Origin of the sequence: uncultured Bacteroides sp. (assembly GCF_902472605.1) — a bacterium.
GTDB lineage: Bacteria > Bacteroidota > Bacteroidia > Bacteroidales > Bacteroidaceae > Phocaeicola.
Genome location: NZ_CABROP010000021.1, coordinates 1 through 51,867 on the forward strand (window position 1 = coordinate 1; position 51,867 = coordinate 51,867).

Here is a 51,867-nt window from a genome sequence, read left to right on the forward strand (position 1 = left end):
CGTGGCGGGAGCGTTCAGCGTGTAGGTCATGAAAGGACGCGAGGCGTTTTCGTCACTCCGCTGCGTGGAGATGAGCGGATAGCTCACCCCTTCGGGAAGCTGCGCCCACAACTGCCGGATAAGGGTGGACACCTCAAAGCGGGTCACCCCGATATCCGCATGGCGGTCCAGCTCCATGTCGATGCGCCCGCCCCCGTTGTCGGAAGTGGAACTGATGCTACGGATGCCGTTCACCCGGGCCAGCATGCCTTCCAGACGGCTGGTGACCTCCGTCTCCACCACCCGGGCCGAATTGCCCGGCATGGAGAATGACACCGACAGCCCCGGCATGTCGCGCGAAGGCGAGAGCTTCACCGGCAGCAGAGGCGCCAGCGCCAGTCCCACCAGTGACAGGCACACGAACGTCACTATCAGGGTGAACGACGACCAGACCAGCGGCCGGCCTTCTGTTTTCTCTTTCCTGCTCATAGCCCCTTCATCTCAAATGGTTCTCAAAATCAAAACGGTCGGAAAGCGACATGCCCGTCTCAAAGTCGTGCAGCGTGAGCTTGCGGATCTTGTAGTAGTTCAGCCAGTAGTTCTGGAGCGCCTGTATGTAGTTCTTCCGCGCCTCCTGCTGGCGGTTCAGGGCCAGCGTCAGGCTGCTGATGTCCGACTTGCCGATGATGAAACGCCTGCGCGTCTGGTCGTAGGCCAGCTCCGCCAGGTCGAGCGCCTCCGAGGCGCTGGCTATCAGGTCCTGCTGCACGTTGAAGTCACTCACCGTCATCATCACGTCCTCCTCCAGGCTGATTTCTTCCTGACGGGCGGCAATCTTCACCACATTCAGATTATTCCTGGCCATATTGTACTTGCCCTTTCGCACGCCCCAGTCTATCAGCGGAATGGAAACCGTGAACGACACCAGGTCCTGCTGCAGCAGGTTCCGGTATGCCGCACTGAAGTTGTCGGCCACCTGGTTGAAGCCCACGCTGGCATTGAAGCTGGCATTGAAGCGCGACTCCTTCCGCGTGCGGTCCACCTCACGCTCCGCCTCCAGCACGTTCTGGCGCTGTTCCAGGTACGTCGGATTGTTCTCCCGCGCCAGCACCATGGCCCGGTCGGCCGGCACGTCAATATACCGCGGACGCGACGGAAGCTCCAGCTCGATGTACGCGTTGCGGTCCAGGTTCAGGAAGGTGGCCAGGGCCGACATCGCACGCTTGCGGGCTATCTCCGCATTCTTCAGCGTGTTGCGCGCGTTCACCTTGTCCAGCTTCAGCGTCAGCAGGTCGGCCTGTGAGATGGCCGCAATCTTCTGGCGCTGCTCCCCGACGGCATACAGCGTATCGGTGGTGGCCACATTGTCCCGCGCCAGCTCATAATCGGCCTGCGCCATGGCAAGGGTAAAGAAATAGCTTACCGCTTCCTCCGACACGCTCTCTGCATTGTAGAGATACTGCTTCTTCACCTTCTCAAACTTCAAAGGCTCTATCTTCCGGTCCCAGCGGAAGGCATTGAAGCCCAGCAGTTCCTGCTGGTAGCCTATACGGAAAGGGATGCTGGAAAACTGCGTCGACTTCGTATCGCCGAAGTTCCGCATGTAGTCCAGCTGCGTGTCCACATAGAACGTACCGCCCAGCAGGTCGAAGTTCTGCGCCACGCTCAGCCCCGCGCTGGCGCTCAGCATCTGCTGCTCGCGGTACACGTCGACATTCTCCTGCGAGTCGTAACGCTGCGTGATGTAGCGGTAATACTGCGCCGGGGTCATGTTCAGCGTGAGGCTCGGCAGGCGAGCCGCCTTGTAGCTGCGGTACTCCCAGTAGCCCGACAGGTACATGTTCTGATAACGGAAAGCCGACAGCGAGCTGTCGTTGGCCATCGTGATGGCCTCCTTCAAATCCAGCCGCAGCACACGCTGGGCCTTCATTCCCGCCGCGCAGAGCAGCAGCAGGAACAGTATGCTAAATCTTCTTGACTTCATGTTTTCTATAGATAAACCAGTAAATAAGAGGGATTACAAAAAGGCTGATGACGAGGCCCACCATCATGGTGCCGATCATCGCCACCGAAAGCGGACGCTGCATTTCCGAGCCCAGGTCGGACGTGAAAAGCAGGGGCACCATGGCGAACACCGTGGTCAGCGTCGTCATGATGATGGCCCTCAGCCTCCGGTGTCCTGCCGTATGGATGGCCTCCAGCAGCGGCATGCCCTCCCTGCGCAGCTCGTTGATGGAGTCCAGCTTCAGGATGGAGTCGTTCACCACGATACCGCAGGAAACGATGATGCCGATGGCCGACATCAGGTTCATGGTATGCCCCGTGGCCCACAGCAGCACCAGTCCGAAGGCAATGTCCATCGGAATCTCCGCCAGCACGATTAGCGGCTGCAGGAAGCTCTCAAACTGGGCGCAGAGGATGAAATACATCAGCAGCACCGAGATGAACAGGATCACCGTCAGCTCTCCCATCATCTTCCTGTTCGAGAAGAAGCTTCCGCCGAACGACACCTCCCAGCGGCTGTCACCGTCGACCGCCCTGCGTATGCCGTCCATCACCTGCGGCACATCCTTCACCTCATAGAAATTCACCGGGATGTACTCCCCGTTGCGTCCGGCGGTGATCTCCTTCAGGTCCTCCCCGGGAACGATGCGCACCAGCTCGCGCAACGGGATATAGTTCCTTTCTCCCGAAGCCGCGTCCGTCCGGGTCTCCACCAGCGTCTCCGCCAGGATACGGTTCACGCTCATCTCCCTTCCGGCGATGCCGATGGGCAGATACTGCTGGTACGAACGCAGGGTAGAGACCTGGTTGTCCTTCAGGGCCGTACGGAGCACCCTCACCACCTCGTCATAGTCCACATTGTACAGGAGCAGGCGGCTGCGGTCCACCTCCAGGTCCAGCTGGCTGCGGAAAGGCGTGCCCTCGGGCGCACAGCCGGTCTCCCGGGCCATGGCATCCTCTATCGCCCGCACTTCCCCCGCCTCCGGAACCGATGCGCGGTCGGCCCTGCGGAGCTGCGCCACCAGGTCGGGTTCCCCCGTGACGAAAAGCTTCTCGAAGATGGTCACCGGTGGCGAGAAAGTCACCACAGCCAAAGGATAATCCTTCCGGACGGCCTTTTCCAGCAGTCCGGTCAGTACCGGAATCTGCTCCGGCTCCGCCGTCCGGAAATACAGTTCCGCCTCGGAAGTGGAAAGTTCGTTCTCCGTGCCCAGCAGATAGTCCTGCATACCCACGTAGGCCGTATGCTCCACCACCAGCGAATCGGCCAGGGTCAGCATGGCGTTCACCCTGCGGTTGTTCTCGTCCACATGGATGTTCTCGTTCCATTCAATGCCCACCACCACCTCGTTCTGGTCAATCTCCGGCATACGCTCCTTGTCAATCACCATGAACATCAGCACACACAGCGGCAGCGATACGATGGCAAGAAACATGGTAACAGTCCTATGTGCAAACACCCACTCAATACCCGCGTCATAGAACCGTGTCAGCCATTCGTTCTTCAGCAGGTTCTTAAAGTTGGCGGTAAACCAGTTGTGCTTCCTGATACCCGTACGGTAGAACAGCACATACAGCACGGGCAGCAGCATGATGCCCGTGAAATACGACACCATCAGTCCCGAGGTGATGGAAAACGCCTCGTCCATGAAGATGGCCCCGGCTATCCCGCTCATGAACACCAGCGGCACGAACACCGCGATGGTGGTGAGCGACGAGCTCAGCATCGGCGTGATCATCTCCGAGGTTCCCGCCACGGCCGCACGCTTCAGCGAATACCCCTTCTCACGGTACTGCGACACGTTCTCCGTCACGATGATGGCATTGTCAATCATCATGCCCACCGCCAGGATCAGTCCCGAAAGCGAGATTACGTTGAGCGAGACCCGGCAGAGGTAGAAAAAGAAGAACGTGATCACCACCGAGGCAATCATGGTGATGCCGATGACCAGCGGCGAACGCACGTCGCCGATGAAGAACACCGCCACGATGAAGATGAACAGGAAGCCCAGCGTGAAGTTCTGCTGCAGGTTCGATATGGTATAGTCCAGCAGCTCCGTCTGATTCCGGCTGATGCTGAACTCTATGTCGGGATAGATGCGGGAGAAATAGTCCGTGGTCTCCTTCAGCTCACGGCGCAGGTTGTCCATGTTCTCCTCGCCCTGCTTGATGATGGCCAGCGTCACCGCCCGCTTTCCTCCTGCCAGTGAGCGCCCCGTCTCGTTGCGGGTAACCGTCTGCACGTCGCAGATGTCCCCCAGCTGCCTCACCTGTCCGTTGCGGTTGAACCAGATCTGCCGCACGTCCTCCGGCGTACGGAGAATAGAGGCGATGCGGATGTTGTATTCATAATACCCGTCGCGCACCAGCATGCTCCCCGGCTCCACGTTGTTCGACGAGAGGATGGCCTCCAGGTCGGCAATGCCCATGCCCAGGCTCTCCATCCTGCCCATATCCGGCACGATGCGCAGCATCTTCTGCGGCACCCCCGTCATGTCGGCCATGGCCACCTGCGGCAGCTGTTCGATGCGCCGCTTCACCACGTTCTCCGCCAGCGTGCACATCTCCAGGAAGGCATCCTCGTCCGTTTCCCGGTAAGGCACATCCTTCTTCAGCGTCATGTTCAGGTAGAACACCGGGATGTCCGTCGCGCTCGCCTTGACGGCCTTCGGCCTTGCCGCATCCCTGGGCAGGCTGTTCATGGCCGCGTCAATCTTCTCGTTCACCTCGATGAAGGCCAGGTCGGTATCCGTGCCGAAATCGAACGACAGGCGGATGATGCCCGAACCGTCGCGCGTCTCGCTCCGCATCTCGCTGAGCCCCGACACCTGCATGAGCTGCCTTCTCAGTGGAGCCACCATCGTGTTCTCCAGCTCGCGGGCCGACGAGTTTTCCCCGCTCACCTGCACGGTGATCTGCGGAATGTCTATGTCCGGAAGCAGCGATACGGGCAGCGAGAAGTAAGTCACCAGCCCCACGATGAAGCAGGCGGTGAAAGCCATGAGTACCGCTATCGGTCTTTTTATCAGAAATCTTACCATAGTACGGACATGTTTTAAGGTATCACTTTTACAGGAGCCTCATGCGCAAGGTTCACATTTCCGGTCACGATGACCTGCGCCCCTTCCTCCATGCCCTCGCCTGTCACGGTATATTCGGTCATGTTCTCCAGTCCGGTGGTCACATAGTTCCACACCGCCCTGCCGTCCTTCAGGGTAAACACCACCTGCTTGCCCGTGCGCAGCACCACGGCAGTCTTGGGCACCACAAGCTGGCCGGGAACAGAGCGTTTCACGCTTACACGCACGTTCATGCCGTCGAACAGTCTTGCACCGCCGTTCACCCTGGCCCTTACGCTCACCAGCCCGTTTTCGTCCACCAGCGGGTTGATTTCCGACACCGTACCGCTGCATGCCCCGGCTGTCCCGGCAAACGGGGCCACCTCCACCCGGTCTCCCCGCCTGACAAGCGGCAGCTCGCTCTCCAGCACCTTGAAGGCCACCTCCATGCCCCCGCTTCCTATCACGCGGCAGAAGGGCTTCGAGCCGTCCGGACGGTTGAAACCCCGCGTCTCCAGATTGGCCACCACCCCGTCGAACGGTGCGGTGATCACCGCCTGCTCCAGCTCAAACTTCGCCAGCTCGTATGCCGCACGGCTCTGGCCGTAGCCGCTCTTCACCTCGGCAAGCCGTACTATGTCTTTGGGGATTGACTGCATGCGGTCGGGCGCATATCCCTGCCCTATCAGCACGTCCTTCATCTCCAGTTCCGACTGGCGCAGTGCTATCTCCGCCTTCTCCAGGCTGTTCTTCAGGGTGAACAGGTCGAGTTCGGCTATCTTCTGACCCTTCTTCACCGCATCGCCGTTCTTCACATAGATGTGTGCCACAGGCTCCGATGTGAGGCGGAACGAAAGGTCGGCATACTGTGAGGCCGTCACCTTGCCGTTGCTCACCAGCTCATGGTTGAACGTGGTCCTCTTCAGCGTCATGACCGTCACTTCGTTCGCCTGTGAAGGCAGAACCGTTTCCACTCCTTCCTTTTCCTTTCCGGAAGTGTCGTCTTTCTTCTCGCCGCAGCCGGACCACATTCCGGCGGCAAGCAGCAGCACATATACGTAGTGTGTTCTCATACATATCTCATTTAATCCAAATCCAACTTATATTTTCTGATTACAAAATCTTCATCCTTCATTGTCGAAGCAAACATATATTTATCATTCCTGTCAATACAGAATGAACAGACAGGCATATCCAATGTATATTTGTGCAGCAATTTGCCATCCCAATTAAATACATATAAAATATCACTGAAATAATTGGGTAAGCCTTTATACAAATTTTCCTTCAAAGCTTCTCCATGCGTATAGGGAGTCATAAGACAATAAATATAGTTTTCAGTCACTTTAGTTACAGCCCCCCTCAAACAACGGTCATCAATAACCCTTCTGTCATTAGACGCCTTATAAACCGGATAATCTGCACATAGAGGTATTCGTTTAGATAAATGAGTTCCATCCATCTCCAGAATCTCTATAAATCTGCCAAGTCTGCAAGTATAAACGAACTTGCTTAACGATGGATGTTTAGCTAGTTCAGCATCGCAATATACCAAGAAATCAGCCGGTTTCACATAAGTAGCTACATTTATACCAGGAAATGTATAATTGATGGCTTCAACTTTATTCCTCCTAAAATTTATGGCTGATAAAATCTTATTATCGGTAAGTTCCCCTCCTGTTGCTATACAGATGCTGTCATTAAACATCACAAAATTGGGAAAGAATAAACAATTATGATTTAGTGGCATATCGACCACTTCCCATTTATCCTTATCAAAAGGATACTCTTTTCTTATTTTATATACCTTACTGATTGTACCAGAATAATTAGCGATAAACAATGAACTGTCCGTAACCTGATAAGAAGGATTGACAACCTCCCATGCTCCATTGCCTTTGGTTAAAAAAGAACCTTTTTTCCTCAAACTATTACCATCTAACTCATATATAGCATACAACTTATTTTGTGATAACTCTTCGATAAGAAACTGATTCTCGTCTATGAAATCTATTTTCATTCCCCAAATATCTGAATCGCACTTCAGATATTCACCCTGAAGCTGAATTGTAGGCAATTCCTGAATTGTATTATCTTTATCCTTGCTTTTTTTCGAAGAACATGAAAACAACAAAAGACACGTACAGATTATATAAAATAAATGCTTGACCATAATACTTTTCTTTTAATTTCTAATAACGAACATATTTAAAAAATAAATCTATAAACCGGGGCCATCAGCACCGCTTCGCTCTTTTACATTATCATTTTTGATTTTATTTTCGCTGTAATTATTGCTTGCTGGTTATCTGATAAACGTCTTTAACATTCTTATTCTTCCTTTTTAAGCGTAACTACTATAACTTTCAGGCCTTTCAGCTTCTTATAACGCTCAATCATCTTATAGTTGTTAGTTATTTTGACAGATTCTATCTTCTCCGGTGGAATCAAAGATAAAGGACTCTTGTCTGGATCATGTACATAAATTTTATTATCAATGACAGTGACTATCGTTGAATGTGTTATAGAATCACACTGATACTCTATTTCAACTTTAGCAGAATTTCTTTCCACTTGTTGCGCGTTAAGTTTTCCCCCAAAGCACAAAAACAAGCTCAAAAACAAACCCAAAAACAAACTCAAATTCATATTATTATAAATCATAAATATTAATGGTATTAATTACATAATCGGAAGTCTCGGGACTGGTTCCCAATAAAATAAGCTGGCCTTCACTGGCCGTAATCATACTATATTCCTGTGGCAAAACAATCATTTTTACCGGATTTCCCTTCCAGTCAAATAGAAGCAACTTATCTCCTCCGGTTATGTAAGAATCCCTATCTTGAGACTGTTTCCCGCTGAAAAGCCCGACACAATACTTATCTGTTACGGCCATACCGAAAAAACCGCTCACATTCTCTCTCAGAAACGATACCGATGAAGAAGTGCTCGTGGAACGATTCACAAATTGAGGATATGAAGCCACATTCTGTTTCAAAAGCTTGGGGTGACTTATATCGCTCATGTCATAAAACATTGCTATTTGTCCGTCCCTCTCCCCTACAGCGAACACTTTTTCTTTCGCATTATACACCATCCCCGCAGGTTGGTAGGCAAAAGCATTATCCTGATAACTGCAATCGGGCTTAGAATCATCCTTAGGATAATCTCCAAAAACACTTACTTTCTGTCCCTCCTTGTTGTATATAACGAAATGCTTGTTTTCTTCAATAAGACCAGTCGCAACAAAATATTCATTAGACAAAGCTATAACCTTAAAGGGAAACATCTTGTCTGAATGTGCAAGCTCAATGCTCGAACTGCACACCGTATCCTTCTCATAAGAAAACCAGGCAAATTCTTTCTTATTCTCATCATACAGCCCCAACTTCCCATCAAATGAACTGGCTGCCGAGAACCATAAATACTCATGAGGTCCTTGCCCCCTGTTAGCAAACCGACCAATGTACTTTCCCGTTGTCCAGTCAAAAGCCGTAACCAGTGGCGATGAATACATATCTACCATAAAAAGTTTCCCATCAACATAATACATGTCAATAGGCTTCCGTATACTGTCTACATCAAAAGAAGGTTTATGCACTTCCACTTTTAGGGATTCAGGAAACAAATCACACATAGAGACAAAAGACTTGGTACAGGAAGATAATACAAGTCCCCATAACAAACTGTAAATGAATACTTTCATTGGAATGAAAATGATTAGTTAGTAATGCTAATAAGAATAAAAAATAATCTCAAATAGAGGATATGAAACAATCTTGCTCATAAGCAAGCTGCAACGTAAAACCCTCATTTTTTACTTTAATTTCTCTTTATCATATGACTAATAATATGACAAATTTTTATTTTAGTTTTAATCTACTATAAGGCTCTCAGCTTTATATTTCACTGTCAGAACGGCACTTTCACCGGGCAGTATCTTATCCTAATACAAAAACTAAAAAGAATCTTCTTCATACGCATTTTCATGATTAAATATATCAAAACTATTTCTGTTTTCTCAAATGTGTCCTGTCATTAAAAAGCATACTTTACCAAATGATATTCAGGCACAAAACTCAGGCCATATAAGGTCCTGTTTGGTTCATCTATAGCAAATGTAAACACAGGCACAGGAAGCTTATAGGCCTTATCAGGAGTTCCGTCCAAATTGAATGACAGCAAGGTGTCCAGCAGGTAAGCATCCGCAGACTGACCCTCGTGGTACACCCTACCAGAATATAATACGTAGATCTTTCCACCCGAATAAAGAGGGCAGAAATATGCATCACGCGTTTCTCCGGAAACAGAACTTACTTTCTGAAGACCCTCTTCACTGGAAAGTTCCCTTACAGCAGGGAAAAAATGGTCAGGACCATGCAGACGCTTAACCAGCCTCCCTTCATAATCATAAATTTCTATCAGGTCTGTCGATTTATAGAAAAGCCAGATATGACTGTTCGACGGATCAACCGCCATCTCACAGGCGTAGCCTTCCATTTGCTCCAAAGGAGACAGTTCGGTACCAAAGGTAGGGTACATTCCTGTGGTCTGCCGCGAGGTGCCATCCGCAGCAAAGAAAGTCAGACGCTTATGCTCTGTATTCAAGACGGTCGTGACAAACTGTGGACGGCCGGACAAGAATACGATATCACTGAACGGCTCCTCCAGCCGGACTTTTCGTCCCGACGGAAAATGAGACGCATTGCAGGCTGAATCTTTAGGATAGAACATGACACTCCCTCCCATCAGATCGGAAATTCCGAACAACGAATCCATTGCCTGCATACGATAAGCGTTCAACAGTTCCTGTGGACCATTCCCCATTGAAATGCAAGCCTCTCCTATAGGAGTAAGCCGGGGCAGCCTGAATCTTTGGATAAAGCCGTCACCTTTTCGATTCTGGACAAACAAGGTCGAATCCACGCACAAGATGCGCAACGGCATTGACAGAAAACAGTCATGCGGCAGTTTCAATGTATCGCCACATTCCACCGGCTGAAAATCGGACCAGGAAAATGACGTGGCATTATCATACGACATCCGGTGTCCGCAAGCGGATGCCAGACAGCAGATTATCACAAACAGACAACTCTTTCCTAAATGCATCATATTATAAACAGTGAAACGATTAATAGCGATAACAAACGATAAAAAAACGGGGCAGCTTTTTCAACGCTTCAGATTCCGGCGTATATTTGTCCGGCAGCTTTCCCCCCTTCAACAACTTGCTCAGCTGCTTCTTACATACACCTTTCTCGTCGTCCTCGTAAATCAGGAAAAGAGGACAGGTGAACGATGTGCCAATGTTTGAATTTCCTTCATACTGTACATAATCAAACTTCTTTTCCGTATTCTTCTTTTTATACCACATGGAGGTACCGACATAAGTAAACAATTGGAATTCTTTCCCTCCCTTAAAGTCCAAAAACTGGACGAATTCCATACGGTCACCTTCATTGACCTTACCACCAATGATCTTATCATCCAACAAATCCTTCACGTAAACTCCCTGACGGTATTCCTTCAATTCGAGAGAAAAATCGCCATTCCTTCTGATGGGTATGTCAAGCTTGTATTTCAAGGCCATCTCACTTGGGGCTGGAGCAAGTTTACTCCCTGCTGAAGTGGTAATCGTAGTAACCCCATAAGGCTTTTTCCGTACCTGAGCCGTCATAAAAAAAGGAACCAGCCCAAACAACACTAAAAATAAAACGTTCTTCATAAATTAAGATATTTAGCTATAGCTCATTTATAAATTAACCAACAACACATAATTATATTTCAACGCGATAGAGATATAAAGAAAATCCCTCTGAACGAGAATATGTCAGTGCATACAGTTCGGACGGAGTACCTGAATAGCAAGACAACTTGAAAATCTGCCTGTCTGTCCTATACCGTGCCAATCCTTTGCCGTTCCAGTCAAATATTGAAATATTATATAGGTTATTAGCGTCTGAATCACCTATCAATACACTGTAAATCACATCATCAGTGGCACACATTGCAGAAAATCCATACTTCATATCTGTAGCCGGAACCAACTCTCCTGCCTTAAAAGAAACCAAAGGTTCATAAAACCGATAAACGCCTGACAATGATATGGAAGTTGAAGATAAGTCAAATGTTTCCAATACCCCTCCATACAATGTTCCTGTTGCCATTTTATTTTTAGACGGAGCAAAACATACATTAGGTGAAAGAAACGCCTTCTTCATGTCCTCGTTTTCAACAGGGAAATCATTGTACTGAGAAACTACAGAATTCCCATCATACAGCTGAAAACGTTTCTGGCCTGTCTTTTCAACTCCCAACTGCCCATCTACAAGATACTGCCCCCCCCAAATCCCATGCTCTACGGACTATACCGCTACAGGAGGAAAAACTGACATCATCGACAAACGAGATCTGCAAGCTGTCATCCTCATTGTTGACAGAATAATTAAACAGTTTTTTTTGAGACTGGTCATATATTTGCAGATTATCTCCATCAACCATCAGAGACAAAGCCGTATGAATTTCACCCGGACCTTGCCCTGCATGAACAGTGCTGCCCAAATACCTTCCATCATGCTTATCATATACATGCAACCATTTGCCCTCCGACAGTGCCAGTATATAGACATAGCGGCTGTCAACTGCCATATCATAAGCATAACTTATCATCAAGTCATCAGAAAGGCATTTACCAGTTATCTCATGTTCTTCAATAAATTGAGGTTCATTATAGGTCTTCGCCGATGAACACGAACAAAGAGAAACTATCAGCATTGCTTTTAAGACATTACTTTTCATAGGGTTCCATTTCTATTATTTTTTTAATCTACGCCTTTTCAAAGACATCGTTTAATCCTCATAATATGATGCTGTTTCACTGTGATTCATATCATAATCTTTTTTTCAATACATATCTTACTACTATAGGGTTATCATCATCTTTCACACAATCAAGTTTCTTCAATTCATTCCCATCCAACAGAGATTTGTCAATATATTTATCCATTTCATAAGGGTAAATGATTGTATACAAAGAATTTTTATCTAAATGAAAACAGAAATTAAGACACACAGGATGCTTATTTGAATGAAGAATTGACTTTTTAGACTTTCTGTCATATATTACGGTCTCTCTAACTCCATTATTAATCATATAAAAATATAAGTATGAATTATTCATCTGCTTTATCACAGGTATAGGAGTATCAGATTGAAGAAGATAATTATTTACCTTTTCCATAACGGCAAAGGATTTCTTCAGACTTTCTTCATCTGACTTCCGGTCGGACATATCACCAAAACGTTTCTCCAAATCCTCTTTATTAATATTTTCTCCAAATGAATAGCTAATATACTTGCTTAACTTACAAGAATCTTCATCAATACGATATATGTTATAGTCAAGACATACTGGAAGAAAATAAAGTTCGCCATTCAATCTCACAAAAGGATTATGATTCATTGTAAGCGTACTGATAAAATCGGCAGTATAATCTTCCACGGAAATGATGCTTTGTCGAGTATAGTCACAAAAACACATTACAGCATCTTTCTCCCCCAGCAAAGTAGGCAATAAAATATAAGAATCATCGCTCAGAGGATAAAAACGAGAGAATGTATGGATACTCTTCTCCTGCAAATCTCTTTTTCCAAGAAAATTAAAGGATAAATCATACGAGTATATACTACCGAACGGACTTAATATCTCTATACTTTTGTTATATGGATTATAAACAGCATCAACTAAAATATTATATTGGTCGGGGCCATCTCCCCGGCACTTACGGGAGCTGGATATAAAATCCCCCTCTTTTGTAAACAGGTACACTGTTTGTCTCTTGTCAACTATCAGGTATCCGCCAAAATCATCATAAAACTCTATTTTATGATATTGGTCTATGAGATTCATACTGTCGGTTTCAAAGGGAACTATCTCTATTCTGTCAATGAAATTCCCCATAGGCAAATCTTCATTTTCTGAATAATATATATTTGTTATATTATCAAGTGATTCCCTTTCTGTACAAGATATTGCCAATATAAGAATTGTCAACATAAAACCATGAATATGTATTAATACCTTCATTTTATCAGATTTTATTATTTATATTAGTCAGGAGTTTAATTTCAACTCCTGACTAACAGTTCAAAATACTAATGTTGTGTAGATTTCCGCACCTTTAAATTGAACAACTAGTCCAAGTATAACCAACAAACCCACAAGCGAAATCATGTGCTTCACCATCAAAACACAACATTCCAGTTTTCATCCAGCAAGGACCACTGTTTCGTCCACAAATAATCTCAACTCCTCCAGATTCATTATCTTGTGCTAACGCTTCCACATTAGCCATCGCCAAATCTGACATTTCAACTTCCTGCTGTGAAGCATATACACTATACCCAGCAACCAAAGCAGATACGGATGCGAAAACTAATTTCAAGATATTCTTTTTCATTTTAGTTCGAATTTTTACTTTAATTATCTTATAATTTTAATAATCCCTACGGAGGAGCAAATTATTTCATTTCAGTTGCTACATTTATACCAGGGGTCTATAGGCTGAGAACATATTTATACAGATATTTATGATTCTCTCCTATGCACCATAACATATTATTCCTAATATGTATAGAAATAACGCTGTGGTCTAAAACATATCGCTTGACTGGCGTTCCTTCCCAATTATAAACCAGTACGATATTACTGGTATAGGCCGAACTTTCTTTATCCAATAATGACGAACCTGAATATAATAAATAGACGTATGATGAATCATACGACAATGACAAAAAGCCTACCGCTTCCTCTTTCCTGTGGGCTATAACAGGTCCTTTCTGAGGAATGGCAAATTGAGGGAAATGATAATATCTATGCGCCGAAGGTGATAGATTGTAGGATTCATCAATATTGTAAAAATCTATTAGTCCTTTATATGCGGCAACGAATTTATTTTTATCCGGATGCACCCCTATTAAAGTACCAGCGTACAATGCCGCTTTCTGATAAGGCTGAAGTGGCTGAATGTCTTTATTGCTTGGATATTCTTCTTCACAAACATAAGTGCTATCAGCAATGTTGTATATCAGAAAGCGTCCTTGTTCAAACATTCCTGTACCTATGATTGAAGTAGAGTCAAGCATTGCCAATGAATAAAAACGATTTATAGATTCATTAATCTGTATAATCTCTTTGTACTCATAACTATTCAGGTCTAACTTGAAGATTTTTCCTTTAATTCTATCCGCAAATAGAAATTCACTCATGTTATTGGATACAGGCAAATACTGTATGATTTCGTTAGGTCCGTTACCTATATGAGCAGTATGGATTACCTCGTTGGTCTTTTGATTCCATATAGAGACACGATCTTTTATGCGGATGTTAGAAAAAATAAAGCATGAATCAATATAGGAAACGGAAAAGGGCAGTAACAGACCCTTTTCTTCCAGATTTATGGAATCTGCCGACATGATTACTGAACTCATTGGGAAATCCGTATCAATATCAGACAAGCCTTTATCTGTACAGTTTGTGAGACAGAGTAAGTACAATAAAATAATAAGTTTGTTATTCAGTTTAAGCATCGTATTAAAACTTCTTTATAATTGATTATTACAGCTTTGCCATTAAAGTTTTCATCCTACCGTATTAAAGATGGAAACACATAGGGTCTAAAAAATCATTTTCACGTAAATACACCGTCTTGAATACCTTGATACCATTCCAATTCCTCTTGATATGGAAATGGTTCTTATACTGGATATAAAATCTGCCATCCATAAGAACCTCATTTTATCAATCCATCCAAATCCAGGTATGCAAACTGGATCTCATCATTCAGATTCATATAAACACGGTTAGCCTTGTCGTCATACCTCATGCTGTTTATTTTATACCCTACATCAAGTGTCTTAATGTATTCACCATCCAATCCAAACACTAACAGACAGGTAGGATAATAAGCATCCGTATTATTGTCACCACCTGAGAATGAAACAATCAGATGATTGTTATTATCAAAAAAACCATCACTATAATAATGGTTACGAGAGGAACTTCCCCATGCAGGTCCGTAAACATTGCATCTCAGTTTTCCGTTGAAATCACTGATGGTCAGCAAATCATGATTATTATAAAATTCGGCTATCAATCCATATTGTTGGGATGAAGCACAAGTAGTGCGCTTTTTCTTTATATCCGGATGATTATAAGAAATAGATACCATCTTTCCAGTTTTCATGTTCCAACGGGATATGGAAGGAGCAAAATCATTTGTACCTATAGGAAGTATTGTACGCGCAATACACAAGGTGTCATTGATATATTCATACTCGGAAGGGAAGTTTGTCTTGTCCATAACCAGTTTTACACTTGGCGTATAGTCCGGATCAGCCAATACACTGTCCATATCATAGCTGAATATCTTATTCTTACCATGGTCACTCACATAAAACTTACCTCGCTTCTCGTCCGTTGCAACAGCTCCCAACACCGTAATCTCGGTCGGTCCCTGACCCAGAGGAGCAGTACTTGCCAGATGTCGGAAACTGTTCTTGTCGAATATATGAATCTGTTTGTCATATCCCCTATGGTCGGCAATCAGCAGATAATTGTCCATAATATATATACGTGCATTGTTACCAATCAAAACCGAATCTGTTTCAAACTCTTTAATACGACTGTGAACGTTTTCTACATTATCACGGTCTGTCTGATACTTTTCTGTCGATGGATTTTTTGTACAACTGAAAAGAATAATTCCCGATAATATAACCAATAATTTTTTCATAAAACAATTTTAATTTTATTTGAATACTCTGGAGAGTCACTGATTACATGATTCTCATCTACAGTTATTTATTTTGTCAAAGAATAATACCCTACCTCATATTCTCCCGTTTCCGGGTTCTTGGCTATGGCATAAATACGCCGTTGTTTACCCGCAACAGCTATTGAGATGTTAAGCCTGTCTGTTTCAAGGCTCTTGATTTTTTCTCCGCGGGTATTTAAGACCAAGATGTGAGAGGCAAGAAAAGTCTCTTCGGGAAATTGCTTTCCTGTACGGCCGGAAAACAATAAATATACAAACTCGTCATCCAAATCAGCCGAACAAATTCCCATCGGAGTATTTTCAGTTACGGCATCTTCCGTGTGTTCCGTAGGTATATATTCCTTGAAGCAGGCTTTCCAGGTACCCCCTTCTCTCGCATACAATTCATAATAATATCCTATCGGGGAATGGTACAGCATCCTATCCCGACGGTCATTTATATGCAACACGCCCTGATACAGATAAAACGGAGACATCTTCATGCCTTCTTCTTCGGGATAATTTCCGAAATAAGTGACGGTGTCTTGTGCCAGGCAGAAATATTTCCCATACTTGCTGTCGCCCAATCCTATTTTCTGGCTATCATCCACATAATATGCATATTGCATCCCCTCCACTTTTTGAGACTCAGCTTCACTATAGAAGAAAGAACGGACGGGACGGAATGTACGGGTTTGCAAAATCGAGTCCAGGTTATAGACCAGCGTCTTTCTGCCCGCAATGTCAACCACCTGAAATTCCTTCTCATTTATCTTGTCAATAAATTGTCCATATAAAATATCATCGGGGCCTGAACCCTTTTGTCCTCCGGATAACAACGGAGCAGACGCACCGAGGCGAAACAATGTATACGTATTATTCTCTACAGGGTCATGAACCAAAACCAGTGAATCAAAGATCTCAATAGCGGTCGGCTTAAAGAGGAAATCACTCTTGACCGGATGAAAACGAACCTGCTCGGCCACGTTGAAACCATACAGGGCCATAGGCGATTCTTTCCGCTGACACCCGCACAAAAGACATAATGAAACTAAAAAAAGAATCTTTTTCATACGCATTTCATACATATTTCATTTAATCCAAATCCAACCTATATTTTCTGATTACAAAATCATGCACTTACTGCAGATTGCAATAAAGCAACATTATTGATTACTGATAAGCAAATACTAGTTCCTTTAAATGTATCAAAATTAGATAGTGCTGAAACTTAAATAATCAATTCTGGTAATTTCAAATTATACCTAAATACTCAGCAAACTCTACGTAAAACAATAATGCAGCATTTGATATATCTTTCAAGATGTTTTCATTTAAAATTTATATTCACTGTCTCATAAATTGGATTTTGACACATCGTCTTTCGTAAAAAAATCAATTATACAAAGGATATTTTGTCTTCAGAATATAAATCTAGCTTATAATAAACACCGTTACATCTACTATATAAGGACATCAATAAAAGTACAATTAAACTTATATAATCTTCTATTTATAAAATGCTGGAGTTATTAATGACATAATTTATCAAAAATTTTTCCTTTGAAACTCTTATCTAATTTATTCTCTGTAAGAACATGGATACTTCTTTTACCTTTCTTTTTTGATATCCTACTATCCTTGACTATAAAATTATAGATTTCAAATCCAGCCATATTTTTTATAATTCGTAAATGAATCTTCTCACCATTATCATTAACGATATAAATATTATAAAAATCCTCTCCAATATCCTTTGTCAGCACTTTTCCTTCTATTGCTAAAGGGTCTAATTCTTTTTTGTAAAAATCATCACAAGAAATCTGAGGTACTTGAAGAAACATCAAAAGTCCTAAAAATAAAAGCTTCATAATTTTATGATTTAAATTTGACAAATACTATATATGGATTATTATCATTTTCTCCTTTTAAGCCAAGCTTCTGATTTAGCTGCTCAGCATTGATTGGCATAATAAAATAATTGTTCCATGAAGTTAATACCTCACCCATTAAATTTCCATAGTCTTTTGATTCATGAATAGAATATGTTGAAACATTTAAGTTTCTTTTATTTATCAATGCACAATATTTTTGCTCCTTATACATAAAGTCTAGCCAAATCGTGGAATCTGTTTCCAACACATTTAAAAAAGTAATAAAATCACAATCTTTTAATTTGTTGATAAAATCCATAGGATTTTTTACTTCGGAATATACAAAAGACTCATCTACCCATTTATCAGAAAAGTCTACAGAAAATTTTGGAGAAACTGAATTTTCATCTAAAGCAAAAATCGTATCGCAATATATGGGTACATAATGTAATTCATTATTGATATTATAAAATGAAGTTCGTGAAGATAATAGTATATCTGCATATTTTGTATATGGGAAAAACTTATTAATAATTTTTCCATCTTCTGATATGACAACTATACTATATTTCCATTTATCATTATTGCGTCGTGTCTGTTGATCAAACACATAATATCCATTGAATTTTGTGAACCTAGATACCCCATTAGGAAAAGGTAAAGATATTTCTTTAATAAAGTTTCCAGAAAAATCATAACGCATTACTTTTTTCTTCATAGGATCCAATAGTTCAACATAACGATCCTTATAAGACGTATAAAAGTCTCCTAATTGTACATATTCGCCTGGACCCATCCCTTTTTTATCTATCACAGTCATCAATTTACCATTTAATGAATATAAATGGATAGTTTGGTTCATACCATCTAATACAGATATAACACTGTCAACTTGAATTTTAGTAATCTCTCCTAATAAATTGTTTTTTCCAGTTTCTAGTGGAATATAATAAAAGGTATCAACCTTTTCCTCAAAATTTAACTCTGTTGCATTTTTGAAGTCTATCTGAAAATTTGATAATGAGGTTATATTTCTTTCTCTGACATCATTAACACAACTTGATACTAATATGCAACTTAAAGCTATTGATAAAATTCTATTCATATATTTATCACTAAAAAAAATAACTTTTCAATCATTCAAGCAAGGTCATCATTTGTATTAGTCAAATTGGATACTGTAGAACTGCACTACGTATACAAGTCTATGAACAATATCCGGTCAACATAATATGATAAACAGGTTCACCATCCAATTATTCCATTCACATCCAGCTAGTGTCTTCATCAAAGACAAAAATGCCTTCCTGCCCGCTATCCTTGACAAAGAGTTTACCGTCATCAAAAAACAGTCCTGAAACACCGTTGATTGGCAAGCTGTCACTTAGCTCAAGTGTAACAAATGCTGTAGAATCTACGAAACTTGAATAATTTATTACAGGTTCTGTCTTTGATAGGTCAACCTGTATCGGTCCTGATAAGCTCTTTTCCTGACATGCAGCCAGAATGAAAATGCAACAAAGCAGATAAAAACAATTCTTCATATTCTCACAATTAAATATTCATTTACCAAATGAATTCTGACATTCAACTTATAGTATTTTACTTTAAACAATTACTTCTTATCTTCTGTATTTAAATAAAAGAAAAAGACATCGGTTCCACCTTCGGGATTTAATGCCGTGTATAAGATTCTATCATGATATTGGTCATATACAAAACCCAATGAGTAATGAGGAAGAATATAAGTCTTCAGATAATTCAAATCCCAATCGAAAACCACAATTCTGGAAGAAGCATTATCAATCTTCTCAAAATCTTTTTCTCTTATATTCTGTTCCAATACATATACAGCTTTATCTGAGGAGGTTATATCTCTACAGCAGACCATATTATCCCCACTCAGATGATCGCCATCAACTACTGTCGGACTAATTTCTTCATCCCCTAATTGGACTGTCTTCATTAAAGTGTTATTCGAGTCATAAAGAAATAGCAGATTATAATATCCCATTGCCGAAACAACTCTATTGGACGCAAAGTTTAGAGTTATACGATTCATATTCATAACTGTGAAATCACCCTGAGACAACTGTAGGATTTTGGGAAATTCAACCCAATTTATCTTATCCTCATTCGAATCATAAATGAAATACAATCCGCTACCAGAATCAATATTCCCTATAAAACAAGAATCACTCTTTAAATGTAAATCAGGTGAACCTATAAGCATAGTCGGCATCTTCATAGACATTATTGCATCGGGCTCTTTTTGAAGAATCTTTTTTACATTTATGTCCTTAAAGGCTGCTGCATTAACATCGTAAAGGCTTATAAGACCGCTATTATCGTTCGTTTTCTTTAAAAAAAATGGGAACTGGAAATCTTCAGGTCCATGTCCTATGACTCCACAAGCTCCTCTATAGGCAAAATCCGAAGAGTCATACATATAAAGGATACTATCAGTACCTCTATTTATAAAAACAGATAATGTATCATAAACTCCTATTTTATCAACATTCAATAGCTGCTTTGCTTCAATTCGATGAACCTCAGGATTTATAATATTATCCTCTATAACTATCTCTTTTTCTCGGTCAGTTCCATTGCATGAACATAAAACTAAAACTATTAAAAGAAAGAAAATATTTTTCATACGCAATTCTGATTACTGTTTTAATTCTTCTGTTATCATTCATTCACTACCTATAAACTTATTCTCTTACAGCTAATTATTTTCAGCGGATTTCAAAAAACCTTATTCGTTACCACCAGATAAAGCAAACTCCACCAACAGATTCTCCTCTCTGTTGGCTATCGCATAAACCATATCATCAGAATTGGATACACATATTTGCGACAATGGCAAATCCGTTTCATATTTACTCACAGGGTTACCATCCCAATCTATCTGATATATCACATTTCCCATAAAGGCTTTTTCCTTATAGTCTTTCAACGTCCTATCCGAATACAACAGATAAACATATCTGTCCGTAGCATAAGCACTGATAAATCCCATCTTGTTTTCCGCACTCATAGGAGCGGTACGATATTTTTCATTCCCTTCAGTCCTGTATATAGGATATCCTCCTACCCACTGGTATGTTCTGACTATCGCTTCCGGCTGTACAGAACACAGCATAAAAATAGGAGCAAAATTTATGGCATAGACAAACTTATCCAAAGAAGGCTTTGAGCGTAACATTCCTTGATAGGCCATTCCTCTTAAACGGTTGTCTATATTCTTTTCTTTATCATCTCTGTAAGGATACTCATAAAAATACTTTTCATCGCTTCCCCCTTCAATCAACGCAAACATGCTTTTCTCATAAAATCCCAGCCCCACAAATGTGTTATTATACTTCGATAATAACATGTCAATGCTGTTAATCGTATCACTGGTTATTTTAGTATAATACGGCAACCCCTCCTTCACATTTTCCAGATTTATCCGTATCAGACTATGTTTATAATAGTCATATACGCAGACACACGAATCGGCCTTATCCTTTTGCAAGGAAGCCACCTGTAGGAAATCCCGACTTCCCTGTCCTCTTTCCCCAAACCGGTAGATACGTTTATTGTCTGACAGATCGACCATCGTAAACAGACTGTCTCCCAGATCATCATAAAAAATGACAGAAGAGTCAGCATATATCATATAGAAAGGCCTGCCCATAATAAGCTCTTCCGACAAACAGTCCTTAACAAGCACACTTTTTTTATGAGTAAACAGGGCATCAAAATCTTCCATGCTTTCAGGTTTTTGACAGCCGACAAAAACAAGCATAAAAAACAAATACAGAAAAACTCGATTTTTCATAAGTACCTTAACAGAATAATTGTAAAAATTTAATCACGAGATTTATCCCTTCATAAATTCAAAGGAAACCGAACCAGAACCGGGTCCGGATGATAGGCTATCGCATACAAACTACCGTCATCTTTGGATACCTCGATTACCTTCAATGGCACATCCGACTGATAACGTTTCTGTAGCGTACCGTCCCATCCGTAAACTTCTATCGTATAACCGCTGAATGCCGAATCCTTATCATCCCGGTAGTTTTTTCCGGAATAAAGCGCATATACATACTTCTCAGTGGCACACACATCCAGATAGCCTACAGGAGTGTCCGTTTCTATTGCCGGACTATTATATTTATATTTTGGGAACGATTCCTGAATCTCTTTGACAAGATTCCAGTGCTCACCGGACAGCTCATAAAAAGTCAGAATCTTGGCTTTGTATATGGCCTGCACAAAACGGTTACGGTGAGGACTGGCTGCCAGTTTGCCCTGATACACATCACCAAGGACAAATCCGTCTAACTTCCTTTCTTCTTCATCCCGATAAGGATATTCACCAAAATCACCTACTTTCTTTCCATTGCCGTCCAAAACGGTAAAACGGTTGTGCTTATGCAAGCCGGTTACAATATAACGGTCGTGCTGCACCGGCAGCATCTCAAAGCAAATCAAAGAGTCCGCTAAAGAGAACAAAGATCGGAATGAGATTCCCTCATCCCCATGCTGCATCATGAAACATTCCTTCTTGCTCACGTCAAACAGAATCGGACGATTGTTCATATCCGGATAAACAGCACCGACAAGCAGAAACTCATCCGGCCCCTGCCCGATTTTACCATATTCGTACACCTTCCTGTCTGAAAGATGTACGAAATGAAGGAAACCATCCTGATTCGAGTCTACGATGACCAGCACCGAATCATTCTCCCAGGACATGTCCTTTACTTTACCCAACAACAGTTGGTCTTCATCAAGCACTACTGAATGATGCAAGTCTATTTCAGGCACGTCTTTTCCCTTGTCGGGCTTGCAAGATACCAGACAGGCTAAAAGTACTATATTTAAAATATATTTATACATTAATCAAATCAATTTAAAAATAACGGAATACTCAATCAAGGTAAAGAAAATTTTACAAGAACTGGGTCTGGATTATTAGCTATACCATAGAAGACGTTATGTTTCTTGGCATAGCAAAAACATAAAATTGGAATATCTAACTTGTAATGTGTTTTATTACTTCCATCCCAATTGTAATAATAAATAGAAGAACACTCAAAAGCTTTCTGTTTATACTCTTTTATGGATTTGTCAGAATAAAGACCATAAAACCCTTCATCATCAACAGCTATATCTTGATAACCTAATTTGTTTTCCGCATTAAATGTTACAGAAAATCCCTCCGTATTATCAGGGGTATAGAGAGGAAATGATTCCTGGTTCACAAAAACTTCCTTTAAAGAATCATCGGTCATTTTGTAAACATAACACTGATTGCTCGCTCCTGTAAGGTATGCTATATAACCATTTCCATTGGCAGCCATACATCCTTGATATGCCATAAAACGCAGTTGATTACTTAACTTTGATTCTGGTTCATCCCGATATGGAAAATCTCTTGTGGAATTAATTATTTTTCCGTCTGTATCAGCCAAATGTAACATTCCTTTTTCAAAATAACCATATTTACAGATACGGGAAGAACTTAAAGGAAAAGCATCTATTGTCATATCCTTATCAAATTCATGTATGACTTTAAAAGATAGATTTCTTGATTTATTATCTGGAATAATCTCGAAAAGTTTGAATTTATATGAGTCATAACAATATAAGGTGTTATTCAACGAATGGATATTCCTTACTCTTAATAGTTCGTTAGGACCTTGTCCTAAATCTCCAAAACTACCCATATACTTACATTCCGGAATCTTAATCCAATGAAATGGCCGTTCTGATTTTGTATCGATAATAAGCAGATTATCATTCAAACAGTGCATTTCTATTGGAGCACCAACTATAAAATCACTATCCATTCTTACGGGATTATGTGATAAAGTAACTTCTGTTACACCTTTTCTGTCTTGGCAAGAACAAAAAATTGAAATGAATATAAAAAATATTCCCAATTTATACATATAAATATGGTTTTAAAAAATCCTTGAAATCAAAAACAATAAAATTAATATCTTCATCACGTGCCAACAAAATGCCGGACATCATATTTTTTAGCAGGGACTAATGATTTGGTAATAAAATTTTCACTATTGCAGGGTCAGGATTATAAGCTATAGCATATAAAATCTTACCTGTCTTGTCTATACACATATTCTGTAAATTCATATCCAGTTCATACTGACACAAATTATCTCCGTTCCAATCATAAACATATATGATATTACCATTCATTGCATTTGTTGAATGTTCCTGAAAATTTTTTCCGGAATATAATACATAAATATATTTATCCGTACATGTTGCATATAAATAACAGAAAGGTGTCTTCTTGGAAGTACCTGTAAAACTTTCCGAACCAGCTTTGTAATTATAATCTGGGTACGATTTGTATAAATCAGTAATCTTACGAATACTATCACCGCTAAAGTCATAAAGTTCAATCATATCTGCTGTCATAGTATAGGCAATCATTTTTTTACCTGAAGGACTGACTGCAATTCCTCCCATATAAGCCTGTGCTTTGATACGGTTGTTGGTTTCTGCTTCCTGCTTATCCCTTGCCGGCCATTGTCCATACAATCCTTTCATCTTCCCTGTATTATCCAATATACAGAAACGCCCTTTTTCGTAAATTCCAGTTCCTATAAAATATTTATCAGATACAGGACGGACATCATAATGAAGATATGTGTTATCCAGACTGGTGTGTAGTGATAACTTTAAATTACTACCGCTAACGTTAAGTAAGTCTATTTCTTTCTTATTGGGATCATAAATTCCAAACTCGTTGTCTTTATAATCAAATAATGATGATATCATTGTAAATTCGTTTGGTCCTTGTCCCATTATTCCACATTTACCTATATAATTGCAGTCTGGTAACTTAAATACATGAATCAAACTATCTTGAGACATATCAACAACCACCAAAAAAGAATCAGAGACTGCGATGAGTGATGGATTTCCAAACAAATAATCATCATCAATTATGTTACATTTCAAAGAAATCTTTTCTACTATATTTTGACTGTTTTGTTTACAGCCTATGACGATAGATAAAAACAATAATAAACCAAAGCACTTTATAAAATTACCCATAATAGAAATATAAAAATCACGTTTTCAACAATACAAAAGCACTATCCATATAAGACATTTCACTACTGTCCAGAAAAAGGAAACCGAACCAGAACCGGGTCTGGATTATTTGAAAATACATATATCGCCCTGTCATCCTTATCCACACAAAACCGGAATACAGGCAGATTCAACATCTAGAAACTAAAACAAGAATCTTTTTCATACGCATTTTCATAATTAAATATACCAAAACAATTTCAGTTTTCTCATTTTGCGATGTTCTTTTATGATGTTTCGTTATTGCAAAAATAGAGGTTATTTCTCTATACAGAGTGGCAGGCATCTCTACATTTTAGATGTAAGCAAAATGAGGTATATTATTGTAAATCAACAACAAATCGTGTATGGATGAGAACGGCGTTCTCTACATTTGCATTTTTCAGAACTCCGTCAGCCAGCAGACCAGCGTCATTTCTTCGTGGAAACCGCTTTCGCCCCATTCGCTGAGATGTTTCTTCAGCCGGAACTTTTTCTGTGAGATGGAAGCGGGCGATACGGAGAAGATGGAGGCCAGCTGGACATTGCCGAGCCGTAGTCGGATGAGCAGGCACAGGCGCAGTTTCTTTCCGTCAGCTGGGGGTAGCGGTCCTGCAGGCTGATGGTGAAACCATCCCAGGTATCGTTGCATAGCTGAACCAGCTTCTGCCATTCCGCTTCGCTCAAGATGTGGCATTTTTTATGAGTGAACAGGGCATCAAAATCTTCCATGCTTTCAAATTTTTGACAGCCGACAAAAACAAGCATAAAAAACAAATACAGAAAAACTTGATTTTTCATAAGTACCTTAACAGAATAATTGTAAAACTATATAATTATATCATCTTCAATTCCCAATCAAAAATTTAATCAAGAGATTTATCCCTTCATCAAATCAAAGGGAACCGAACCAGAACCGGATCCGGATTATTTGAAAATGCATATATCGCCCTGTCATCCTTATCCACACAGAACCGGAATACAGGCAGATTCAAAATATATTTTTTATATGCCTTACCCCTCCAGTCGAATACATAGACAATAGTTCCTTCAAAAGATTTCATGCCCTCTTCTTTATATGTCTTGCCTGAATATAACAGATAAACAAAGTGATCGCTGGCAGTGGCATCCATAAACGTCCTGATATTATCGGCACTGATAGGAGCCGCCCTTGCATCACCTTCCTGCATGGGTTGATATTGCGGATAACTATATTGATATTCACACACTTTTCTTACTGATGTGGAGTCTATATGATAAAAATATACAATTTTCAGCACTGTTTACAGCATAAACAAACTTATCATTCGAAGGATTATTCTGAAGAGTTCCCTGATAGGCCAGTCCCCTTAAACGGTTCTCAATCTGTTTTTCCTGTGCATCGCGATAGGGAAAATCTCCCAATTTCTGCAATATCTGATTGTTCTTTTGCAGATAAAACATGCAGTCATCGTAAAAGCCAAATGACAGTTCTGTATTAAATTTTGTAGGAAACAGCTTAATGGTACCCGAAAAAGTATCTTTATAACAAACTTCCGGCTCATTCCTTTGATTCAGGAAGTCATCGACACTCAAAGCAGACAACCTTTTATTCGCATAGTCAAATACGGCAATGGCTGTATCACCACATGGCAAATATTCCATAGGCATTATAAATTCATTACCCCCTTGGACTTTCCTCCCTAAACCAAGCACCTTATTGCCATGATTCAGGTCTACCAGATGAAATATATTCTCCCCAGCTATATCGTCATACACAAAAAGCATCGAATCAATATATTTCATGCTAAAAGGTTTTCCCCATAAATGTCCATCTGTATTCAGCACCGTGCATTTTATTGTATCACCACCTGAGAATAACGCATCAATACTACTTTTATCCACATTCTGAGAACATGAGAATAAGCATACAGAAAAAACCACAACAAGACTTCTTAACATAATCCAATAGGTTAAAATAATGAATAAGCCAATTTTGTTTGTACCAAAATTAGGGAAAAATGGAGATACAAAATCTGAAAGTTTTCTGAGAAGAAGTTATTTCACTGACAAACAACTGTTTAGAATTTCCTTTTTCAGAAAACTTTCAGATTCAATATCTAAAAACTAAAAAAGAATCTTTTTCATACGCACTTTCATGATTAAATATATCAAAACTATTTTCTGCTTTCTCAAATGTGTCCTGTCATTAAAAAGGATACCTTGCCAAATGATATTCAGGTATAAATCTCAGGCCATATAAGGTTCTGTTTGTTAAATGTAAACACAGGTACAGGAAGCTTATAGACCTTATCATGAGTTCCGTCCAGATTGAATGACAGCAAGGTGTCCAACTTTCTACTGTGTAGCATATGCACTATAACCCCAATAGTTCCAATCCTTTTTCTTGCTATGACAAAAATTTCTTTTCATAAATCTTTCAATAATTCTATTTTGGCAACACACAGATTAAAAAAAGCTCTTTAAAACTAAATGTAGTTTTCAGAATCTTTTTAGCCACCTTGTAGTAAGGTGTTATTAATTGTGTATCCCATAACAATAATATTATAACGATTGTTATAGTGCAAATGTAGAAATAAAATTCAATATAATACGTCTTTTGTACGAGAATATAATATATATACGTGATAATTTTCTTCATGTCGTTATATTTCCTACCTTTGCATGGTATAAAAAACTTAATAAGTATGAACAAAGGAGAAACAAGCCGACAGAAAATACTAATAGAGGCATTCAGACTGTTTGCCACCATGCCTTATGACCGTGTGTCTTTCAGTGTACTGGAGAGGGTAATAGGCATAAGTCGGGGTTCCATGATATATTATTTCAAGAACAAGGAAGGCCTGTTTAAAGAGGTTGTAAAGACTTACGTATACGGTACATCATCTATAAAGGCTGTACCTGATGCCTATAAATTGTCCCTTTGTTCTTTTTATAATTATTTCATTGAGATATTGAAACGCGAAAAGGAGCAGATGTATGACACGGGCTTTATGAATATGAATGAGGCCCTGATGCGCATTGAAAATTCAGCTTTGTCTTATATACCTGACTTTAAGGAACAATGCACCAGATGGTATGAAGAAGATTTGCAAATCTGGAAATCCGTTGCCGAGAATGCAATTTCCTCTGGTGAGATCAGAAGCCAATTAGATTCCATCAGCATTAGCTATTTATACGAAGACTGTTATTTAGGCAGAGCTTTTGAGGGGGTGTTCACAGAGAGAGGATACGACATAGACAGGCTAAAACAGACTTACGACTACATTTATGCCCTTCTCAAATGACAGAACAATACCTGAGCGATTTCAATAGAAGCACCCATCGCAAGATATCTATTCTTCAACTATTTCTTTGAAATTACTCCAATTACGAGTACTTCTATATAAGTCAGCAGTTCCTTTGGGCACAAAAAGAGCACACTCTTCTGTGTTAGGAACAATCCTTACCGTAAGAGGCTCTTGCCATTTAAGATGCAAACGTGAAACTGTACATCCAAGAAATGCCTCACTGGAAATGGTCGTTACAGTCATGGGAATAGTTAAATCCTTCAATAAAGACCCGGTCGTAAAAGCCTGATTCCCTATTGACGAAAGGTTTGAGTCATCATTGATTTGTATATCTTCCATTCTCAAACAATCATAGAATGCCTTGCTATTGATTTCCTCCACTGAATTGGGTATTTGAACCTTATTGAGATTTTTACATCCTTTGAAAGCTGACATCCCGATGATTTTCAGTCCTTCAGGAAGGATTATGTCTTTGAGATTAACTGCATTTGTGAATACATCGGAAGGAATTTCTCCATATAAGAAAATGTCTTCATACCTCTTTGACGGATTCCAACCGTAATACTCGAATGGATTTTTATCACCGGCAACAATTGTACATTCTGAGAGATCAATGCTTACAGGATTTTGCGCATAGCTATTTTCCTGATTTGATAATAAACTTTTTATGACCGGAAAATCAAGGCCATTGACCGGGCCGATAATATTAAGAGAACGTATGCGGTTTAGGTTGCTGGCTTCATTTCCTAAAAGAACCTGAAGACATCCCGGCTTATCAACTGATATTTCCACATTTTCACCAAATGAGGCTGGCTCTTGAATAATGCAAGGGCCACAATGATCAACAGCCGATTGGTCATTGATTTTAAAATCCAAAGACGCAATTCGTCCTAATCCATCGTTCTTTTCAAAGGTCAAGGTTATAATGTATTCATTGTCATTGGCAGCTGTAACTTTTTCTACCTTTATCCAATCCGTGTTTTCAGGGTATATCTCGGCAACTGGAAGAGAGCCGGCTTGTACCTTGACGCTCATTTCTCCTTTCCCATTATGAAGATAGTAGCAATTATTTTCAGGGACAACGCGGTGAATACCTTCTTGCGTGATGTGAATAATGGTTGTTTCGCCTTTGGAGCTAACGACCACAATGCCCTGCCGGGTCGGAATATCGGGATTTTCCGAAATGTTGATAAGTAATTCTCCATTTCCTCCAACAAGTGAAATGGATGCACCAATCCATGCTTCGTCTGACGAAACTGAAATATCTGAATTGATTGTAGTGAATTTCAGAACGACTTCTGTTTTTTCGTGAGTAGAACTGATTCCCTGCTTTATCAGTACCGAAGCTTCCTGAGACCACGATATGTTTCCGCTTTCTTCATCATGGCAACTTGACATGAATGTAAACAACACAATACTTAATAAATACAATGTTATTTGTCTCATACTTTACTGCTGTCCGGAGAAGTTTTACCACAGCGAGAACTGCCTAGGACCATCACCCTCCAGAACATTAGCAGTGAGGTCGGCTTTGATTAAATATATCTTTGATATAGACTCTTTTAAATTAAATTGAAAAAGAATGAAGGATTTGACTCAACATATAATGTCTCTTTGCAATGATAGAGTTTACTTTACAATCTAATTTTTGGGGAGTAACTCCCTACTCTACAATCATACTTATTAAAGTGATTAATCATTAAACATATACATTTTTAGCACAAGGCATTTTTATCGTTTAATATATTCCTACTCGTAACGCTTTTCAGATTCCACGCTTATACAGTTTGGTCTGTCGATGCTCTCAATGCTAATCTTGGAGTATCGATTATGAATTCACCGACAAAGATAATATATTTATATGTAACGATTGTTATATTATTCTATTTTTTACTCGCTGATTATGTATTTAACATGGCTTATCTTTTATTATTTATAGTAATAACCAATATAAATACGCGATTATTAATGGTTTATATTACACCACAATATGCACTTTATATCCTTTTATATATAACGATTATTATATTGCAGATATATAACCTTTATAGAATCTTATGAAAAATGAAGACGCTACATTTATGCTAGGGGATACTATAGGCTGAGAACTGTCTCCTCTAAAATCAGAAATATAAATAATGTTTTTTCTTTTTGGATCTCCAAGGGAATTGAAACATAAGTTTCAAACAACTTTTCAAAATAAACATTTCTAATCATTGAACCATAAATCTCCGACTTTTCATGTTATTAAAAAATTTTTAACCTTAAAATTGTTTTAGGTTTCTATTAGATTGTTTATTTATAGAAGACAGTTTGAAAATGATTTGGTAATAAAATTTTCACTATTGCAGAGTCAGGGTTATATATAGCATATAAGATCTTACCTGTCTTGTCTATACATATATTCTGTAAATTCATATCCAGTTCATACTGACACAAATTCTCTCCGTTCCAATCATATACATATATGATATTACCATTCATTGCACTTGTTGAATGTTCCTGAAAATTTTTTCCGGAAGCAGTGAATTACTAAAGTTTATAAATAATAATCTTTGGATCATTCTCATAGGATATAGCATAAATCAGACCGTCATTTTCTGAGATACAGAAGTTATACAGCTGGGATGATATCTTGTATTTGTTCAGCAGTTCTCCTTGTGTACTGAATATATGAAACTCATTTCCATAGTTTGTCTTTCCATTTTTTTCTTCTCCTGAATAGAGACCTACTACATTTTCCTTTGTAAATCCTGCAGCCAAATATCCTGTGGGGCTAAGTTGTTTTAAGTTACGTCCGTTTACTGCGTATTCGAATCCTGAAGCTTCATAACTCCATGCAGGGGTAAGTTGCTGATTGTGCAGGGTGAGAACGGATAAGGTCCCAGACATGAAGACAACACTAGCTACGGAGGTCTTGTCGCTTGACAAATATAGACGTCCGTAGTTGGCTTTTGATAGGGACATGTAATCCGTGTCTTTGTTGTCACAAGTTAGATAGTTTCCAAAAGTGCTAAGACATTTCATATCCTTATTCAGTAAGGTGTATTTCTTTTCGGTTCTTCCGGTAGCTATATATCCGTTCTGTATTTCGTATATTTCCATAAATCGACTGTTTACAGGTAATTCTTTTACGCACACTGGTGGGCATTGCCCTTTGTGATAATTTAAACTATCAATAGAGTAGACTACAAGTTTTCGCAGGAGATTATCAAATAATGCAATATACCAGTTTTGGTTTTTTCTAAAAATATCCATACTAGTTATTTGTAGGAACTCATTAGGCCCTTGTCCTTTTTTGGCAAAAGAATACATTATGGAATCGTGTTCTATGTCTATAACATCTATGTTATAGGAATCAGCAAAAGATTTGTCTGTGAATAGTTGATTGCCGGCTATTTTTATTAATGAAGGTGAACCTACTTCTACTTGCAAGCTGTCTGTTGGGTATAAATATTTGGCATTAGAATATTTTTTTTTCTCTACGCATGATATGGTTAGAAATAAAACGAAAATGAAAAAAATAGGCTTCATAAATAATCAAGATATTGTTTTTATTCCCCTTTTTCCTCCTAAGAGAAAAAGGGGAATATGGAATTTAATGTTTAATTATTTCTGTAATCTGGATAATCATTATGACTTGTTTCACAGATAGCATTTCGGTCAAGTGTCCACCCTCTATTGCTTTCTCCAACAGCCAATGCTTCAACATTTTCCATGGCAATGTCTGACAGAGCAATTTCTTTCTGTGAATTATATACATTATATCTAGCTACCGAAGCAAATGCTGATGCAAAATGTATTTTCTATTCTTTCTCATTATTCATTACTCTTATATTATAGTTTATTCAATCACCCTTTAACAGATTTGAATCATCATATACTCAACTCTACTGAAAGATGTGTCTTTGTAAGTGAACTAATCTTTCCGAAAATTGAGAAATCGAGAGAAAAATCGTCATTTCTTCTGATGAGTATGTCAAGCTTGTATTTCAAGGCCAACTCACTTGGGACTGGAATGAGTTTACTTCCCGCTGAAGTGGTAATAGTGGTGACTCCATAAGACTTTTTCCGTTCCTGATTTGTCATAAAAAAAGGAACCAGCCCAAACAAGACAAATAAATAAATGTGCTTTATCATAAGTACTTTGCTTGACATTGTCTTATACAAACAGTTTTAAATTTCACAATAACAAAATTAGGGAGAAAACATATATTCCACAACAGAATCTGAACCAGCCAATTCATACGGAACTGAAACAAACGGTTTAACAGACACATAGAAACAGAAAATGTCAGTTCATGTCAGTTGGAATCCGTTTCACCTGATACAAATAATTTCATTGTAAATCTTTTTATTTTACTTCCTTATTTTTTATGTTTGTATCAAAATTAGAAAAAAACAGATATACAAAATCTGAAAGTTTCCTGAAAAACAATCATCTCACTGACAAACAACCGTTTAGGATTTCTTTTTTCAGAAAACTTTCAGATTCAACACACAAACAATGGGAATGAATAGCATCAAAACTGTAGGATTGGGTATCATTTATATGGCACTTATTTCGTGCATCATACTTTTTTCAGTCACAAGAAAAAAAGAAAACATCATACAGAAAAGCCAGATAGCATTTTATACAGCTATTGGAAAAGAAAAAAAATTATTCATCCAAAAAGTCTTTATAAACTTTGATTCCAAATATTCACCTGATACAATTCCTGCCTCTGACAAAATAGAGTGGGCAAACCAATTGTATCTTACGATGGAAGACTCATGCAGGCACAGACTGGACAGTCTTTTCAACGAAGAGATGGCCCGACAGGGTTTGAACCTACAAACAGCAATAACCTACACATACAATGGAAAATCGACGAGCAGCCGTACGAAAGATTTTCTGGAAAAAGCCACATTGATACAGACAAACAGATATACCAAAGAAAACAAAAAGGAGACGGACCTGATTGTGAAGGCATACGCATACTTGCCCTTCTATCTTCTTTTAGACAATATCACAGTCTATTTGCTGGCATTATTGAATGTAATGGGACTGACTGTCTTTTTCTACATGAAAAGACACACTAAAAAACAGGCACAAACCATGAAATTGTCACCACTCGAAACCGAAAAACGAAAAACGGACCCAAGCAAATGGTGCAGCATCCATGAGGGATTTCTATGGAACGAACACGAACACAGCATAAAGCATAATGAAAAGACAATCATTTTAAACGGAGAATCACTTAAGTTCTTCAAGCTGTTCCTAAAAAAAGAGGCTTTCTTCCTAAACTATTCCGAGATATACATTCTATATGGATTGATAGATGAGTCTCCCGAAATCAAAGACAGAATCTATCATTCCATCAGACAACTGAAAAAAGACCTGAGCGATTTCAATATAACGATACAGTCTGTCAGAGGAAAAGGGTATAAATTAATTTTCCCAACATTCGATGAAGGTACTGCCCTACCCGAATAAAGGGAAGCTGGTAACTACTCTGTTCGCCAGTCTGCTATCGTACCTGTTTCACGTTGGCCTTGTAGTCTATGAACTCTTCTGCAAAATAGTACTTACCCGTGATTTCGTTCATATTCTCGTCGGTGTGAGACACAACTGTCATTTTGCTCATTTTTTCTTCTTCAGAAAAGGAAATTCAGCCCTCAGGTCAATCCTCATGCACAAACTGTGCAGGAAAAGAAGCTCCACAAATTCAAGAAGAAAAGAAAGCTCCCTAAAATAGGAGATGAAGGAAACAAGAAAGCTGTTTCAGCAACAAAGGGAATACCAAGAAGCGAAATAAGTCTTCATTCAGTCACACTAGGAAATTCCAAATTCACGCTTGAAATAGAAAATAAAGTCCTCAAAAATCTTCATTTTAAGGCCTGCAAAAAAGACACAAGTGCGTTTGTCCGGAAGCTCCTAAGCGTTTGCCGGAAAACGCAAGGACGTTTGGAGTGAAACGCCTTTGCGTTTGCCTCCGAACGCCAAAGCGATTTTTCCGGATTTTCATTTTTCATTCTCCCGGGACGACTGTTTCACTCCCCTTCTCCTTCTCTACAGACTGCTGTGGGGCAGATGAGGTTTTCGGGTTCCAAAAGGCGGCTGCACAGAAGAGGCTTTTTGCCGCCAGACACAGTTAGAAAAACCCGTCAATTTCACCCTTTTTGACAGGAATTTCTCAAAACAGCAAACATTCTGACAAAAAAAGAATGTCATCCCCGAAGCAAGAAAGACTCCTGAAAGCCTTTGCGGGAATGACATTCCTTATTTTAAATCATCTCTGGCGGCGCACTCACACACCCCGCATCTTAAATGCCCAAAGATTTCTTTACTGCATCTACTTTTTCTTTGGCGTCGGCCAATGCACCTGCATAGCACTTCGGACAATGCATTTCGCCCTTGATTTCCATGTAGAACTTAATCTTAGGTTCTGTGCCGGAAGGACGTACAGAAACTTTTGTACCGTCGGCTGTAAAGAACTGAAGCACATTGGAAGGTTCCGGCATATCCAAGTCTGTGGCTTTTCCGGTGTTGTCGGTAGCCTTCAAGGTCTTGTAGTCTTTTACCAGAACCACTTCCGAACCACCCAGTTCTTTCGGCGGACATGCACGGAAGTTGTCCATCATGGCCTTGATTTCGTCGGCACCCGTCTTACCCGGTTTCACTACGTTGACAGTCACTTCCAGTGAGAAGCCGTATTCTACGTAGATTTCCATCAGTATGTCATACAAGGTCTTGCCCTGGTCTTTGGCCCATGCGCAGATTTCAGCCAGCAGTGAGCAGGCAGAAACGGCATCTTTATCACGTACGAAGTCTTCAGCCAGGAATCCGTAGCTTTCTTCACCGCCACCGATGTATTGTTCCTTGCCTTCACGCAGACGGATTTCACGGGCAATCCATTTGAAACCAGTGTAGCAGTCGAGCATCTTGATGTGGTTCTTGTCGGCCACCTTCTTAATCAGTTCTGTGGTTACGATGGTCTTCACGATGAACTCGTTGCCTTTCATCTTGCCCATGGCAATGCGGTTCTTGATGATGTAGTACAGGAAAATCAAGCAGGTCTGGTTACCATTAATCAAGACCCATTCGCCCTTGCTGTCCTTGCAAGCCATACCCACACGGTCGGCATCGGGGTCGGAAGCCATCACGATGTCGGCATCGATTTCCTTGGCCAGCTTGATGGCCAAGGTCAGTGCTTCTGCATTTTCCGGGTTCGGAGATACCACTGTAGGGAAGTCGCCGCTCTTCACCATCTGTTCGGCCACGCAATGTACGTTTTCAAAGCCCCACAATTTGAGTGACTGCGGAATCAGTTTCATACCGGTACCGTGAATCGGAGTGTAGACAATCTTCAGGTCTTTCTGACGCTTGATCACTTCCGGGTCGATAGACAAGGTGTGTACCTGACGCAGGTATTCGTCGTCAATTTCCTTGCCGATAATCTGAATCAGTTCCTTGTTGCCCTGGAACTTGATTTCGCTCACGCTGGAAATCTTGTTCACTTCGTCGATGATGCCTTTGTCGTGCGGAGCCAGTACCTGTGCACCGTCGTCCCAGTAAGCCTTGTAACCGTTGTATTCTTTCGGGTTGTGAGAAGCCGTGATGTTGATACCGCTCTGGCAACCCAGATGACGGATGGCAAATGACATTTCCGGTGTAGGACGCATGTCATCGAACAGATATACCTTGATACCGTTGGCTGTGAAGATGTCGGCAGAAATTTCCGCAAACTTGCGGCTGTTGTTGCGGCAGTCGTGACCTACCACTACCGAGATGTCTTTCTTTCCGGCAAAGCATTTGTTCAGGTAGTTGGCCAAGCCCTGTGTAGCGGCACCTACCGTGTAGATATTCATTCTGTTGGAACCGGCTCCCATGATGCCGCGCAAACCACCTGTACCGAATTCAAGGTCTTTATAAAAAGCATCAATCAATTCCGACTTGTCGGGATTTTCAAGCATGCGTTTCACTTCAGCCTGTGTTTCGGCGTCGTAGGCAGGCGTCAGCCATGTCTGAGCTTTCTCTGTACACTGTTGAATTAATTCATTGTTTTCCATGATTATACTGTTTAATAAATAATAATTTGCATATCAATACACTGACAAAAATAGACCATTCGGATAAATTATCCTAATAAAAGACGACGTATTTTTTAGAGTCATTCCAAAAAGATTGCAGCTTCGGGATTTCTTAATATCTTTGTAACCGCTTAACAAATACGAAAAAATGAGACAAAAAATGATACTGGCACTGGCCTTGACGGGGGTACTCTCCGGACAGGCCCAGAATGCCACCGACAACTACTTCCGTTCTCCGTTCGACTTCCCGATTCTGCTCAGCGCCAACTTTGGCGAACTGCGTCCCAATCATTTCCACAACGGGCTGGACATCAAGACACAAGGGGTAACCGGCAAACCCATTTACTGCATTGCCGACGGCTATGTATCGCGTGTGGCGGTATTGCACGGAGGATACGGACAGGCTCTCTACATCACCCACCCTAACGGACTGACTTCGGTGTACGGACACGTAGTGTCATTTGCCAAGAACATACAGGCTTACGTGCGCCAGTACCAGTATGCGCACGAAACATTTACCTGCGACCTGAAATTCAAGCCCGGACAGTTCCCGGTGAAGAAGGGGGATATCATTGCCCTGAGTGGCAATGAGGGGGCTTCGGCCGGACCTCACCTGCACCTGGAGCTGCGGCAGACGGAAACGGGGGAATACATTGACCCCATGCCTTACTTCAAACGTTTTCTGAAGGACAGCAAGGCGCCCGTGGCCAGCCTCATCGGCATTTATCCGATTCTGGGAGAGGGCGTGGTGAACGGCAGCACACAAAAGAAACTGCTCAACGTGAATGCCCTGAGACAGCCCATCCACGCGTGGGGGAAAATCTACACGGGCATCAGCGCCAAGGATTACATGGACGGTACCTCGAACTTCTACGGCGTACACTCGGTCACGCTTTATGTGGACTCGGTACAGGTGTTCAACAGCACAACCGACCGGGTGCTGCCCGACGAGAACCGCATGATCAACGGGTTTACGGACTACGACGAGCTGACCCGCACACGACGGCTGATTATGCGTTCCTATAAGTTGCCCGGCAACCGGCTCCGGCTGCTCCGCACGGATGAGAACCGGGGGGCTGTGGACATCAACGAGGAACGGGACTATCATTTCCGCTACGTGCTGGAAGACAATTTCGGCAACCGCAGAACATATGCATTTACCATAAAGGGCAAACGGCAGGACATTCCTGCTTACAAGCCGGAAGCCGATGAAATGCTCTACTGGAACCGGACCAACATCATCCAGCAACCGGGCATGGAACTGGTGGTGCCCCGCTACTACGTATATGACAACGTGCCGCTCCACACCCGTGTCAAAGGGGATAGCTCGCACATTGCCTTCGACTATGTACTGGATGCGGGACGGACACCTATCCACAGCTACTGCGACTTGTCCATCGGCCTGCGCCACAAGCCGGTGGCCGACACCACGAAATACTACATCGTGCAGAAGGCCGGCAAATGGCGGAGCTCCATGGGCGGGAAATACGAGAACGGATGGGTCAAGACCCGGATACGCTCCCTCGGCACCTTCTCTGTCGATGTGGATACCGTGGCGCCGAGAATCACTCCCGTCGGACAGGGCGGATGGCGCAGCAACCGACAAATCCGGTTCCGCATCAGCGACGCAGAATCGGGTATCGGCACCTACAAGGTGTACATTGACGGGAAGTTTGTCCTCTTCGGCCTGAAGAAAGGCATCCTGGTGATACAAGACCCGGAAAAGGTGAAAAAGGGAGTTCCCCACAAGGCCGAGGTGACCGTGACCGACCAATGCGGAAACACGGCCCGCAAGGAATACAAGTTCTGAAAGAATCAATAACTCAAATCATAAACAATCTACCTACATGAAAATGAAAAAAATAATGCTGGCTGTCTTTCTGCTGACAGCATGTATTGCCAACGGATGGGCATGTACCAACTTCATTGTCGGAAAGAAGGCTTCAGCCGACGGTTCCGTCATCGTTTCTTATTCGGCCGACTCTTACGGCATGTTCGGCTACCTGTGCCACTACCCGGCTGCCCAGCATGCACCGGGCGAAATGCGCGACATCTACGACTGGGATTCGGGCAAATACCTGGGCAAAATCAAGGAAGCCAAACAGACCTACAACGTCATCGGCAACACGAACGAGTTTCAGGTGACCATCGGGGAAACCACTTTCGGCGGACGTCCGGAACTGGTGGACAGCACCGGCATCATGGACTACGGAAGCCTGATTTACGTGGCCCTGCAACGTTCGCGCACGGCCAAAGAAGCCATCAAAATCATGACCGACCTGGTGAAAGAATACGGTTACTACAGCAGCGGTGAATCGTTCTCGATTGCCGACCCGAACGAAGCCTGGATCATGGAGATGATTGGAAAAGGACCGGGCGTGAAAGGGGCTGTATGGGTGGCTGTCCGTATTCCGGACGACTGCATTGCCGCTCATGCCAACCAGAGCCGTATCCACAAGTTCGACATGAACGACAAGGAGAACTGCCTGTATGCACCCGACGTGATTTCCTTTGCCCGCGAAAAAGGCTATTTCAGCGGCAACAACAAGGACTTCAGCTTTGCCGATGCTTACTGCCCGCTCGATTTCAGCGGCCTGCGTTTCTGCGAGGCACGTGTGTGGAGCTTCTACAACATGTTCAGCAAGGCGACCGGACAGTCTTACCTTTCTTATATCCAGGGCGAGAGCAAGGAGCCGATGCCGCTTTACGTAAAACCGGACCAGAAGATTTCGGTACGCGACATCCAGCATGCCATGCGTGACCACTACGAAGGCACTCCGCTCGACATCACCAAAGACATGGGTGCCGGCTGTTTCGAGATGCCTTACCGCCTGTCGCCGCTGACCTTTAAGGTAGATGGACAGGAATATTTTAACGAACGCCCCATCTCTACCCAGCAGAGTGGTTTTGTATTCGTTTCACAGATGCGTTCCAACCTGCCCGACGCCATCGGCGGTGTGCTCTGGTTCGGTCTGGACGACGCCAACATGACGGTCTTCACTCCGGTGTACTGCAACACGGACAAGGTGCCTTATCCTTACCAGCAAGGAAACGGTGACTGCGTGACCTTCTCATGGGATTCCGCTTTCTGGATTTACAACTGGGTGGCCGACATGATCCGTCCGCGCTACAACCTGATGGTGGAAGACATGCGCACCGTGCAGAACAGCCTGGAAGATACTTATGCACAGGCACAGGAAGGCATTGAAAGCACCGCCTTGAAACTGTATCAGCAAGACCCAGCCAAAGCCAAGGAATTCCTGACCAACTACACACAGATGACGGCACAGACTGCCGTAGACAGCTGGAAGAAACTGGGCGAATTCCTCATCGTACGCTACAACGACGGTGCCGTGAAACGCATGCAGAACGGACAGCTGCAACGCCCGGCTACCGGCAACACGGCTCCGCTGGACCGACCGGGATACAGCAAGGAATTCTTGCAGGAACTGGTAAAATCAACCGGCGAACGCTACAAAATGAAAGAACTGAAGTAAGCAGATTTTCTTCTGCTTTCTCGTTCTACAATCAAAAGTTATGATTATTTTTGCAAAAAATAAAATACAAGCGAATCTGAAGAAACTCAATGATAGAGAAACATATCGTACTCGAAGATATTGACCCGGTGATCTTCTATGGCGTGAACAATGCCAACATGCAGATGATCAAGGCCCTGTTTCCCAAGCTGCGGATTGTGGCACGCGGAAACGTCATCAAAATCATGGGAGACGAGGAGGAAATGTGCGCTTTCGAAGAGGCCGTCCTGGCGCTGGAGAAACACTGCGTGCAGTACAACTCGCTCAATGAAGAAGTCATCCTGGACATCGTGAAGGGCAATGCCCCGAAAATTGAAAAGACGGGCGACGCCATCGTGTTCAGCGTGACGGGCAAGCCGATTACTCCGAGAAGTGAAAACCAGTTGAAGCTGGTGCGCGAATTCGAAAAGAATGACATGATTTTTGCCATCGGTCCGGCGGGTTCAGGAAAGACCTACACGGCCATCGCCCTGGCGGTACGGGCCCTGAAGAACAAGGAAATCAAGAAAATCATCCTCAGCCGTCCGGCCGTAGAAGCAGGCGAGAAGTTAGGATTCCTGCCCGGCGACATGAAGGACAAGATTGATCCTTACCTGCAACCGCTATACGATGCGCTTCAGGACATGATTCCGGCGGCCAAGCTGAAGGAATACATGGAACTGAACGTCATCCAGATTGCACCGCTGGCCTTCATGCGCGGACGTACGCTGAACGACGCGGTGGTCATCCTGGACGAAGCGCAGAACACCACCACCCAGCAAATCAAAATGTTTCTCACCCGAATGGGTATGAACACCAAGATGATTGTGACGGGCGACATGACGCAGATTGACCTTCCCGCCTCGCAGACTTCGGGACTCGTGCAGGCCATGAAAATCCTGAAAGACGTGAAAGGCATCAGCTTCATCGAACTGAACAAGAAAGACATTGTCCGCCACAAACTGGTGACCCGCATCGTGGAAGCCTACGAGAAATTCGAGGAAAAAGAGAAAGCGGAAAGAAAACAATTACGTGCTGCCAGAGAAGCCGAAAAGACTCCACAGGCATAAACACACATAACGGAATCTATTCATTACTAAACATAACAAGACAATGAGTAAAGCTTTAACAAAAACAGACTTCCACTTTCCTGGACAGAAAAGTGTGTATCACGGAAAAGTACGTGATGTGTACAACATCAACGATGAAAAGTTAGTAATGGTTGCTACCGACCGTATCTCGGCATTCGATGTCGTGCTGCCGGAAGGTATCCCTTATAAAGGACAGATGCTGAACCAGATTGCGGCTAAATTCTTGGACGCTACCACAGACATCTGCCCGAACTGGAAACTGGCTACTCCCGACCCGATGGTTACCGTGGGCGTGATGTGCAAAGGTTTCCCTGTAGAAATGATTGTACGCGGCTACCTTTGCGGAAGCGCATGGCGTGCCTACAAGGGTGGTGTACGTGAAATCTGCGGCGTGCGTCTGCCGGAAGGCATGAGAGAAAACGAAAAATTCCCTCATCCGATCATCACTCCGACTACCAAGGCTGAAATGGGTATGCACGACGAAGACATCTCCAAAGAAGAAATCCTGGCCAGAGGACTGGCTACTCCGGAAGAATATGCCATCCTGGAAAAATATACCCTGGCGTTGTTTGAACGCGGTACTCAGATGGCGGCTGAACGTGGCCTGATTCTGGTAGACACGAAATATGAATTCGGAAAGCACAACGGCGAAATCTACCTGATGGACGAAATCCATACACCGGACTCCAGCCGTTACTTCTACTCAGAAGGTTATCAGGAACGCTTCGAAAAAGAAGAACCGCAGAAGCAGCTTTCAAAGGAATTCGTACGCGAATGGCTGATGGCCAACGGCTTCCAGGGTAAGGAAGGCCAGCAGGTACCTGAAATGACTCCGGCCATCGTGGAATCTATCAGCGACCGCTACATCGAGTTGTTTGAGCACATCACAGGCGAAAGCTTCGTAAAAGGTGACACAGACAACCTGACCAAACGTATCGAAAAGAACGTAACTGACTATTTGTTGCTTTAATTAAAAGCATCTGACCCTAATCTCCCTTTGTGGAATGAAACGGCTTTCATTCTCAGAGGGAGATTCACCATTACATTGTCCCATCTTAACTTTCCACGCATGTCTCATTATCCACAAGAAAATATCAAGCCATACAACGAAAAAGAGGGCAAGGCTGCCCAGGTAGAGAAAATGTTCGACCACATCGCACCGGCATACGACAACCTGAACCACCTGATGTCATGGGGAATCGACAAAAGCTGGCGACGGAAGGCTATCCGCCTGCTGGAACCTTATCACCCCCAGCACATCATGGATGTGGCTACCGGTACGGGCGACTTCGCCATCCAAGCCTGCCAGATGCTGCAACCGACCGAACTGATTGGTACGGACATCTCGGAAGGCATGATGAACGTGGGACGTGAGAAAGTGAAACTACTGGGACTCGACAAACAGATTTCGTTTGCCAAAGAAGATTGTACGGCACTGTCCTTCCCCGAAAACCGGTTTGATGCCATCACGGTGGCATTCGGAATCCGTAACTTTGAGCATCTGGACAAGGGCCTGAAAGAGATGTACAGAGTACTGGTACCCGGCGGACATCTCGTCATTCTGGAACTGTCGGAACCGGCACATTTCCCCATGAAACAAGGCTATGCACTTTATTCCAAATTCGTGATTCCGGCCATGGGCTGGCTGCTCTCGAAAGACCGCAGCGCCTATACCTATCTGCCCGAATCGATCAAGGCTTTCCCGCAAGGAGAAGTCATGCAGGAAATTATCCGGAAAGCGGGTTTCAGCGAGGTAAAATTCAAACGCCTGACCATGGGTACGTGTACACTCTATTTTGCGACAAAATAACTAATATCTTTGAACCTTATGAAAAAATTTGGCTTAATCGGTTATCCGCTTGGACATTCTTTTTCCAAGAACTTTTTCAATGAAAAATTCCATTCCGAAAATATTGATGCCGAATATGTGAATTTTGAGATTCCAAGCATCGAAGAATTTCCGCAAATCATCAAAACCAATCCGAACCTGGCAGGACTGAACGTCACGATTCCTTATAAGGAAAAGGTCATCTCTTATCTGGATGAACTGGACAAAGACGCACAGGAAATCGGAGCTGTCAATGTCATCAAGGTGGAGCATACCAAAGGAGGCGTCAAGTTGAAAGGATACAACTCTGACCTCATCGGCTTTGTCCAATCCATTGAAGCGCTATTGGAGCCTTATCACAAGAAGGCGTTGATTTTAGGTACAGGGGGAGCATCGAAAGCCATACACCAGGGATTGAAACAACTGGGACTGGAAACGCTGTTCGTTTCACGCAGCAAACACAATGATGAAGTCATCACGTACGAGGAGATTACACCTGAAATCATGCAGGACTACAAGGTCATCGTGAACTGTACGCCGGTAGGCATGTATCCGAAGGCGGACGAATGCCCGAATATCCCTTACGAATTGCTGACTCCGCAGCACCTGCTCTACGACTTGCTTTACAATCCGAATACTACGCTTTTCATGAAGAAAGGTAGCGACCAGGGAGCCATTGTCAAGAACGGGCTGGAAATGCTCTTGTTGCAAGCTTTCGGAGCATGGGACATCTGGAACAGCTAACCACCGACTCAACACCCATTTTCAATGACTATCAAAAAGAAGATTCTCTGGTCGGCAGTCGTTCTGCTACTGCTGGCCATGGGAATTATCATAGGCGGAAGTTTCTATCTGATTGATTTCGCTCTCCGACCGGAAAACCGGGGGAAAAACATGGTGGAATCTGAAACTTTCATGCGAAAGGAATATCCTCAGATTGTCCAATGGCTGGACAGTCTGGAAGAACATCATGCACTCCGGGATACATTTATCCTCGCACCCGACGGCATTCGGATGCACGCGTTTTATGCACACGCCTCCCGCCCTACTGCCCACACGGCAATTATCGTACACGGCTATACGGACAATGCCATCCGTATGTTTCACATCGGCTATCTCTACAATCATTCACTGGACTATAATATTTTGCTGCCGGACCTGCGCTACGCGGGACTGACGGAAGGGGATGCCATCCAAATGGGGTGGCTGGACCGGAAGGACGTAAGGCAATGGACAGACGTGGCACCAGCCTTGTTTGGGGATTCCTTGCAGGCGGTAGTACACGGCATCTCCATGGGGGCAGCCACCACCATGATGCTGTCGGGGGATGCGACTCCCGACTACGTGACTTGCTTCGTGGAAGACTGCGGCTATACCAGCGTATGGGACCAGTTCAGCAAAGAACTGAAAGATTTGTTCGGCTTGCCTCCTTTCCCATTACTCAACACGGCCAGCTGGATTTGCCAGTTGCAGAACGGATGGAATTTTCAGGAAGCTTCGGCTTTGTCGCAGGTAGCGAAATGCCGCAAGCCCATGCTGTTCATCCACGGCGACAACGACGACTTTGTACCGACGTGGATGGTATACAAACTTTATGAGGCCAAACCGGCTCCCAAGGAACTATGGATTACGGAGGGTGTAGATCATGCCCATTCCTACAAACTGTATCCGGAAGAATATACAGAACGGATAAAGGCATTCACTGAAAAGTACTTGCACTGACCTTCCAAAGAAGACGGTCTCAAAATAGAAGCACTGAACAGGCCGACTTACAATCCCTACATGATATCCTAAAAAAATCTCCTGCTTCAGTCCTCATTTATCTTCAATGACAGGACGAAAGCAGGAGATTTTTTACGTTGGAATTCCAATTTATCAAATATAGACTTTCACGATTTCACTTCCTGGAGAGGGACGCTTTCTGTATCGGTCTGCCTCTCCCCGAATCAAGCCTGGAGTTCCTCACATTCTTTCAGCCACAATGCTGCACTGGCATCACTCGGCATACGCCAGTCGCCTCGCGGACTCAAAGAGACGGAACCGACTTTCGGACCGTCGGGCAGACAAGAACGCTTGAACTGCTGGGCAAAGAAACGACGATAGAAGTTCGTCAACCACTTCTTGATGGTCGTGCTGTCGTACGTGCCACGGAAGGCAATCTCGGCCAGATAGAAAATTTTGGCCGGACGGAAGCCGAAACGCAGGAAATGGAACAAGAAGAAGTCGTGCAACTCATAAGGACCTACCAAATCTTCGGTCTTCTGCTTGATGTTGCCATTCTCGTCGGCTGGAATCAGTTCCGGACTGATTGGGGTATCGATGATGTCGAGCAGGGTATTGCGGGACAAGGTATCCACTCCCGTCTGTGCCACCCAGTTCACCAGATAGCGAACCAAAGTCTTGGGGATGCTGGCATTCACGCCATACATCGACATGTGGTCGCCGTTATAGGTGGCCCATCCTAAAGCAAGTTCCGACAAATCGCCGGTACCGATGACCAATCCGCCCAGCTTGTTGGCGTAATCCATCAGAATCTGCGTCCGCTCACGGGCCTGTCCGTTCTCGTAAGTCACATCGTGTACCGACATGTCCTGACCGATATCCTGGAAATGCTGAATGCAGGCATCCTTGATGCTGATTTCCTTCGTGGTCACTTGCAGAGAGGCCATCAGAGAGAGGGCATTGTGATAGGTACGGTCGGTGGTTCCGAAACCCGGCATGGTTACGCCCACGATTCCCTTACGCGGCAAGCCCAACTTGTCGAAAGTCTTGACACAGACCAACAAGGCCAACGTAGAATCCAGTCCTCCGGAAATACCTAATACGACCGTATTGCAATGGGTATGTACTAGACGCTTGGCCAGACCCGCCACCTGAATGGAGAAAATTTCTTCGCAACGTTCGTCCAGCTGACGGGTGCCGGAGGGCACAAACGGATGAGGTTCTACCGGACGGGTCAGACTCAGTTCCCGTATCGGAACCAATTCCGTGCTGATATGTTGCACAGGTACTTCCTGATGCATCCGTATGCTGGCTGAAAAAGTGGTGTTCACCAGACGCTCCCCTCTCAGACGCTCCACATCAATCTCACTGATGACCAACTGTTCTTCGAAAGAGAAACGGTCGGAAGCGGCAAGCAGGCTGCCGTTTTCATAAATCAGGGCATTCCCTGCGAAAACCACATCGGTAGTCGATTCTCCAAAGCCGCAGGAAGAGAACACATAGCCCGCCAGGCACCGTGCCGACTGCTGTGCCAGCAAAGAACGAAGATACTGATGCTTGCAGATGTTTTCCGTATCGGCCGACAGATTAAAGATGATTTCGGCTCCTTTCAGTACCAGTGTGGAACTGGGAGGTACGGGCGCCCATACATCCTCGCAGATTTCTACGCCAAAGCAAACCTCCGGCGTATCGAAGAGCAAATGGGCACTTATGGGAACCACCTGTCCGCAAAGGCGGACGGTAGTCGAATCGGGATGAGCCGCCGAAGAAGTAAACCAGCGCTGCTCGTAGAATTCTTTATAATTGGGAAGATAAGTCTTCGGTACAAGTCCTAAAATCTTGCCTTTTTGAAAAACAACCGCACAATTCATCAAAGTGGAGTTTACCATCACCGGCATACCGACAATAGAAATAATATCCAACTGACGGGTGTTATTGACAATCTGCATCAAAGCAAACTCTGCCTGCTCCAGCAGCAAACTCTGGGCAAACAAGTCTCCGCAAGAATATCCCGTCAAGTTCAATTCCGGAAAAACAATAATCTGCACGCCCTTTCCATCGGCAATGACAATCTGTTGCTCTGTCTGCTGCGCATTAAACTTGCAATCGGCTACCTTCACTGCAGGAATGGCAGCGGCCACTTTTACAAAACCAAATCTCATATAAATTTGTTATATATTATATAGTGGTGCAAAAATAAACAATATTTACACACCCCCCTATGCGAAAACGAGAGTTTTTTAACATAGCACATAAAGTAAAAAAAACAAAAAACATCACGTTCTATTTGTTAGAATAGAAAATCTTTGTATATTTGCCCTCGAATTAGAATTGTAATAATTACAGAATTGAAAAATATGACAGCATACGAATATTTGCTCGACCATGAGATTAAGCCCTCAGTACAACGCATTGCCATCATGGACTATTTGCTTAAACACAAAACCCATCCATGCATTGACGAAATTTATACAGCGCTGTGCAAGGAAATCCCTACACTCTCAAAGACTACAGTGTATAACACACTCAAGTTATTCGTAGAGCATGGTGCCGCAAAAATGCTGACCATTGACGAAAAAAATGCCTGCTTTGACGGCGACATGCAACCGCATGCACATTTTCAATGCAAGGTTTGCAATAAAATATACGATGTGCCTGCCAAGGTAGATCCAAGTGAAGCCGAAATGTTCCAAAGAGACGGATTCATCGTGGAAGAGGTACACCAGTATTACAAAGGTATCTGTCCGGAGTGCGCAGGAAAAGATATTACAAAGAATTAAAGAACATAACTTATTAATATATAACTAACTACTTAAAATTTTTTGACGTATGAAGAAATTTATCTGTACAGTTTGTGGTTACATCTATGAAGGTGAAGCAGCTCCTGAAAAATGTCCGATGTGTAAAGCTCCTGCTTCTAAGTTCAAAGAACTGGAAGAAGCTGAAGGTGGCTTGCAGTTCGTAGACGAACACGTGATCGGCGTAGCTAAAGGTTGCGACGACGAAATGATCAAAGACCTGAACAACCACTTTATGGGTGAATGTACTGAAGTTGGTATGTACTTGGCCATGAGCCGTCAGGCTGACCGCGAAGGTTATCCAGAAGTAGCAGAAGCTTTCAAACGCTATGCTTGGGAAGAAGCTGAACACGCTGCTAAATTCGCTGAACTGCTGGGTGACTGCGTATGGGATACTAAGACAAACTTGGAAAAACGTATGAACGCTGAATGCGGTGCTTGCGAAGACAAGAAACGTATCGCTACTCGCGCTAAACAGCTGAACCTGGATGCTATCCATGACACTGTTCATGAAATGGCTAAAGACGAAGCTCGTCACGGAAAAGGTTTCGAAGGTCTGTACAACAGATATTTCAAGAAATAATTGAAAGCACCGACTTTCATTACAAAAAAAGAAAGACCGCCTCAACCCGAGGACGGTCTCTCTTTTTTTTATATTTGCAACTCCATTTCAGTACTTTCTGGGGAATACCAGAATACTTCCAAGAAAGTACCGTAGTACTTCTTAAGCAGTACTGGAGTACTCCCTTGGAAGTACCGGAATATTTTTTCAGAAAGTACGGAGAAAACGTAACTGATTAACTGACTGTTTTTCCCAACCAAGTCAGTTTGTGCCAAAGGGTCTCCAGCGGACCGCGCTTGAAATGCCGGAACCACCAATGGGCAAAGGCCAACTGCAACAGGAAAAAGACAATTCCCACACACAGGCTGACCGTCGTACCGCAATACTGGTGCAAGGCCAATCCGTAACCGAAATACAGGAAGCTTCCAATAACTGACTGCATAATGTAATCGGTCAGACTCATTCTTCCATAGGGCACTAAGATCTTCTGTATCTTGCCCTTTCCCATCCAGTAAAGCAACAGGAACACCGAAACCATGGTCAGCATGAAACAGAAATTATACCAGGAATTCAGGATGGTTTTCAGACTGTCCAGCATCAAAGGCTGAGACACTAACGAAAAGACAAAGGTTTTGACAAAATAAAACACCACTGCCAGCGGAAGAGAAAAGCACAACACGTAAGTCCAGAAGTTGCGGGAACGTCCCAAAGCCGTTTCTGAAGATGAATCAAAATAACCCATCCGGCCTATCCACAGGCCGAGCACAAACAAGGCACAGGTCTGGAACACCCTTCCGTAACACCACGCCCAGTTCAGACTGGCCAGCTGACCGATGGTAAAATTCATTTTCACCATCTCCCACCAGGAATCACCTCCTAACTGCGGATACACATCGCCCAACGAGAATACCATCTGGCGGGGTGCATAATCCGGACTGAGCCATCCACACACCACTTTAATCCACTCCACCGGCTGAAGCATCAGTATGACAGCCAAAATCAGCAGTGACCGGTTCTTCCAGTGACGGACAGGCACCAGAATAAAACCCAGGATGGCATAAAGCACCAATATCTCACCGGGAAAGAACAGGGAATTCACAAACCCGAATCCCAACAGCAGCACAAGCCGCCACATGTAGCGCCCCTTGAAATCCTCTCCTCGCTTGGCGGCACTACGGCTCTGCAAATAGAAAGTGAACCCAAAGAGCAAGGCAAAAATGGCGTAGGCCTTTCCTGAAAACAGAAAGAACAACATATCCCACAACGTCTGGTCCAAATTCGCCAGTGCCGGAGAAGAAGTTTCAGGGAAAGAATAAAAATTGAAATGTTCGATATTGTGGAGCAGGATAATCCCCATCACTGCAAATCCTCTCAGCGCATCGATGGCCAGGATTCGCTCTTTTTTCTGTATGTTTTCCATAAAAGATTTAATTCACGAAAAAAGAAAACGGAAAGCCGTGGCAATTATCCTCCGGATTTCCGTTTTCCCGCCCAAAATGAATGAGCTAATCAGCCCTTCATTCTGTCTACTATTTTTTTATTCTCACTTCTTGGTAGAATCAGTTGCAGCAGCCGGAGCAGTTGTAGCAGCTGCGTCTTTCTGAGGAGCAGCAAAACCTGCAGGAGCATTCAACGGATTAGTTTTCTGTTCTTTCACTGCCTGATCCATGATGACTGAAGAACCTTCGGTCTGAGAAGGAACCACGTATGCAGTAGCTACGCTGACAATTACCATAAATGCAGCCAATCCCCAAGTCAGTTTTTCAATAAAATCGGTTGTCTTGCGAACTCCCATAATCTGATTGGAAGATGCAAAGCTGGAAGAAAGACCTCCTCCTTTAGAATTCTGTATCAATACCACGAAGCACATCAATACAGCTGCAAGTACCATTAATACGACAAATAATAAATACATTTTCTTTTATTTTGATTTAGCGTTAATAATCAACTTCTCTAAAAACCTGATTTGGTCTGCAAAGTAAGTATTTTTTTTCGGATATTTCAAATTTAATTTTTTAATAATTTCCAGCGCCTTATCATATCTCTGCTGTTTAACATAAATTTTAGCCAAGGTTTCGGTAAAATAATTTTCTTCGTCCTCCGGTTCAGGCTGTTCCGCGTCCGTATGCTCCGTTTCGTCCTCTTTTTCGGGAGCCTCATCTCCCGATTCTTCCAAAGCAAGCATTTCCTGAGACCACGCATCTGCCAGACGTTGTTCTTCTTTTTTCACTTCTTCCTTGGAGTCCTTTTCAATGAAGCTATCAATCAGTTCCTGCCCTCTGAGAGGAGCTGATTCCGTTTTCTCAGTTGAAAGTCCTTCTGCCAGCACAGAAGTATAATCCACGGCTTCGGCCGGCAATGGAAGCAAATTATCCGTCGTAGCCCCACACGTATCCGAAAGGAAACGATCAATCAGGTCCAACGTCCGGTCTTCTGCGCCCACCACAGGCGTATTATCAGCTGTTTCCGCGTGCTGTTTAATCTTAAAATGTTCTCCTTCGATGGCATAAAACAACACGCTCAAATCGGCTACGAAAAGAGCTCCCTTGCGCAACTCATCCTGAAAAGACGGGTCGTGCAACAAAAACAAATTCTTCAGATACAGAATCCGGACCGTCTGAAAATAAGGATAACGTTCCAAGAGGCTTTTCAGTTCATACAAACTCTCCGTATCCAACGACTCCGGATGCTCAATCCATTGCTGTAACCGCTGCTGTATCATCTTTCTCTTACCAGTTGGCTACGGTTGCATTGAATATCTGCTCTACGATTTCATCGATCATCTGCTGTACCAGCTCTTCCTGTACAGATGACAGCTGCTGACTGGCATTGTACTCACGACTGGCCGTAAACTGCTGGTCAGTGATATCTTCTGCATGGTTCGAATTGTTCACAAACCGTACGTTCACGGTCATTCTCAACTCTGCCATGGTAGAATAACCATCCGAACCAACTCCTTTATTATAGGCATCGTAATTGGTAATCTCACCCGAGAGTTCCAGGTCCCCTCCCTGACGTACCTGCTTCAAACGGGTCTGCTGCATATATTTGTCTTGCAAAGCCGTATTGAACATAGACTCCATCGGGCCCCAGACGAAGGCAGCCGAACGGTTCGGAAAGTTCTGGAAACTGATGGTCTTCACCTTATCATAATTAATGGAAGAACCATTAAACTTATACGACACGGTGCAGGCAGTCAAAATGCACAATACCACCGGAAGTACATATTTCATCACGCTGATATACTTCTTATTCAAGCCCATATTCTTTTATCTTTCTATAAAGTGTACGTTCTGATATTTTCAAATCATTCGCCGCATTTTTCCGTTTCCCATGATGACGTTCCAGCGCTTTCCGAATCATCTCCTTCTCTACCTCATCCAGCGACAGATTTTCTTCCACATATTCTTCCGTGTCCTGCACATCCGATACTTCTGCCGGAGTGACTTTCATGCCGGAATTCACAGGCGAAACATTGCTTACCGAAGTCACATTGGAAACCTTTCCCACTTCAGCCACCGGATTCACCACCACCGAAGGGGTCTGCATCAAGCTTACCGGAGTTTGCGGAATGTAATGCACCGGAGTAGAAGAAGTGGAAGGCATAGGGGCTTCACCTGCCCGCTCCGCCATAATGTCATGTACCAGTTTCTTCAACTCGGTCACATCCCGGCGCATATCGAACAGCACCTGGTAAAGAATTTCTCTCTCGCTCTGGAAACCTTTTTCACCTTCCGGCTTCAACCCGCCCAGAAGCGCAGGATATTTCGATACTGGCTGCGCCGGCAGATAGCCTTGCAAGATATCAGCCGTAATGTCACGATTGGTTTCAATAATGGAAATCTGTTCCGTAATGTTTTTCAACTGACGGATATTGCCTGGCCACGGATAAGAGACCAGCATCCGGCGCGCATCCTCCGATAACTGAATGGCCGGCATCCGGTATTTTTCGGCAAAGTCGGAAGCAAATTTCCGGAACAAGAGTGGAATATCATCCGGACGTTCACGCAAAGCCGGCACCTTGATAGGTACCGTATTCAAACGATAATACAAGTCTTCACGAAACCGCCCGTCGGCTATGGCTTCCGAGAAATCCACGTTCGTGGCAGCCACAATACGTACATCCGTTTTCTGTACCTTGGAAGAACCTA

The 51,867-nt window shown here is 43.0% G+C and carries 48 protein-coding genes; 11 read left to right on the forward strand and 37 right to left on the reverse strand.

Annotated elements, in window-relative coordinates; all coding sequences use genetic code 11:
- From RDP42_RS06450 to RDP42_RS06580, 27 genes are all read right to left on the reverse strand, one after another.
- Positions 1-468, reverse strand: a 468-nt coding sequence (locus RDP42_RS06450; protein ID WP_308763025.1) for an efflux RND transporter permease subunit, incomplete at its 3' end; no start/stop codon positions are given.
- A gap of 7 nt (positions 469-475) precedes the next feature.
- Positions 476-1,963, reverse strand: coding sequence for a TolC family protein (locus RDP42_RS06455; protein ID WP_308763026.1), 1,488 nt, complete (start codon positions 1,961-1,963; stop codon positions 476-478).
- A complete protein-coding gene (locus RDP42_RS06460; RefSeq protein ID WP_308763027.1) occupies positions 1,944-5,024 on the reverse strand; it encodes an efflux RND transporter permease subunit in 3,081 nt (1,026 codons plus the stop codon). Before RDP42_RS06460 ends, RDP42_RS06455 begins: the two co-directional genes overlap by 20 nt.
- A 14-nt stretch (positions 5,025-5,038) precedes the next feature.
- Positions 5,039-6,115, reverse strand: a complete 1,077-nt coding sequence (locus RDP42_RS06465; RefSeq protein ID WP_308763028.1) for an efflux RND transporter periplasmic adaptor subunit — start codon at positions 6,113-6,115, stop codon at positions 5,039-5,041.
- Positions 6,116-6,126: 11 nt separating this feature from the next.
- Positions 6,127-7,215, reverse strand: a complete 1,089-nt coding sequence (locus RDP42_RS06470) for a BF3164 family lipoprotein (RefSeq protein ID WP_308763029.1) — start codon at positions 7,213-7,215, stop codon at positions 6,127-6,129.
- Positions 7,216-7,373: 158 nt separating this feature from the next.
- Complete coding sequence (locus RDP42_RS06475; RefSeq protein ID WP_007562450.1) at positions 7,374-7,706, reverse strand: hypothetical protein; 333 nt, start codon at positions 7,704-7,706, stop codon at positions 7,374-7,376.
- A complete protein-coding gene (locus RDP42_RS06480; RefSeq protein WP_308763030.1) occupies positions 7,696-8,751 on the reverse strand; it encodes a BF3164 family lipoprotein in 1,056 nt (351 codons plus the stop codon). The genes RDP42_RS06475 and RDP42_RS06480 overlap by 11 nt, the downstream gene beginning before the upstream one ends.
- A 332-nt stretch (positions 8,752-9,083) precedes the next feature.
- Entirely contained in the window at positions 9,084-10,157 is a 1,074-nt protein-coding gene (locus RDP42_RS06485; RefSeq protein ID WP_308763031.1) for a BF3164 family lipoprotein, read from the reverse strand.
- A gap of 19 nt (positions 10,158-10,176) precedes the next feature.
- Entirely contained in the window at positions 10,177-10,770 is a 594-nt protein-coding gene (locus RDP42_RS06490) for a hypothetical protein (protein WP_308763032.1), read from the reverse strand.
- Positions 10,771-10,822: 52 nt separating this feature from the next.
- Positions 10,823-11,362, reverse strand: coding sequence for a BF3164 family lipoprotein (locus RDP42_RS06495; RefSeq protein ID WP_308763033.1), 540 nt, complete (start codon positions 11,360-11,362; stop codon positions 10,823-10,825).
- Positions 11,352-11,843, reverse strand: a complete 492-nt coding sequence (locus RDP42_RS06500; RefSeq protein WP_308763034.1) for a BF3164 family lipoprotein — start codon at positions 11,841-11,843, stop codon at positions 11,352-11,354. The genes RDP42_RS06495 and RDP42_RS06500 overlap by 11 nt, the downstream gene beginning before the upstream one ends.
- 91 nt (positions 11,844-11,934) lie before the next feature.
- Positions 11,935-13,131 (reverse strand): 6-bladed beta-propeller, encoded by a 1,197-nt coding sequence (locus RDP42_RS06505; RefSeq protein WP_308763035.1) that lies wholly within the window; start codon positions 13,129-13,131, stop codon positions 11,935-11,937.
- Positions 13,132-13,225: 94 nt separating this feature from the next.
- Positions 13,226-13,504, reverse strand: coding sequence for an NVEALA domain-containing protein (locus RDP42_RS06510; protein ID WP_308763036.1), 279 nt, complete (start codon positions 13,502-13,504; stop codon positions 13,226-13,228).
- A 97-nt stretch (positions 13,505-13,601) separates the two neighbouring features.
- Positions 13,602-14,633, reverse strand: a complete 1,032-nt coding sequence (locus tag RDP42_RS06515) for a BF3164 family lipoprotein (RefSeq protein WP_308763037.1) — start codon at positions 14,631-14,633, stop codon at positions 13,602-13,604.
- 203 nt (positions 14,634-14,836) lie between these two features.
- Positions 14,837-15,838: a 6-bladed beta-propeller gene (locus RDP42_RS06520; RefSeq protein WP_308763038.1), complete on the reverse strand. Its 1,002-nt coding sequence runs from the start codon at positions 15,836-15,838 to the stop codon at positions 14,837-14,839.
- 68 nt (positions 15,839-15,906) lie between these two features.
- Entirely contained in the window at positions 15,907-16,932 is a 1,026-nt protein-coding gene (locus RDP42_RS06525) for a hypothetical protein (protein ID WP_308763039.1), read from the reverse strand.
- A 459-nt stretch (positions 16,933-17,391) separates the two neighbouring features.
- Complete coding sequence (locus RDP42_RS06530) at positions 17,392-17,730, reverse strand: hypothetical protein (RefSeq protein ID WP_308763040.1); 339 nt, start codon at positions 17,728-17,730, stop codon at positions 17,392-17,394.
- 4 nt (positions 17,731-17,734) lie between these two features.
- Entirely contained in the window at positions 17,735-18,838 is a 1,104-nt protein-coding gene (locus RDP42_RS06535; protein ID WP_308763041.1) for a 6-bladed beta-propeller, read from the reverse strand.
- Positions 18,839-18,998: 160 nt separating this feature from the next.
- Positions 18,999-19,277: a 6-bladed beta-propeller gene (locus RDP42_RS06540; RefSeq protein WP_308763042.1), complete on the reverse strand. Its 279-nt coding sequence runs from the start codon at positions 19,275-19,277 to the stop codon at positions 18,999-19,001.
- Positions 19,278-19,348: 71 nt separating this feature from the next.
- Positions 19,349-20,389 carry a BF3164 family lipoprotein gene (locus RDP42_RS06545; RefSeq protein ID WP_308763043.1) on the reverse strand — a complete coding sequence of 347 codons (1,041 nt, stop codon included), beginning with the start codon at positions 20,387-20,389 and terminating at the stop codon, positions 19,349-19,351.
- A gap of 102 nt (positions 20,390-20,491) precedes the next feature.
- On the reverse strand, positions 20,492-21,490 hold the full coding sequence (locus RDP42_RS06550; RefSeq protein ID WP_308763044.1) for a BF3164 family lipoprotein: 999 nt from the start codon (positions 21,488-21,490) through the stop codon (positions 20,492-20,494).
- A 119-nt stretch (positions 21,491-21,609) separates the two neighbouring features.
- Positions 21,610-22,626 (reverse strand): BF3164 family lipoprotein, encoded by a 1,017-nt coding sequence (locus RDP42_RS06555; RefSeq protein ID WP_308763045.1) that lies wholly within the window; start codon positions 22,624-22,626, stop codon positions 21,610-21,612.
- A gap of 35 nt (positions 22,627-22,661) precedes the next feature.
- Positions 22,662-23,681 carry a BF3164 family lipoprotein gene (locus RDP42_RS06560; RefSeq protein WP_308763046.1) on the reverse strand — a complete coding sequence of 340 codons (1,020 nt, stop codon included), beginning with the start codon at positions 23,679-23,681 and terminating at the stop codon, positions 22,662-22,664.
- Between the two features lie 100 nt (positions 23,682-23,781).
- Positions 23,782-24,819: a BF3164 family lipoprotein gene (locus RDP42_RS06565; protein WP_308763047.1), complete on the reverse strand. Its 1,038-nt coding sequence runs from the start codon at positions 24,817-24,819 to the stop codon at positions 23,782-23,784.
- Positions 24,820-25,240: 421 nt separating this feature from the next.
- On the reverse strand, positions 25,241-25,534 hold the full coding sequence (locus RDP42_RS06570; protein ID WP_308763048.1) for a hypothetical protein: 294 nt from the start codon (positions 25,532-25,534) through the stop codon (positions 25,241-25,243).
- Positions 25,535-25,727: 193 nt separating this feature from the next.
- Complete coding sequence (locus tag RDP42_RS06575; protein ID WP_308763049.1) at positions 25,728-26,117, reverse strand: BF3164 family lipoprotein; 390 nt, start codon at positions 26,115-26,117, stop codon at positions 25,728-25,730.
- Positions 26,059-26,778 carry a BF3164 family lipoprotein gene (locus RDP42_RS06580; RefSeq protein WP_308763050.1) on the reverse strand — a complete coding sequence of 240 codons (720 nt, stop codon included), beginning with the start codon at positions 26,776-26,778 and terminating at the stop codon, positions 26,059-26,061. Before RDP42_RS06580 ends, RDP42_RS06575 begins: the two co-directional genes overlap by 59 nt.
- 746 nt (positions 26,779-27,524) lie before the next feature.
- Here RDP42_RS06580 and RDP42_RS06585 point away from each other — a divergent pair.
- Positions 27,525-28,124 carry a TetR/AcrR family transcriptional regulator gene (locus RDP42_RS06585; protein ID WP_308763051.1) on the forward strand — a complete coding sequence of 200 codons (600 nt, stop codon included), beginning with the start codon at positions 27,525-27,527 and terminating at the stop codon, positions 28,122-28,124.
- A 48-nt stretch (positions 28,125-28,172) separates the two neighbouring features.
- On the opposite strand, the gene RDP42_RS06590 is transcribed toward RDP42_RS06585, so the two are convergent.
- The 3 genes from RDP42_RS06590 to RDP42_RS06600 form a co-directional block, all read right to left on the reverse strand.
- Positions 28,173-29,573 (reverse strand): leucine-rich repeat protein, encoded by a 1,401-nt coding sequence (locus RDP42_RS06590; protein ID WP_308763052.1) that lies wholly within the window; start codon positions 29,571-29,573, stop codon positions 28,173-28,175.
- Positions 29,574-30,659: 1,086 nt separating this feature from the next.
- Complete coding sequence (locus RDP42_RS06595; RefSeq protein ID WP_308763053.1) at positions 30,660-31,661, reverse strand: BF3164 family lipoprotein; 1,002 nt, start codon at positions 31,659-31,661, stop codon at positions 30,660-30,662.
- Between the two features lie 71 nt (positions 31,662-31,732).
- A complete protein-coding gene (locus RDP42_RS06600) occupies positions 31,733-31,930 on the reverse strand; it encodes an NVEALA domain-containing protein (RefSeq protein WP_308763066.1) in 198 nt (65 codons plus the stop codon).
- A gap of 704 nt (positions 31,931-32,634) precedes the next feature.
- Between RDP42_RS06600 and RDP42_RS06605 the strand changes: the two genes are divergently transcribed.
- On the forward strand, positions 32,635-33,603 hold the full coding sequence (locus RDP42_RS06605) for a hypothetical protein (protein ID WP_308763054.1): 969 nt from the start codon (positions 32,635-32,637) through the stop codon (positions 33,601-33,603).
- Positions 33,604-34,433: 830 nt separating this feature from the next.
- Here the strand turns inward: RDP42_RS06605 and RDP42_RS06610 are convergent.
- Positions 34,434-36,179, reverse strand: a complete 1,746-nt coding sequence (locus RDP42_RS06610) for a phospho-sugar mutase (protein WP_308763055.1) — start codon at positions 36,177-36,179, stop codon at positions 34,434-34,436.
- A 169-nt stretch (positions 36,180-36,348) separates the two neighbouring features.
- Between RDP42_RS06610 and RDP42_RS06615 the strand changes: the two genes are divergently transcribed.
- The 7 genes from RDP42_RS06615 (at position 36,349) to RDP42_RS06645 (ending at position 44,356) form a co-directional block, all read left to right on the forward strand.
- A complete protein-coding gene (locus tag RDP42_RS06615) occupies positions 36,349-38,010 on the forward strand; it encodes a M23 family metallopeptidase (RefSeq protein WP_308763056.1) in 1,662 nt (553 codons plus the stop codon).
- Positions 38,011-38,047: 37 nt separating this feature from the next.
- Positions 38,048-39,697: a C69 family dipeptidase gene (locus RDP42_RS06620; protein ID WP_308763057.1), complete on the forward strand. Its 1,650-nt coding sequence runs from the start codon at positions 38,048-38,050 to the stop codon at positions 39,695-39,697.
- Positions 39,698-39,786: 89 nt separating this feature from the next.
- Entirely contained in the window at positions 39,787-40,785 is a 999-nt protein-coding gene (locus tag RDP42_RS06625; RefSeq protein WP_022354741.1) for a PhoH family protein, read from the forward strand.
- 43 nt (positions 40,786-40,828) lie between these two features.
- Complete coding sequence (locus tag RDP42_RS06630) at positions 40,829-41,776, forward strand: phosphoribosylaminoimidazolesuccinocarboxamide synthase (RefSeq protein ID WP_308763058.1); 948 nt, start codon at positions 40,829-40,831, stop codon at positions 41,774-41,776.
- 99 nt (positions 41,777-41,875) lie between these two features.
- A complete protein-coding gene (ubiE, locus tag RDP42_RS06635) occupies positions 41,876-42,616 on the forward strand; it encodes a bifunctional demethylmenaquinone methyltransferase/2-methoxy-6-polyprenyl-1,4-benzoquinol methylase UbiE (RefSeq protein ID WP_308763059.1) in 741 nt (246 codons plus the stop codon).
- An 18-nt stretch (positions 42,617-42,634) separates the two neighbouring features.
- Positions 42,635-43,378 carry a shikimate dehydrogenase gene (locus RDP42_RS06640; protein ID WP_204476363.1) on the forward strand — a complete coding sequence of 248 codons (744 nt, stop codon included), beginning with the start codon at positions 42,635-42,637 and terminating at the stop codon, positions 43,376-43,378.
- A gap of 24 nt (positions 43,379-43,402) precedes the next feature.
- The gene (locus RDP42_RS06645; RefSeq protein ID WP_308763060.1) at positions 43,403-44,356 is read left to right on the forward strand and encodes an alpha/beta hydrolase; all 954 of its coding nucleotides are present in this window, start codon (positions 43,403-43,405) and stop codon (positions 44,354-44,356) included.
- A gap of 224 nt (positions 44,357-44,580) precedes the next feature.
- Here the strand turns inward: RDP42_RS06645 and RDP42_RS06650 are convergent, their stop codons facing one another.
- A complete protein-coding gene (locus tag RDP42_RS06650) occupies positions 44,581-46,518 on the reverse strand; it encodes an NAD(+) synthase (protein WP_308763061.1) in 1,938 nt (645 codons plus the stop codon).
- A gap of 195 nt (positions 46,519-46,713) precedes the next feature.
- On the opposite strand from RDP42_RS06650, the gene RDP42_RS06655 reads away from it, so the two are divergent.
- Positions 46,714-47,136 carry a transcriptional repressor gene (locus RDP42_RS06655; RefSeq protein ID WP_308763062.1) on the forward strand — a complete coding sequence of 141 codons (423 nt, stop codon included), beginning with the start codon at positions 46,714-46,716 and terminating at the stop codon, positions 47,134-47,136.
- Positions 47,137-47,185: 49 nt separating this feature from the next.
- Complete coding sequence (locus RDP42_RS06660; protein ID WP_022354734.1) at positions 47,186-47,737, forward strand: NADH peroxidase; 552 nt, start codon at positions 47,186-47,188, stop codon at positions 47,735-47,737.
- Positions 47,738-47,951: 214 nt separating this feature from the next.
- On the opposite strand, the gene RDP42_RS06665 is transcribed toward RDP42_RS06660, so the two are convergent.
- The 5 genes from RDP42_RS06665 to RDP42_RS06685 form a co-directional block, all read right to left on the reverse strand.
- Positions 47,952-49,136, reverse strand: coding sequence for a DUF418 domain-containing protein (locus tag RDP42_RS06665; protein ID WP_308763063.1), 1,185 nt, complete (start codon positions 49,134-49,136; stop codon positions 47,952-47,954).
- 123 nt (positions 49,137-49,259) lie between these two features.
- Entirely contained in the window at positions 49,260-49,631 is a 372-nt protein-coding gene (gene secG, locus RDP42_RS06670) for a preprotein translocase subunit SecG (RefSeq protein WP_204476768.1), read from the reverse strand.
- A gap of 6 nt (positions 49,632-49,637) precedes the next feature.
- On the reverse strand, positions 49,638-50,438 hold the full coding sequence (locus tag RDP42_RS06675) for a tetratricopeptide repeat protein (protein WP_308763064.1): 801 nt from the start codon (positions 50,436-50,438) through the stop codon (positions 49,638-49,640).
- 7 nt (positions 50,439-50,445) lie between these two features.
- Entirely contained in the window at positions 50,446-50,979 is a 534-nt protein-coding gene (lptE, locus tag RDP42_RS06680) for an LptE family protein (protein ID WP_204476766.1), read from the reverse strand.
- Positions 50,966-51,867 (reverse strand): helix-turn-helix domain-containing protein (locus RDP42_RS06685; RefSeq protein ID WP_308763065.1); only part of this gene is annotated, 902 nt, incomplete at its 5' end. The genes RDP42_RS06685 and lptE, both read right to left, overlap by 14 nt.

Bases quoted from the DNA above. Each gene is read 5' to 3' on its own strand.
- RDP42_RS06455 (WP_308763026.1), bottom strand. From the start codon at position 1,963: ATGAAGTCAAGAAGATTTAGCATACTGTTCCTGCTGCTGCTCTGCGCG.
- RDP42_RS06460 (WP_308763027.1), bottom strand. From the start codon at position 5,024: ATGGTAAGATTTCTGATAAAAAGACCGATAGCGGTACTCATGGCTTTC.
- RDP42_RS06465 (WP_308763028.1), bottom strand. From the start codon at position 6,115: ATGAGAACACACTACGTATATGTGCTGCTGCTTGCCGCCGGAATGTGG.
- RDP42_RS06470 (WP_308763029.1), bottom strand. From the start codon at position 7,215: ATGGTCAAGCATTTATTTTATATAATCTGTACGTGTCTTTTGTTGTTT.
- RDP42_RS06475 (WP_007562450.1), bottom strand. From the start codon at position 7,706: ATGATTTATAATAATATGAATTTGAGTTTGTTTTTGGGTTTGTTTTTG.
- RDP42_RS06480 (WP_308763030.1), bottom strand. From the start codon at position 8,751: ATGAAAGTATTCATTTACAGTTTGTTATGGGGACTTGTATTATCTTCC.
- RDP42_RS06485 (WP_308763031.1), bottom strand. From the start codon at position 10,157: ATGATGCATTTAGGAAAGAGTTGTCTGTTTGTGATAATCTGCTGTCTG.
- RDP42_RS06490 (WP_308763032.1), bottom strand. From the start codon at position 10,770: ATGAAGAACGTTTTATTTTTAGTGTTGTTTGGGCTGGTTCCTTTTTTT.
- RDP42_RS06500 (WP_308763034.1), bottom strand. From the start codon at position 11,843: ATGAAAAGTAATGTCTTAAAAGCAATGCTGATAGTTTCTCTTTGTTCG.
- RDP42_RS06505 (WP_308763035.1), bottom strand. From the start codon at position 13,131: ATGAAGGTATTAATACATATTCATGGTTTTATGTTGACAATTCTTATA.
- RDP42_RS06510 (WP_308763036.1), bottom strand. From the start codon at position 13,504: ATGAAAAAGAATATCTTGAAATTAGTTTTCGCATCCGTATCTGCTTTG.
- RDP42_RS06515 (WP_308763037.1), bottom strand. From the start codon at position 14,633: ATGCTTAAACTGAATAACAAACTTATTATTTTATTGTACTTACTCTGT.
- RDP42_RS06520 (WP_308763038.1), bottom strand. From the start codon at position 15,838: ATGAAAAAATTATTGGTTATATTATCGGGAATTATTCTTTTCAGTTGT.
- RDP42_RS06525 (WP_308763039.1), bottom strand. From the start codon at position 16,932: ATGAAAAAGATTCTTTTTTTAGTTTCATTATGTCTTTTGTGCGGGTGT.
- RDP42_RS06530 (WP_308763040.1), bottom strand. From the start codon at position 17,730: ATGAAGCTTTTATTTTTAGGACTTTTGATGTTTCTTCAAGTACCTCAG.
- RDP42_RS06535 (WP_308763041.1), bottom strand. From the start codon at position 18,838: ATGAATAGAATTTTATCAATAGCTTTAAGTTGCATATTAGTATCAAGT.
- RDP42_RS06540 (WP_308763042.1), bottom strand. From the start codon at position 19,277: ATGAAGAATTGTTTTTATCTGCTTTGTTGCATTTTCATTCTGGCTGCA.
- RDP42_RS06545 (WP_308763043.1), bottom strand. From the start codon at position 20,389: ATGAAAAATATTTTCTTTCTTTTAATAGTTTTAGTTTTATGTTCATGC.
- RDP42_RS06550 (WP_308763044.1), bottom strand. From the start codon at position 21,490: ATGGAAGATTTTGATGCCCTGTTTACTCATAAAAAAAGTGTGCTTGTT.
- RDP42_RS06555 (WP_308763045.1), bottom strand. From the start codon at position 22,626: ATGTATAAATATATTTTAAATATAGTACTTTTAGCCTGTCTGGTATCT.
- RDP42_RS06560 (WP_308763046.1), bottom strand. From the start codon at position 23,681: ATGTATAAATTGGGAATATTTTTTATATTCATTTCAATTTTTTGTTCT.
- RDP42_RS06565 (WP_308763047.1), bottom strand. From the start codon at position 24,819: ATGGGTAATTTTATAAAGTGCTTTGGTTTATTATTGTTTTTATCTATC.
- RDP42_RS06570 (WP_308763048.1), bottom strand. From the start codon at position 25,534: ATGCCACATCTTGAGCGAAGCGGAATGGCAGAAGCTGGTTCAGCTATG.
- RDP42_RS06580 (WP_308763050.1), bottom strand. From the start codon at position 26,778: ATGTTAAGAAGTCTTGTTGTGGTTTTTTCTGTATGCTTATTCTCATGT.
- RDP42_RS06585 (WP_308763051.1), top strand. From the start codon at position 27,525: ATGAACAAAGGAGAAACAAGCCGACAGAAAATACTAATAGAGGCATTC.
- RDP42_RS06590 (WP_308763052.1), bottom strand. From the start codon at position 29,573: ATGAGACAAATAACATTGTATTTATTAAGTATTGTGTTGTTTACATTC.
- RDP42_RS06595 (WP_308763053.1), bottom strand. From the start codon at position 31,661: ATGAAGCCTATTTTTTTCATTTTCGTTTTATTTCTAACCATATCATGC.
- RDP42_RS06605 (WP_308763054.1), top strand. From the start codon at position 32,635: ATGGGAATGAATAGCATCAAAACTGTAGGATTGGGTATCATTTATATG.
- RDP42_RS06610 (WP_308763055.1), bottom strand. From the start codon at position 36,179: ATGGAAAACAATGAATTAATTCAACAGTGTACAGAGAAAGCTCAGACA.
- RDP42_RS06615 (WP_308763056.1), top strand. From the start codon at position 36,349: ATGAGACAAAAAATGATACTGGCACTGGCCTTGACGGGGGTACTCTCC.
- RDP42_RS06620 (WP_308763057.1), top strand. From the start codon at position 38,048: ATGAAAATGAAAAAAATAATGCTGGCTGTCTTTCTGCTGACAGCATGT.
- RDP42_RS06625 (WP_022354741.1), top strand. From the start codon at position 39,787: ATGATAGAGAAACATATCGTACTCGAAGATATTGACCCGGTGATCTTC.
- RDP42_RS06630 (WP_308763058.1), top strand. From the start codon at position 40,829: ATGAGTAAAGCTTTAACAAAAACAGACTTCCACTTTCCTGGACAGAAA.
- ubiE (WP_308763059.1), top strand. From the start codon at position 41,876: ATGTCTCATTATCCACAAGAAAATATCAAGCCATACAACGAAAAAGAG.
- RDP42_RS06640 (WP_204476363.1), top strand. From the start codon at position 42,635: ATGAAAAAATTTGGCTTAATCGGTTATCCGCTTGGACATTCTTTTTCC.
- RDP42_RS06645 (WP_308763060.1), top strand. From the start codon at position 43,403: ATGACTATCAAAAAGAAGATTCTCTGGTCGGCAGTCGTTCTGCTACTG.
- RDP42_RS06650 (WP_308763061.1), bottom strand. From the start codon at position 46,518: ATGAGATTTGGTTTTGTAAAAGTGGCCGCTGCCATTCCTGCAGTGAAG.
- RDP42_RS06655 (WP_308763062.1), top strand. From the start codon at position 46,714: ATGACAGCATACGAATATTTGCTCGACCATGAGATTAAGCCCTCAGTA.
- RDP42_RS06660 (WP_022354734.1), top strand. From the start codon at position 47,186: ATGAAGAAATTTATCTGTACAGTTTGTGGTTACATCTATGAAGGTGAA.
- RDP42_RS06665 (WP_308763063.1), bottom strand. From the start codon at position 49,136: ATGGAAAACATACAGAAAAAAGAGCGAATCCTGGCCATCGATGCGCTG.
- secG (WP_204476768.1), bottom strand. From the start codon at position 49,631: ATGTATTTATTATTTGTCGTATTAATGGTACTTGCAGCTGTATTGATG.
- RDP42_RS06675 (WP_308763064.1), bottom strand. From the start codon at position 50,438: ATGATACAGCAGCGGTTACAGCAATGGATTGAGCATCCGGAGTCGTTG.
- lptE (WP_204476766.1), bottom strand. From the start codon at position 50,979: ATGGGCTTGAATAAGAAGTATATCAGCGTGATGAAATATGTACTTCCG.